Source organism: Streptomyces sp. NPDC042371, from assembly GCF_056437465.1.
Map to the genome: position 1 here is coordinate 1 of NZ_JBWKAP010000012.1, position 57671 is coordinate 57671.

Annotated in this window: 46 protein-coding genes (1 of these 46 running past the window's edge); 19 read left to right on the top strand and 27 right to left on the bottom strand. The window is 72.3% G+C overall.

Translation table 11 applies throughout. The features are described from left to right. Positions 1–793: 793 nt before the first annotated feature. On the bottom strand, positions 794–1759 hold the full coding sequence (locus tag AC068B_RS31605) for a pirin family protein (RefSeq protein ID WP_478674961.1): 966 nt from the start codon (positions 1757–1759) through the stop codon (positions 794–796). A 155-nt stretch (positions 1760–1914) separates the two neighbouring features. On the opposite strand from AC068B_RS31605, the gene AC068B_RS31610 reads away from it, so the two are divergent. The 3 genes from AC068B_RS31610 (at position 1915) to AC068B_RS31620 (ending at position 3986) form a co-directional block, all read left to right on the top strand. After that, complete coding sequence (locus AC068B_RS31610) at positions 1915–2310, top strand: tetratricopeptide repeat protein (protein ID WP_478675107.1); 396 nt, start codon at positions 1915–1917, stop codon at positions 2308–2310. A 98-nt stretch (positions 2311–2408) separates the two neighbouring features. Continuing rightward, positions 2409–2972 carry a dihydrofolate reductase family protein gene (locus AC068B_RS31615; protein WP_478674962.1) on the top strand — a complete coding sequence of 188 codons (564 nt, stop codon included), beginning with the start codon at positions 2409–2411 and terminating at the stop codon, positions 2970–2972. 84 nt (positions 2973–3056) lie between these two features. Continuing rightward, on the top strand, positions 3057–3986 hold the full coding sequence (locus tag AC068B_RS31620; RefSeq protein ID WP_478674963.1) for a glycosyl hydrolase family 18 protein: 930 nt from the start codon (positions 3057–3059) through the stop codon (positions 3984–3986). Between the two features lie 30 nt (positions 3987–4016). Here AC068B_RS31620 and crcB (AC068B_RS31625) read toward each other — a convergent pair whose 3' ends face one another. From crcB (AC068B_RS31625) to AC068B_RS31645, 5 genes are all read right to left on the bottom strand, one after another. Next, a complete protein-coding gene (crcB, locus tag AC068B_RS31625) occupies positions 4017–4391 on the bottom strand; it encodes a fluoride efflux transporter CrcB (protein WP_478674964.1) in 375 nt (124 codons plus the stop codon). Further along, positions 4388–4807 (bottom strand): fluoride efflux transporter CrcB, encoded by a 420-nt coding sequence (gene crcB / locus AC068B_RS31630; RefSeq protein ID WP_478674965.1) that lies wholly within the window; start codon positions 4805–4807, stop codon positions 4388–4390. The genes crcB (AC068B_RS31625) and crcB (AC068B_RS31630) overlap by 4 nt, the downstream gene beginning before the upstream one ends. A 179-nt stretch (positions 4808–4986) precedes the next feature. After that, a complete protein-coding gene (locus tag AC068B_RS31635; protein ID WP_478674966.1) occupies positions 4987–6099 on the bottom strand; it encodes a carboxylate-amine ligase in 1113 nt (370 codons plus the stop codon). A 67-nt stretch (positions 6100–6166) separates the two neighbouring features. Beyond that, a complete protein-coding gene (locus AC068B_RS31640; RefSeq protein WP_478675108.1) occupies positions 6167–7240 on the bottom strand; it encodes a M20 family metallopeptidase in 1074 nt (357 codons plus the stop codon). A 61-nt stretch (positions 7241–7301) separates the two neighbouring features. After that, positions 7302–8072: a PAS domain-containing protein gene (locus AC068B_RS31645; protein ID WP_478674967.1), complete on the bottom strand. Its 771-nt coding sequence runs from the start codon at positions 8070–8072 to the stop codon at positions 7302–7304. A gap of 200 nt (positions 8073–8272) precedes the next feature. Between AC068B_RS31645 and AC068B_RS31650 the strand changes: the two genes are divergently transcribed. Together AC068B_RS31650 and AC068B_RS31655 are read left to right on the top strand one after the other, a co-directional pair. Continuing rightward, positions 8273–11605: a bifunctional cytochrome P450/NADPH--P450 reductase gene (locus AC068B_RS31650; protein ID WP_478674968.1), complete on the top strand. Its 3333-nt coding sequence runs from the start codon at positions 8273–8275 to the stop codon at positions 11603–11605. A 53-nt stretch (positions 11606–11658) separates the two neighbouring features. Next, entirely contained in the window at positions 11659–12771 is a 1113-nt protein-coding gene (locus tag AC068B_RS31655) for an NAD-dependent epimerase/dehydratase family protein (RefSeq protein WP_478674969.1), read from the top strand. Here the strand turns inward: AC068B_RS31655 and AC068B_RS31660 are convergent. Together AC068B_RS31660 and AC068B_RS31665 are read right to left on the bottom strand one after the other, a co-directional pair. Beyond that, positions 12746–13858 carry a sensor histidine kinase gene (locus AC068B_RS31660; RefSeq protein ID WP_478674970.1) on the bottom strand — a complete coding sequence of 371 codons (1113 nt, stop codon included), beginning with the start codon at positions 13856–13858 and terminating at the stop codon, positions 12746–12748. The two genes, AC068B_RS31655 and AC068B_RS31660, sit on opposite strands and share 26 nt — an antisense overlap. A 4-nt stretch (positions 13859–13862) precedes the next feature. Continuing rightward, positions 13863–14711 (bottom strand): response regulator transcription factor, encoded by an 849-nt coding sequence (locus tag AC068B_RS31665; protein ID WP_478674971.1) that lies wholly within the window; start codon positions 14709–14711, stop codon positions 13863–13865. Positions 14712–14835: 124 nt separating this feature from the next. Between AC068B_RS31665 and AC068B_RS31670 the strand changes: the two genes are divergently transcribed. The 3 genes from AC068B_RS31670 to AC068B_RS31680 are packed head-to-tail and all read left to right on the top strand — an operon-like array spanning position 14836 to position 16954. Beyond that, a complete protein-coding gene (locus AC068B_RS31670) occupies positions 14836–15597 on the top strand; it encodes a glycosyltransferase family 2 protein (protein WP_478674972.1) in 762 nt (253 codons plus the stop codon). Beyond that, positions 15594–16265 carry a TIGR04282 family arsenosugar biosynthesis glycosyltransferase gene (locus tag AC068B_RS31675; RefSeq protein ID WP_478674973.1) on the top strand — a complete coding sequence of 224 codons (672 nt, stop codon included), beginning with the start codon at positions 15594–15596 and terminating at the stop codon, positions 16263–16265. Before AC068B_RS31670 ends, AC068B_RS31675 begins: the two co-directional genes overlap by 4 nt. After that, positions 16262–16954 carry a class I SAM-dependent methyltransferase gene (locus AC068B_RS31680; RefSeq protein ID WP_478674974.1) on the top strand — a complete coding sequence of 231 codons (693 nt, stop codon included), beginning with the start codon at positions 16262–16264 and terminating at the stop codon, positions 16952–16954. The genes AC068B_RS31675 and AC068B_RS31680 overlap by 4 nt, the downstream gene beginning before the upstream one ends. Here the strand turns inward: AC068B_RS31680 and AC068B_RS31685 are convergent. Both AC068B_RS31685 and AC068B_RS31690 read right to left on the bottom strand, forming a co-directional pair. Further along, positions 16897–17400, bottom strand: a complete 504-nt coding sequence (locus AC068B_RS31685; RefSeq protein WP_478674975.1) for a hypothetical protein — start codon at positions 17398–17400, stop codon at positions 16897–16899. The two genes, AC068B_RS31680 and AC068B_RS31685, sit on opposite strands and share 58 nt — an antisense overlap. Continuing rightward, positions 17400–18671: a molybdopterin-dependent oxidoreductase gene (locus tag AC068B_RS31690; RefSeq protein ID WP_478674976.1), complete on the bottom strand. Its 1272-nt coding sequence runs from the start codon at positions 18669–18671 to the stop codon at positions 17400–17402. Before AC068B_RS31690 ends, AC068B_RS31685 begins: the two co-directional genes overlap by 1 nt. Positions 18672–18784: 113 nt before the next feature. Between AC068B_RS31690 and AC068B_RS31695 the strand changes: the two genes are divergently transcribed. Both AC068B_RS31695 and rph read left to right on the top strand, forming a co-directional pair. After that, entirely contained in the window at positions 18785–20143 is a 1359-nt protein-coding gene (locus tag AC068B_RS31695) for a hypothetical protein (RefSeq protein WP_478674977.1), read from the top strand. A gap of 233 nt (positions 20144–20376) precedes the next feature. Next, on the top strand, positions 20377–23025 hold the full coding sequence (rph, locus tag AC068B_RS31700; RefSeq protein WP_478674978.1) for a rifamycin-inactivating phosphotransferase: 2649 nt from the start codon (positions 20377–20379) through the stop codon (positions 23023–23025). Between the two features lie 20 nt (positions 23026–23045). Here rph and AC068B_RS31705 read toward each other — a convergent pair whose 3' ends face one another. Continuing rightward, a complete protein-coding gene (locus AC068B_RS31705; protein ID WP_478674979.1) occupies positions 23046–24470 on the bottom strand; it encodes a dihydrolipoyl dehydrogenase family protein in 1425 nt (474 codons plus the stop codon). Positions 24471–24639: 169 nt separating this feature from the next. Here AC068B_RS31705 and trxA point away from each other — a divergent pair, with 169 nt between their 5' ends. Further along, a complete protein-coding gene (trxA, locus tag AC068B_RS31710; RefSeq protein ID WP_356254434.1) occupies positions 24640–25023 on the top strand; it encodes a thioredoxin in 384 nt (127 codons plus the stop codon). 49 nt (positions 25024–25072) lie between these two features. On the opposite strand, the gene AC068B_RS31715 is transcribed toward trxA, so the two are convergent. Continuing rightward, positions 25073–26107 (bottom strand): LacI family DNA-binding transcriptional regulator, encoded by a 1035-nt coding sequence (locus tag AC068B_RS31715; protein WP_478674980.1) that lies wholly within the window; start codon positions 26105–26107, stop codon positions 25073–25075. Positions 26108–26278: 171 nt separating this feature from the next. Here AC068B_RS31715 and AC068B_RS31720 point away from each other — a divergent pair, with 171 nt between their 5' ends. Continuing rightward, positions 26279–27706 (top strand): amidase, encoded by a 1428-nt coding sequence (locus tag AC068B_RS31720; protein ID WP_478674981.1) that lies wholly within the window; start codon positions 26279–26281, stop codon positions 27704–27706. A gap of 17 nt (positions 27707–27723) precedes the next feature. Here AC068B_RS31720 and AC068B_RS31725 read toward each other — a convergent pair whose 3' ends face one another. Beyond that, positions 27724–28782, bottom strand: coding sequence for a glycosyl hydrolase family 18 protein (locus AC068B_RS31725; protein ID WP_478674982.1), 1059 nt, complete (start codon positions 28780–28782; stop codon positions 27724–27726). Between the two features lie 71 nt (positions 28783–28853). On the opposite strand from AC068B_RS31725, the gene AC068B_RS31730 reads away from it, so the two are divergent. From AC068B_RS31730 to egtD, 5 genes are all read left to right on the top strand, one after another. Next, on the top strand, positions 28854–29330 hold the full coding sequence (locus tag AC068B_RS31730; RefSeq protein WP_478674983.1) for a type II toxin-antitoxin system PemK/MazF family toxin: 477 nt from the start codon (positions 28854–28856) through the stop codon (positions 29328–29330). Between the two features lie 309 nt (positions 29331–29639). After that, positions 29640–30992: an ergothioneine biosynthesis glutamate--cysteine ligase EgtA gene (gene egtA / locus AC068B_RS31735; RefSeq protein WP_478674984.1), complete on the top strand. Its 1353-nt coding sequence runs from the start codon at positions 29640–29642 to the stop codon at positions 30990–30992. Further along, positions 30989–32347 carry an ergothioneine biosynthesis protein EgtB gene (egtB, locus tag AC068B_RS31740; protein ID WP_478674985.1) on the top strand — a complete coding sequence of 453 codons (1359 nt, stop codon included), beginning with the start codon at positions 30989–30991 and terminating at the stop codon, positions 32345–32347. The genes egtA and egtB overlap by 4 nt, the downstream gene beginning before the upstream one ends. Beyond that, positions 32347–33102, top strand: coding sequence for an ergothioneine biosynthesis protein EgtC (egtC, locus tag AC068B_RS31745; protein WP_478674986.1), 756 nt, complete (start codon positions 32347–32349; stop codon positions 33100–33102). Before egtB ends, egtC begins: the two co-directional genes overlap by 1 nt. Beyond that, on the top strand, positions 33099–34061 hold the full coding sequence (gene egtD, locus AC068B_RS31750; protein WP_478674987.1) for an L-histidine N(alpha)-methyltransferase: 963 nt from the start codon (positions 33099–33101) through the stop codon (positions 34059–34061). The genes egtC and egtD overlap by 4 nt, the downstream gene beginning before the upstream one ends. 24 nt (positions 34062–34085) lie before the next feature. Here the strand turns inward: egtD and AC068B_RS31755 are convergent, their stop codons facing one another. Continuing rightward, positions 34086–35291 carry an extracellular solute-binding protein gene (locus AC068B_RS31755; RefSeq protein WP_478675109.1) on the bottom strand — a complete coding sequence of 402 codons (1206 nt, stop codon included), beginning with the start codon at positions 35289–35291 and terminating at the stop codon, positions 34086–34088. Positions 35292–35596: 305 nt separating this feature from the next. Between AC068B_RS31755 and AC068B_RS31760 the strand changes: the two genes are divergently transcribed. Then, positions 35597–35818: a dodecin gene (locus AC068B_RS31760; protein ID WP_356254407.1), complete on the top strand. Its 222-nt coding sequence runs from the start codon at positions 35597–35599 to the stop codon at positions 35816–35818. A gap of 25 nt (positions 35819–35843) precedes the next feature. On the opposite strand, the gene AC068B_RS31765 is transcribed toward AC068B_RS31760, so the two are convergent. Continuing rightward, a complete protein-coding gene (locus tag AC068B_RS31765; RefSeq protein ID WP_478674988.1) occupies positions 35844–36353 on the bottom strand; it encodes a phosphatase domain-containing protein in 510 nt (169 codons plus the stop codon). 79 nt (positions 36354–36432) lie between these two features. Between AC068B_RS31765 and AC068B_RS31770 the strand changes: the two genes are divergently transcribed. Beyond that, entirely contained in the window at positions 36433–37437 is a 1005-nt protein-coding gene (locus AC068B_RS31770) for an LLM class flavin-dependent oxidoreductase (protein ID WP_478674989.1), read from the top strand. A gap of 201 nt (positions 37438–37638) precedes the next feature. Here AC068B_RS31770 and AC068B_RS31775 read toward each other — a convergent pair whose 3' ends face one another. The 12 genes from AC068B_RS31775 to AC068B_RS31830 all read right to left on the bottom strand — a co-directional run. Further along, on the bottom strand, positions 37639–38880 hold the full coding sequence (locus tag AC068B_RS31775) for an ABC transporter permease (RefSeq protein ID WP_478674990.1): 1242 nt from the start codon (positions 38878–38880) through the stop codon (positions 37639–37641). Then, on the bottom strand, positions 38877–39671 hold the full coding sequence (locus tag AC068B_RS31780; protein WP_478674991.1) for an ABC transporter ATP-binding protein: 795 nt from the start codon (positions 39669–39671) through the stop codon (positions 38877–38879). Before AC068B_RS31780 ends, AC068B_RS31775 begins: the two co-directional genes overlap by 4 nt. Then, positions 39668–41128: a peptidoglycan-binding protein gene (locus AC068B_RS31785; RefSeq protein ID WP_478674992.1), complete on the bottom strand. Its 1461-nt coding sequence runs from the start codon at positions 41126–41128 to the stop codon at positions 39668–39670. Before AC068B_RS31785 ends, AC068B_RS31780 begins: the two co-directional genes overlap by 4 nt. Further along, the gene (locus AC068B_RS31790) at positions 41125–41643 is read right to left on the bottom strand and encodes a hypothetical protein (protein WP_478674993.1); all 519 of its coding nucleotides are present in this window, start codon (positions 41641–41643) and stop codon (positions 41125–41127) included. Before AC068B_RS31790 ends, AC068B_RS31785 begins: the two co-directional genes overlap by 4 nt. A gap of 244 nt (positions 41644–41887) precedes the next feature. Next, positions 41888–43252 carry a cation:proton antiporter gene (locus tag AC068B_RS31795; RefSeq protein ID WP_478674994.1) on the bottom strand — a complete coding sequence of 455 codons (1365 nt, stop codon included), beginning with the start codon at positions 43250–43252 and terminating at the stop codon, positions 41888–41890. Between the two features lie 5 nt (positions 43253–43257). Next, a complete protein-coding gene (locus tag AC068B_RS31800) occupies positions 43258–43815 on the bottom strand; it encodes a flavin reductase family protein (protein ID WP_478674995.1) in 558 nt (185 codons plus the stop codon). Positions 43816–43824: 9 nt separating this feature from the next. Further along, positions 43825–45387 (bottom strand): tryptophan halogenase family protein, encoded by a 1563-nt coding sequence (locus AC068B_RS31805; protein WP_478674996.1) that lies wholly within the window; start codon positions 45385–45387, stop codon positions 43825–43827. 69 nt (positions 45388–45456) lie between these two features. Beyond that, complete coding sequence (locus AC068B_RS31810) at positions 45457–45669, bottom strand: ferredoxin (protein WP_356254377.1); 213 nt, start codon at positions 45667–45669, stop codon at positions 45457–45459. A gap of 44 nt (positions 45670–45713) precedes the next feature. Beyond that, positions 45714–46919, bottom strand: a complete 1206-nt coding sequence (locus tag AC068B_RS31815; protein ID WP_478674997.1) for a cytochrome P450 — start codon at positions 46917–46919, stop codon at positions 45714–45716. A gap of 8 nt (positions 46920–46927) precedes the next feature. Further along, positions 46928–48043: a cytochrome P450 gene (locus tag AC068B_RS31820; RefSeq protein ID WP_478674998.1), complete on the bottom strand. Its 1116-nt coding sequence runs from the start codon at positions 48041–48043 to the stop codon at positions 46928–46930. A gap of 78 nt (positions 48044–48121) precedes the next feature. Continuing rightward, positions 48122–49327, bottom strand: coding sequence for a cytochrome P450 (locus tag AC068B_RS31825; RefSeq protein WP_478674999.1), 1206 nt, complete (start codon positions 49325–49327; stop codon positions 48122–48124). Positions 49328–49470: 143 nt separating this feature from the next. Beyond that, positions 49471–57671, bottom strand: partial view of an amino acid adenylation domain-containing protein gene (locus AC068B_RS31830; protein WP_478675000.1) — the 3' portion only. 3166 nt of this gene lie beyond the right edge of the window; only the last 8201 of its 11367 coding nucleotides appear in the window; its start codon lies beyond the right edge, outside the window — the gene reads right to left on this strand; its stop codon occupies positions 49471–49473.

The following is a 57671-nucleotide window of genomic DNA, read 5'->3' on the forward strand; positions in this document are numbered from 1 at the left end:
ACGTTACGACAAGCGAGCCCACATCTACCTTGGAACCGTCACCGTCGCAGCCCTCATGATCTGGCTCCGCACATGATCGGCCGGACAGAGCCTAGAAGCAAATCTGACCACGCCCAACAACGCACCTGACGCAGCATCTGGATAGTCAGGACTCGGTCAGCATGCACGCGTACCGCCACCGCACTCTGCCGGACCGGCGAAACGCCCAAGTGGCATCAGCGCAGCTTCTCATCCGGGAAAACCCGTTCAGGCCGCTGCTTCGACTCAGCCTGCTTGACTTCGCGAAGAACAAGATGCCTGCATCAGCGGGTGGGGCAACCGGCGTCACCGCTCGCCCGAACGAAGGCTCGTCCTCTTTTCCCTCCGCAGAGACGTCAGCAGGTCGTTCTCATCGTTGTCGCATCCCGATATACGTCCGCGAGACCACGCACAACGGAACGCCGCACCACGCGGCCGCCCATCGCTTCGCGATCCCCGCACAGCTCTACACCGGCAACGCCTGCCGGAAGGTGCCGACGGGATACCGATCCCACCCCAGGCGTGGGGCCGGGCCGGGCCGGGCCGGGCAGGGCAGGACAGGGCCGGGCAGGCAAGCCCACCTGATCACACGTCAGTAGGGTCAGCATTGGGTTTGCCAGACCTGACCGCAGATGGCCAAACTCTCGATTGCCGCGCGCCCGCCGAAGCTGCTGATCGAGCGTGCTCGCCCACCTCATCCCCCCTCGCAGTCGCCACGCTCAGGACAGGCCCGGGCCACCCCGACCCGCATCCACGACGACAACAACAGAGCTGGTCAGCGCACCCGTCCCCGCGGTTTCAGCGGCACAGGCGGCAAGGCCGGCGCGGAGAGCCGACCGCCGTCATACCCCTTCACCTCGCCGAAGCGCGCACCGTCCATCCAGTCCGCACGGGCTTGTGCGATATCCTCGTTCGACCGTCCGACGAAGTTCCACCACATCACCAGCTCCTCATCGAACGGCTCGCCGCCCAGGAGCATCAGGCCCGCCTCCGACTCCGCGCGCAGCGAGAGTTCCGTGCGGCCGCAGCCCAGGTAGAGCATCGAGCCGGGCAGCACAGGTACGCCGTCGACGTGCGCCTCGCCGGACATGGACAGGACCGCGTACTCGAAGTCCGGCACCAGCGGGAGGCGTACGTCCGCGCCGCGGGCGAGTGCGAGGTCCGCGCCGACGATGGGCGTGTACGTCGTGCCGGGCGACGTCGTGCCGTCCAGGTCGCCCAGGAGGAGTGTGGCGGTCAGGCCCGGGGCCGTGACCTGGGGCAGCTCCGCGTGGTGCTCGAAGCTCGGAGCCGTGTGCCGGTCGCTGTCGGGCAGGGCCACCCACAGTTGCGCGCCGTGCAGGAAGCGGGCGTGCGAGCGCGGGCTCTCCTCCGAGTGGGAGATCGCGCGGCCCGACGTCATCAGGCCCAGCTCGCGCGGGCGGATGGTCTGCAGGCTGCCCGTGGAGTCGCGGTGCAACACCTCGCCGTCGTGCAGCCAGCTGACGGTCTGCAGGCCCATGTGCGGGTGGGGCGGGACCTGCATGCCGGGCTCGTCGGCGATGTCGTCGGGGCCGTAGTGATCGACGAAGCACCAGGCGCCGACCATCCGGCGTCCGAGGTTCGGCAGCAGGCGACGGACCTCGGTGGACTCGCCGAGTTTGACCCGACGCGGGCTGAGGAGTTCCCGTACCGGTTCCGCGACGACGAATCCCCGGCCTCCGCACAAGGAAGGAACCGCTTCGCGATCAAGATTGCTCATGCCGCACAACCTAGCCCTGTGGGCCCTTCGGAGGGCAGTCGGCTATCCGCCACCGGCCGGACGCGCCCCGTACGAGAGTCGTGGAATATTCAACTACATGACCTCGTTACAGGCCTCGAAGGAGGTAGACAGTGGAGCAGAACAAGGTGGAGCAGATGAACGTGACGCAGACCAGCGCGGAGGAGACCAGCGTGGAGCAGAACGTGGGTACGGACTACCTCGGCCACGGGACCGCCGCAGAGCGCTGGTCCCGCGCGCAGCTGTTCTTCGACGCCAAGGAGTACGCCACGGCAGCCCGCATCCTCGACGTCCTGGCCGACGAGGTGCCCGAGCAGGTCGCCCCGCGTCTGCTGCTCGCCCGCGCCTACTACCACTCGGCCCAACTGCGCCGCGCCGAGACCGCGTTGCGCAAGGTGATCGAGCTCGATCCGGTCGAGAGCTACGCCCGGCTCATGCTCGGGCGCACGCTGGAGCGGCAGAACCGCGCCGACGACGCGGCGCCCCATCTGCGCATGGCCGCCGCGCTGGACGGGGAATTCGCGCAAGTCTGAGCGCGGGGGCGGGCAGGAAGAGGTAGGTATGCAGGGTGGGGGCGCCCGTCGTGAGGGTGCCCTCTCCCCCAGCCACCCCTTCGACGGCGAGGATCGCGATGCGGAAGATCATCTGGGCGATGTCCATGTCCCTGGACGGCTACATGGAGGGGCCGCATCGCGAGATCGACTGGCATCTGGTCGACGACGAGCTGCACCGCCACTTCAATGAGCAGGCCGCAGCCATGGGCGCGTTCCTGGACGGGCGGGTCAGCTGGGAGCTCATGGCGGCGTTTTGGCCGGATGCCGACTCCGATCCGGCGAGCACCGGGCCGGTGCGGGAGTTCGCCGGGATCTGGCGCTCCATGCCCAAGTACGTGTTCTCGCGGACGCTGGAGCAGGCCGGATGGAACACCACCATCATGCGCGACGTGGTGCCCGAGGAGATCCGGGCGCTCCAGAAGGCGGCGAAGGGGGACCTCGGCGTGGGCGGCGCCGATCTCGCCGCGGCCTTCCTTCGGCTCGGGCTGATCGACGAGATCCACGTCTATGTCCATCCGGTCGTGATCGGCCGGGGCAAGGCCATGTTCCAGGCGTCGGACATCACCGCCGACCTCAAGCTCGCCGCGACGCGGACGTTCGGCACCGGTGTCGTCCTGCTCCGCTATGAGCTCACGAACTAATACGCATTAGTTCCGTCTCTCCCTAGCCATTCCGGGCCGTCCACCGTAAGAATTGCGGCGACTTCGAACCAGGGAGAGATGAGCATGAAGAGGCGCAGCGTACTGCTCGCGGCACTGGCGCTCACCGCCACGTCGGGCGGTACGGCCATAGCGGCACGGAAACCGGCGGCGACAGGGAAACGCGTGGTCGTCTATTACCAGACGCAGTACGCGAACGGCACGTACGTGTCGCCGCTTGCGCTCACCGAGAACAGGACCGGTGTGACGGACGTCCTGGTCGCCGCCGTGCACATCAATGACCTCAACGGCCCGAACGCCCCGATCCACTTGAACGACGACCCGCCGAGCGCGGCCAAGTACGAGCAGATGTGGCACGACCTCAAGACCCTGCGCGGTCAGGGCGTACACGTCCTGGCGATGATCGGCGGCGCGGCGCCCGGCAGCTTCACCCGGCTGGACACCGAATTCGACACGTATTACCCGCTGTTGCGGGACTTCATCCGCGATTTCGAACTCGACGGCGTCGACCTGGACGTCGAAGAGAGCATGTCGCTCGCGGGAATCGAGCGCGTCATCGGCGCGCTGCGCGCCGACTTCGGTGCCGATTTCCTCATTACGCTCGCGCCGGTGGGCAGCGCGCTCAGTGGCGGCGGAAATCTCTCCGGTTTCGACTACGACGCTCTCTACCGCAGCCGGGGCGGTGACATCTCGTGGTTCAACGTCCAGTTCTACAACGGCTGGGGCGGGATGGACTCGGCGTCCGACTACGACGACATCATCGCCCGGGGGCTCATTCCCGCGGACAAGGTGGTGGCGGGCGCGCTGACCTCCCCGGCCAACGGAGGCAGCGGATTCGTCGACATGGCGACTCTCAAGTCGACGCTGGGCGCGCTCGCCGCGAAGCACCCCGGATTCGGTGGCGTCGCCGGGTGGGAGTACTTCAACTCCGAGCCCGGTGGCACGTCCGCGCCCTGGAAGTGGGCGGCCGAGGTGTCGGCGGCGCTCAAGCGCTGACGCCGGGCCGACGCGACCGCCCCGGAGACGTCACAGCCACAGGGCCTCGGCAGCGGCCACCCCCACGAAGGCCGCGCCGAGGCCCGCCACGACGCTCCCCAGCGCGTTGGCCACCGCGTAGAACCGGGTGCCGCCCTCGGCGAGCCGCAGTGTCTCGTACGAGAAGGTCGAGTACGTCGTCAGCGCCCCGCACAGGCCCGTGCCGAGGAACAGCTGGGTGTGCGACGACGCGGCGCCCGCCGTGACCGCACCGGTCAGCACGCCGAGGATCAGGCAGCCTGCGACGTTGACGGTGAGGATGCCCCAAGGGAAGTCGGTTCCGTACCGCTTCCGCAGGGCCTGGTCGGTCAGGTGGCGCAGCGGGGCGCCGATCATGCCGCCGACGGCAACGAGCAGCCAGTTCATGCCCGCCTCCCCGCTGCGATGCGTGCGGCCGCCACCCGGCGCGTCGTCCATGCCGCGGCCCACACCGCGGCGAGCGCCGCGATCAGGGTCAGGGCGAGGTAGGCCAGGCCCGTGCGGGCGTGGCCGCCGCGCACGAGACGCTCGATGTCCACCGCGTACGTCGAGAACGTGGTGAAGCCGCCGAGGACGCCCGTGCCCAGGAACGGCCGGACCAGGGGGTGGGTCGTTCGCACCTCGGTGACCAGCACCATGAGGACGCCGATCGCGGCGCAGCCCGCGGCGTTCACCACGAGGGTCGTCCAGGGGAATTCATCGGGGGCGGCAGGCCACCACGTGGCTGCCGCGTACCGGGCCACCGCGCCGATGCCGCCGCCCACGGCCACCGCCGCGACGGTCTTCCACTCGTGCCGCGTCAACGTTCCTCCTACTCGCCGTCGCCCGTCGCCGGGCGCACTCGTTCGCAAGTAGGGACCGTTGGCGGCTTCCTTCGCCGCGGTTCGGGTACGGCGAGCCCCACCGCCGTGCGGCGCGTCCGGGGCCGCCCGGAAGATCACCGCTGCCTCCAGGTTAACCGGCGCGGGTGTGGCCCCGCATCTCACCCCACGCTGTCGAAGCAGCCGGTCAGCGCGTCCACGGTGTCCTCCAGGCGGTTGTCCTTGCGGTGGGCGGCCCGCTGCCGCTCGGCGCCCGTGCCGCGGGCCCGGTGCCGCGCCCAGGCCGCCCGGACCCGGGCACCGTCCCCGTTGTCCTCCAAGGCCGCGCGGACGTGCGCATAGAGCCGCTCGGCCAGGACCGGAGCCGGTCGGAGCCGCTGGGTGTGCGCATCGAGACCGTAGCCGCGCAGGCCGTCACGGGCCGCCCGCCAGTACGCCGCCCGCAGCACCTCCGGCGCCGGGTTCACGACCGGCTCACCGGCCCGGACGGCGCGCAGCTCCGTCAGCGCCAACGCCCGCACCAGCGCCGCGTGCAGGACCGTCTCCCCGCCGGTCATCTGTGCGTCGGCCACGCGGATCTCCAGCGTCGGCACATGGGCCGAGGGGCGTACGTCCCAGTACAGGCCGCCCCGGTCCATGACCGCCCCGGCCGTGTGCAGGTGGCCCACCAGTTCCTCGAAGTGCGCCACGGACTCGAAGTACGGCGGTGGTCCGGCCACCGGCCAGCGCGCCCAGGACAGGGTCCGCCAGCTCGCGTACCCGGTCCACCGGCCCGCCCAGTAAGGGGAGTTCACGGTGAGCGACACCAGCACCGGCAGCCACGGGCGCAGCCGGTTGCTCACCTTGAGGGCCAGCGCCCGGTCAGGGATTCCCAGGTGGACGTGGCAGGCGGCCGCGCACTGCTCGTCGTCCAGGGCGCGGAACGCCGCCAGACTGCCTGCGTAGCGCGGCCCGGGGGTGAGTGGGAGCGGCCGCACCTCCCCCAGCACGGGCGCCCCGGACGATACGACCGCGAGTCCCTGGCGCGTGGCCGCATCCGCGACCGCGCCGCGCATCGCGATGATGTCCTCGGCGAGTTCGCCCAGACAGGTGTGCGGCTCCGTTCTCGCCTCCACCTGGAAACGGGTGAGCTCATCGCCCACCCGCTCCTTGCCGAGCCGCCCGGCGGCCAGCGCGGCCACTCGATCGCCGTACGGCCGTACCGTGCGCGATACGGGGTCGACGACGAGATACTCCTCCTCCACCCCTACGGAGAGCTGCCCCTCACCCGTCATGAGCGCGAGCTTCTCACGGCGGGCGGCGGTGGCGAGCGAAGACGACGACGCCGCCTGGGCCGACCGGCTAGAACGTGCCCCCTGCGTGCCGGATCGCGCGCACCAGGCCGGTCACGAGGTTCGCCCGCTCGACCATCGCCTCGACCACCACGTACTCGTGATCGGCGTGCGCGCCGCCCCCGACCGCGCCGAGGCCGTCCAGTGTCGGCACGCCGAGCGCGGCCGTGAAGTTGCCGTCGCTGCCGCCGCCGACCGCCCTGCCCTCCAGGCCCGGAATCAGCTGCCGGGCCATCGTGAAGAGCCCGGCCGCCGCCGATTCGGGCATCGGCGGGCGTCCGACGCCTCCCTGGACGGTGATCTCCGCCCCTTCGAGGCAGGGAGTCAGAGCGGCGAACGCGGCTTCGATGCGTTCCTTCTCCTCGGCCGACTCGACCCGGACGTCGACGACGACGGTCGCCTCCGCGGGGACGACGTTGTCCAGGGTGCCCGCGGACGCGACGGTCGGGGTGACGGTCGTGCCGATGTCGGGGCGGCCGAGCGCGGCGATGGCCAGAACCTGGTGCGCCGCTTCGACCAGGGCGTTGATCCCGGCCTCGGGTTCGAGGCCCGCGTGCGAGGCGCGGCCCGTGATGGTGACATCGAACGTGCCGCAACCCTTGCGGCCGGTCTTCACTCCCCCGCCGTCGGCGGCGCCCTCGAAGACCAGGACGGCGCCGCAGGCACGGGCGCGCTCCTCGATGAGGGCCCGGGAGGAGCGGGAGCCGACCTCTTCGTCCGCGGTCACCAGGATCTCGACGCCCGACAGGTCGTCGAGCGCCGCCAAGCCGTGGACGGCCTGCACCAGGCCGCCCAACATGTCGAAGACGCCGGGGCCGGTCGCATGCCCGTCCGTGACCGCGAAGGGGCGGCGCGCGAGCGTGCCGAGCGGGAACACCGTGTCGTGGTGGCCGAGGATCAGTACGCGGGGGTCGCCGCCGGCCGACCAGTGGACGTGCGGGCCCGCCGCGCTCGCGACGAGGACGGCCTGCCCGCCGAGCCGCTTCTCGATGACCTCGGCGACGGTTTTCGCCGACTCGGTGAGGGCGTCGAGGTCGCGCGACGGCGACTCGACTTCGACCAGTGTCCTGAGGTCTTCGATCATCGCGTCGACCTTCACGTCGACCGCCTCGCGCTTCGTCACGTCGGCAAGGGTACGTGCGCGTTCACGCACCACCCCTGGTGGGACCTCCGCGGCGCCCGGCAGGGCCCGACACCTGCGGCGGCCACGCCTCCGGGTCCAGCAGTCCGAGTACGTAGGCCCGCGCCACCAGCGCCGTCCGGTTCGGGACCTGCAAGCGGCGGCAGAGCCGTGTCAGGTGGTAGTTCACGCCGTCGACGCCGATGCCGACCGCGCGCGCGACGACCGATGTCGTGGCGCCGCCCGCGACGAGGCGCAGGATGCTGGCCTCCTGGGCGCTCACGGCGGGGTGGGCGAGCTCCTCCTCCGCGGCGCGCTCCCCCGCGGCGCCCTTCCCCGAAGCGCCCTTCCTTGAGGGCTCCTCCCTCTCCTCCGCCACGCGCAGCGTCACCACCAGGAGCGGTGTGTCCTCCAGCGGGTCGGTGACGGGTTCGACGGTGACCTGTCCGTGGCGGGTCGTCCCCCGTACCGTCCAGCACGCCTCGACCGGATAGCGGGACCTGTGGCCGGAGCGCATGGCCACGTCGAGTTTGCGGAGTTGCTCGCTGTTGGTGGGAGTGAGGAGTTCGAGCAGGAGCCGGTTCGCCACCCGGCCGGGCTGGAGGCCCAGTGCGCCCGCGAAGGCCGGGTTGGCCACGGAGACGCAGCCGTTCGTACCGGCGATCGCGGTAGGCGTCGGGGAGCGGTCGAGCAGGGTGAGGAACCGGCCGCGCCACACCGCGGCGTCCGCCTCCCTGGGCTTGGCCGGGGCGCCCTCGGACGCCACCTCTCCCGCTCCCCTCGACTCACCCTCCACACCCGCTCCTCCCGACTTTCACGTTCTTGCCCCGCTCACCGCACTCCTGCTCGCCGCGCAAGTGCCGGAGCGGAAAAGACCCCTACAAGATTATGTAGTTCTCGCCCGAACTCGTCCCTCGCCGGACGCCACCGTGGATACCGCGCCCCACCTGCCGGGCGCTCAACTCCTCCGCGTCCAAGGGAAGGGGCACTGCCGCCATGAGCGAAGAACACACCGTCGAGGTCTGCGGTCTCCGGGACCACCCGGACCTCGTTCTGCCCACCGTCGACGTGACGGCGGCCGGGCCGACCGCCACTCCGATCCAGCAGGCCGTGGAGCTCGCGCGGCGGCACGGACCCTTGTTCGTCCGCAGGTACCACGGGCGCGAGATCGTCTGGGCGAGCTCCCTCGAGCTGGTCGAGGAACTGTCCGACGAGACGCGGTTCGCCAAGGGGGTCGGCCCCGCGCTGCAGAACGTCCGCGGCATCGCGGGCGACGGCCTGTTCACGGCGTACGACGACGAGCCCAACTGGGCCAAGGCGCACGACATCCTGCTCCCCGCGTTCGCCATGAACTCGATGCGGACGTACCACCCGCACATGCTGCGCGTGGCCCGGCGCCTCGTCGCCTCCTGGGACGGCCGGTTCGCGCCGGGCGCGGCCGAGTCCGCGCCGGTGGAGGTCTCCGAGGACATGACCAGGATGACGCTGGACACCATCGGCCTGTCCGGCTTCGGCTACGACTTCGAGTCGTTCGGCCGCACCGATCCACACCCCTTCGTGCAGGCCCTCGTCCGGGGGCTGGCGCACAGTCAGGCGAAGCTGGCCCGGAACCCGGCCGGTGACTACGCCGCCGAAGACGCGGCGTTCGAAGCCGACGCCGCCTTCCTCGCCCAGGTGGTCGACGAGGTCATCGAGGCCCGCAAGGCGTCGGGCGACAGCTCCGCCGACGACCTGCTCGGTCTGATGCTCAACTCCCCGCACCCCGCCAGCGGAGAGACCCTGGACGAGGCGAACATCCGCAACCAGGTCATCACGTTCCTCATCGCCGGGCACGAGACGACGTCCGGCACGCTCTCCTTCGCCCTCCACCACCTGGTGAAGAACCCGGCGGTCCTGCACCTCGCGCAGGCCGAGGTTGACGCCCTGTGGGGCGACGATCCCGACCCCGAGCCGACGTACGAGGACGTGGGCAAGCTGCGTTACGTACGCCAGGTGCTCAACGAAGCGCTGCGGCTGTGGCCCACGGCGCCCGCGTTCCAGCGCAGGGCCCGCGTCGACACGACCCTCGGCGGGCATCCGGTCGCAGCGGGACAGTCCGTGGCGGTGCTGACCCCGATGCTGCACCGGGACCCGGTCTGGGGCGACAACGTCGAGGAGTTCGACCCCGACCGCTTCGCCGCGCAGACGGAGGCGGCCCGCTCCCCGCACGCGTACAGGCCGTTCGGAACCGGTGAACGCGCCTGCATCGGGCGGCAGTTCGCGCTGCACGAGGCCACGATGCTGCTCGGCATGCTGGTGCACCGCTACCGCTTCATCGACCGCGCCGACTACCGCCTGAAGGTCAAGGAAACCCTCACCCTCAAGCCCGAGGGCTTCACCATGACGCTGGCGGCGCGGACCGCCGAGGACCGTGCGCGCGGCGGGTCCGGTGCCGGGGGCGACACGATGGGCGGCACCTCCCAGCTCTCCCGGACCTCGCGGCCCCGTACCGACCAGCCGGAGGACGGTCTCCCCACCCGCGCGATGCCGGGCACCGCCCTCACGCTGCTCCACGGTTCCAACTTCGGGACCTGTCGCGGATACGCCGAGCAGCTCGGGGATCTCGCCGCCGACCTCGGCTTCGACACGCGCGTCGCCCCGCTCGACGACGCAGCCGGTGCGCTGCACGCGCTGCCCGCCGACTCCCCCGTCGTGATCGTCACCGCCTCCTACAACGGCAGGCCCACCGACGACGCGGGCGAGTTCGTCTCCTGGCTGACCCGCGCCGCGCCGGACGCGGCCGCCGGTGTGCGGTACGCGGTCCTCGGCGTCGGCGACCGCAACTGGGCGGCGACCTACCAGAAGGTGCCCACGCTCATCGACGACGGGCTCGCCGCTGCCGGTGCGACCCGCCTCCTGGAGCGCGCCGAGGCCGACGCCTCCGGGGACCTCACCGGCTCGGTGGAACGCTTCACCGCGACGCTCCGCCACACGCTGCTGCGGCGGTACGGGGACCCGGAGAGCGCCGGGGCCACCGCTCCCGCACCGGCAACCAGGGCCTACGACGTCGTCGAGGTCTCCGGCGGGCCGCTCGACGCGCTGGACGCCCGGCACGGCACGGTGCCGATGACCGTCACGGAGGCGGCCGACCTGGCCGACCTCACCGATCCGCTCGCCCGCGCGAAGCGGTTCCTGCGGGTGGCGCTCCCCGACGGCGTCACGTACCGCACCGCCGACCACCTCGCGGTGCTTCCGGTCAACGACCCCGAGGTGATCGAGCGCGCGGCAGCACTGTTCGGCGTCGACCTGGACGCGGTCCTCAACATCCGGGCCCACCGGCCCGGCCGCACCACCCTGCCACTGGACCGCCCCGTGGCCGTGAGCGAACTCCTCGCCCGCTACGTCGAGTTGCGGGACGCCCCGACGGCCGCCCAGGTCACCCTGCTCGCCGGGCACAACCCGTGCCCGCCCGAGCGCGCGGCCCTGGAGCAACTGGCGGCCTCCCCCGAGACCTTGGCCGCACGGCCCGGCAGCCTCCTCGACCTGGTCGAGGACCACCCGGCCCTGCGCGGTCAACTGCCCTGGCCCGTCCTGCTCGATCTCCTGCCGCCGATCCGCGCCCGCCACTACTCGATCTCGTCATCGCCCGACGCCTCTCCGGACCATGCCGACCTGATGGTGTCGCTCCTGTCGGCACCGGACCGCTCCGGCCGCGGTACGTACCGGGGCACCGGTTCCTCGTACCTCCACCGCCTGCGGCCCGGCGACACGCTCCACGCGCGCGTGCAGCCCTGCCGCGACGCGTTCCGTATCCCCGCGGACGCGCGGACCCCGGTCATCATGATCGGCGCGGGCACAGGCCTCGCCCCGTTCCGCGGCACCATCGCCGACCGCCTGGAGCTCCTCCGCAACGGCGCCCCCCTGGCCCCCGCCCTCTGCTACTTCGGCTGCGACCACCCCGACGTCGACTACCTCCACCGCACGGAACTCGAAGCGGCGGACGGTGCGGGAGCGGTGTCGATGCGTCCGACGTACTCCCGGGCCCCCGAGGGCGAACTCCTCTTCGTCCAGCACCGCATCGCGGCGGAGTCCGAGGAGATCTGGCACCTCCTGGAGTCCGGAGCCCAGGTCTACGTCTGCGGCGACGGCGCCCGCATGGCCCCCGGCGTCCGCGAGGCCTTCCGCCAGCTCCACATGAAGCACGCGGGCGGCGACTCGCCTCAGGAGGCCGAGGCGTGGTGGCAGGGGCTCGTCGCCGAGGGGCGGTACGTGGAGGACGTGTATGTGAGCTCCGCGCCCTTGCTCCTCTCCGCCCCTGCCTGCGACCGCACGGTTCTTACGGACCCGTGACGAAGCCACGTCGATGACCGGCACTCCTGCTCCGCACGCCTAGCGTGGGCCGCATGCGCGTACTTGTCACCGGCGGCGCCGGGTTCATCGGATCGCACGTGGTCGAAGCTCTCACCGCCCGTGGGCACGAAGTCGCGGTGCTCGACGCGCTGCTGCCCTCCGCCCATGCCGATCCGCCGCCCGTGCCCGACGGGCGGCAGTGGACCGTCACCGACGTCCGGGACCGGGACGCGGTGCTGGCGGCGCTGCGCGGGGTGGACGCGGTCTGTCATCAGGCGGCGATGGTGGGACTCGGCAAGGACTTCGCGGACGCTCCCGAGTACGTCGGCTGCAACGACCTGGGCACGGCCGTCCTGCTCGCCGCGATGGCCGAGGTGGGGGTGCGTGAACTGGTGCTCGCGGGGTCGATGGTGGTGTACGGGGAGGGGCGGTACGCGTGTGCCCGTCACGGAGTGGTCCGGCCGGGGCCGCGGGCGGCGGCGGATCTGGACGCCGGACGCTTCGAGCCCCGGTGCCCGGACTGCGGGGCCGAGTTGAGACCCGGTCTGGTGGGCGAGGACGCGCCCGCCGATCCGCGCAATGTGTACGCGTCGACCAAGCTGGCGCAGGAGCACCTGGCCTCGGCGTGGGCGCGGGCGTGCGACGGGCGTGCGGTGTCGCTGCGCTACCACAACGTGTACGGCCCCGGCATGCCCCGCGACACCCCGTACGCCGGTGTGGCCTCGTTCTTCCGTTCCTCGCTGGAGCGGGGCGAGCCCCCGCAGGTCTTCGAGGACGGGCGCCAGCGGCGGGACTTCGTGCACGTACGGGATGTGGCGGCGGCCAACGCGATGGCCCTGGAAGCGGTTCACGAGGGGGACGCCGGGGCGTTCACGGCGTACAACACGGGCAGCGGGGAGCCGCACACCGTCGGGGAGATGGCCCAGGAGCTCGCGCGGGCGTTCGGCGGCCCGGGCCCCGAGGTGACGGGTGAGTATCGGCTCGGGGACGTCCGCCACGTCACGGCGGACTCGGGGCGGCTGCGGGCGGAGCTGGGGTGGCGGGCCGAGGTGGGCTTCGCCGAGGGGATGGCGTCCTTCGCGAAGGCACCGCTGCGGGGATGGCCCCGTACGGGTACGGGCGCCGCCCGGGGCGCGGCGGTCACGTCGATGCCGCCGGGAGCGTGACCTCGAAGCGGCAGCCGCCCGCCACGTTGCGTACGGCCGCCCTCCCCTGGTGGGCCTCGACGATGCCGCGCACGATCGCGAGGCCGAGTCCCGCGCCCGCCGGGGGTGTGCGGGACTGACTGCCGCGCCAGCCGGTGTCGAAGACGCGGGACAGGTCCTCCTCGGGAATCCCGCCGCAGCCGTCGGTCACGGACAGGACCACACCGTCCGGGGACCGCTCCGCGGCCACCGCCACGGTCCCGTCGGCCGGCGTACGGCGGATCGCATTGATCAGCAGATTGCCCAGGACGCGGCTCATCTCCTTGCTGTCGACCTCCACCGGAACCGCTTCGACGCTGTCGCCGACGAGATGCACCCGGTGCTCGTGGGCGAGCGGATCGGCGCCCGCGAGGGCGTCGCCCACGAGGTCGTAGACGGAGATGCGGGCGGTCGAGAGGGCCAGCGCGCCCGCGTGGATGCGGGAGAGTTCGAAGAGGTCTCCGACCATGCAGTTGAGGCGTTCGACCTCGGTTCGGATCTGGCGCAGATAGCGGTCGGGCTCGGCGGCCACGCCGTCCTCGAGGGCCTCGGACATCGCCCGCAGTCCGGCCAGCGGGGTGCGAAGGTCGTGCGAGATCCAGGCGACCAGTTCGCGCCGGGAGCGCTCCAGGGCCCGCTCGCGCTCCCTGGACTCGGCGAGTTTGGCGCTGGTCGACTCCAGCTCCCGGGTCAGTTCGGCGAGCTCGGAGCTGACCGGTTCGGGTGGGGCCGCGAAGCTGCCGCCGTCCCCGAAGGAGCGGGCCGCAAGGGTCAGGGCCTTGCTGCGGACGACCACCCAGCGGCCGAGCAGCAGCGCGGTGGCGAGGGAGACCACGGCGGCCATCGCCACGACGATGGTGACGACGGTCAGGTCGTGCGGGGACAGGAACATCTCCCAGGCCACGGCGAGCGTCCCGGCCAGCATCGCGAGCACCGCGACGGCCGCCACGACGGTCATCGCCACCACGAGGGAGCGGTGCCGCAGCAGACGCAGCGTCAGGGCGCCCAGCAGCCCGGCGCTCGCGGCCCCGAGGAAGGCGAAGAGGGCGATGACGAGGATGTCCTGCACGGGGTCAGCCTTCGGCTCGGGGAGGTACGCGGTCGTGAGCACCCCGGGGGGCGGGGGAATCGTGTGGCGCGGGCGCGTCACGGAGAGCGGGATCGGTGGAGTCCCCGGCGTCGGGCGGTGCCTTGCCGTCCGGTGCGTCGAGGCGGTATCCCATGCCCCATACCGTCTGGATGAGCCGCGGCCTCGCCGGATCGTCCTCGACCTTGCCGCGCAGACGGCGGACGTGGACGGTGACCGTGGACAGGTCGCCGAACTCCCAGCCCCACACCTCCCGCATCAGCTCCTCCCGCGCGAACGCCTGGCCCGGACGGCGCAGCAGGAAGGTGAGGAGGTCGAACTCGCGCAGGGTGAGCGCGAGCTCCGTCCCGTCCTTCGTCGCGCGGCGCGCCGCCGGGTCCACCCACACACCCCCGGCGGCCAGCGTGGCATCGCCCTCGGGCGTGCGTGCGGCACGGCTGCGCCGCAGCACCGATTCGACCCGCAGGACCAGCTCGCGCGGGCTGAACGGCTTGGTCACGTAGTCGTCCGCCCCCACTTCGAGCCCCAGGATCCGATCGTCCTCGTCGCCGCGGGCGGTGAGCATGATGACCGGCACCGGGCCCATGGCGCGCAGACGGCGGCACACCTCCAGGCCGTCCATGCCGGGCAGCATCAGATCGAGGACGACGAGGTCGGGCCGGAACACCCCGGCACGCTCCAGCGCGCCGGGGCCGTCCTCGGCACGGTCGACCACATAGCCGCCGCGCTCCAGATAGCCCGCCACGACTTCGGCGACGGTCGGGTCGTCGTCCACGACGAGCACCCGGAGCGTGCCGGGCGCGGCGGGCGGGCGTTCCTGCGCTGGTGACTGCATACGGCAAGCCTCGCACCCGCGGCGGGAGGACCGGCCGGTCGAGCCCTCTTCCGGTTGCCGACGTCCCTGTTTCGTAAGAACCTCAAGTCCATTATGTCCGGTTCGAATTCATAGGGTGAGTCCCATGACCCCCTCCCCCTCCGTAGAACCCGACGTACCCGAGGCCTGTGACGCCCGCGCCGTCCGGGTCGACGTCGTCCTGCCCTGCCTCGACGAAGCGGCGGCCCTGCCCTGGGTGCTGGAACGCATTCCCGAAGGCTGGCGGGCCGTCGTCGTCGACAACGGCTCCACCGACGGCTCGGCGGACATCGCCCGCTCCCTGGGCGCCACCGTCGTGCGCGAGTCGCAGCGGGGCTTCGGGGCCGCTTGCCACGCGGGTCTCACGGCGTCCGACGCGGACATCGTGTGCTTCTGCGACTGCGACGCCTCCCTCGATCCGGGGCTGCTGCGAACCTTCGTACGCAGAGTGACGGACGGAGAGGCCGATCTGGTCGTGGGGCGGCGGCGCCCGCAGGGACGCGGCACCTGGCCTCCGCACGCGCGTGCGGGCAACGTGGCACTCGCGCGGATGCTGCGGCGGCGTACAGGCGTGCGCCTGCACGACCTGGGACCGATGCGGGCGATGCGGCGCGAGGCCCTGGTCGGGCTCGGCCTGACCGACCGGCGCAGCGGTTATCCGCTGCAGATGGTCGTGCGGGCCGCCGACGCCGGATGGCGGATCGAGGAGCGGGACGTGCCGTATCTGCCGCGTGAGGGGAAATCGAAGGTCACCGGGACATGGCGCGGGACGTGGCACGCGGTGCGCGACATGCGGGCCGTGCTCGCGGAGGCTCCGCGATCGGCCTCGGTCGGCCGCGCGCACGGGGCGAGGGGCGGTGCCGCATGACCATGTACGGCCACGGAACGACCCTTCTCGTCATCGCCAAGGAGCCGCTACCCGGACGGGTGAAGACCCGGCTCACCCCGCCCTACTCCCCCGAGGAGGCCGCCGAGCTGGCCGAGGCCTCGCTCGCGGACACCCTCGGCACGGTGCTCGCCGCCCCCGCCCACCGTCGCGTTCTGGTGCTCGCCGGGCAGCCGGGGCCCTGGCTGCCCGCCGGCATCGAGGTGATCCCCCAGTGCGCGGGAGGCCTGGACGAGCGGCTAGCGGCGGCGTTCGGCGCCTGTACGGGGCCTGCCCTCCTGGTCGGCATGGACACCCCTCAGATCACCCCCGACCTGCTCGCCCCCGCGCTCGGCCCCGACGCCTGGCAGGACTGCGACGCATGGTTCGGCCCCGCGTTCGACGGTGGATTCTGGGCGCTCGGCCTGGCCGAGCCCGATCCGCGACTGCTGCGCGGCGTTCCCATGTCGCGGTCCGACACCGGCGCCCTGCAACGGGCCAGGCTCACCGGCGCCGGACTCCGGGTGCGCGACCTCCCCCGGCTGCGTGACGTCGACACGGCCGACGACGCCACAGAGGTCGCTGCCGCAGCGCCGGACAGCCTGTTCGCCGCCACGCTCACCCGCCTGGCGGCGGTCGCCGGGCACCCGGGACAGGGCGGCGGCCGATGAGCACCGCACCACCCACCACCGGACTCCGCAGGACGGCTCCCACGGCCGCCCCTTGGCACGCCGATCCGTACACCAACGCCCTGCACAACGGCCACGGCCCACTGTTCCTGCGCCGCAGCGACGGCTGGCTGCTCCCCCTGGACGTCGAGCGCTGGTGCGCGAGTGCCGACGCGGCGGACCTCTCGGCGTTGCGCCGCTGCGAGGGCAGCGTCCTCGACATCGGGTGCGGCCCCGGCCGCCTGGTGGCGGGGGCAGCGGCCCGCGGCCATCGCGTCCTGGGCGTCGACGTGAGCCAGGCCGCGGTCGACCACACGGTCCGGCTCGGCGGCACCGCACTGCTCCGTTCCGTCTTCGACGCGCTGCCGGGCGAAGGACGCTGGGGCACGGCCCTGCTCATCGACGGCAATGTGGGAATCGGCGGCGACCCCGCCACACTGCTCAGGCGAGTCGCCCAACTCCTCGCGCCCGGCGGTCTGTTGATCGCCGAGACCGCACCGATGGACGTCGACGAGCGGGTCGAGGTGCACGTCGATGACGGCCACGGCACGCCGGGCGAGCCGTTCCCCTGGGCCCGCCTGGGCACCCCCGCCCTGCTGCGCCACGCCCGTCCGCCCGGGTGGAACCGGGTAGATCAGTGGGCCGCCGGAGGCCGTTCCTTCCTGGCGCTGCGCCGCGCGCGCCGCACCTGAAGCACCCGGCACAGCGCGGCTCCCGCGAACAGCACGGCTGTGACGATCAGCCAGCGGGTGAGGAAGACCCCGGCCGGGAGCGCGGTGGAGGACTCGTAACCCTCCACCTGCCTGGTGACGAGCGGGAACCACACCAGCAGCAGCAGCCCGGACAGCAGGGCCGGAACGCGTACGAAGTTGATCCACTCCCTGCGGTCCAGCCGCCCCACGGCGGCCCGCAGGGCCCGGTCGACCAGTGCGTACGCGGGCACGAGCAGCAGGTCGTGCACCAGCGCCGCGCCGACGAACCAGGCGGCGATCAGCAGCCGGTCGCCGTCCAGGAGGCGCACCCCCGCATACCCGGCGAGCGCGAACGAGGCCAGCAGCACCAGGAGCTGGCACGGCCCTTCGCCGTACCACCGCCGGAGTCGGCCCACGCGACGGATTCCTTGCGCGTGACCGCTCATCACAGCTCCCCGAAGGTCAGACGGGACACCCATTTGGTGTTGAGCACGCCGGGCGCGGCCGGAACGATGATCCGCGCCGGATAGCCGTGGTCCGGCGACAGGTCCTCCCCGTTGACGTGCAGGGCGAGAAGGGAACGCGGGTCGCGGACCTGGTTGTCGCGCAACGCGGCCTTACGAAAGGCCCCGTGCCGCTGCAGGGACTCCACGAGCACCCCTGGAGGGTCCTCGGCGAACCCGACGAGGGCCGCGAGGTCGCGAAGGCGCACACCACGCCACCACTGGTCCGACGTCGACCAGCCCTCCACGCAGGCGATGGGCAACGCGGCGCTGTGCAGCGTGAGTTGGAGCAGATCGCCACGTGAGAGCTTGACCTCGCCCCGTGGTCCGGCGACAACGAGACGCCATAGTTCGCCGGTGTCCTGCCGCTCGATGCCCACCTTCGCGGCCGTCTTGTTGATCTGGAAGCCACCCGGCCCGCTTCCCGGGCCGTCGCCACCGTGCGGCGCGAACAGCGCGGTCCGGCGCAGGGGTCCGTCCACGGTCTGCCCGGCCGTCGTCACGAACAGCAGGGCGGAGCCCGCGCCGACCATGCCGAGCGCTCCCCGCCGCGTCACGGTCGGCTCGGCCGGCCCGGCCGCCACCAGGCCCTCCTCGTCGGCCGGCTCGGGCCGCGGGTCCCGCAGCCGTTCGCGCCATCCCCGCTCCCGCAGCACCCGGATCACCTGGGGCAGGCGCAGCACGACGTGGGCCGCGAACGCGCCGAAGAACACCCAGGCGCCGTAGAAGTGCAGCGGGTAGAACGACCCGGGGAAGAGGTACTCCAACTGGACGTTGAGGACACCGGTGATGAACTCGAAGAGTGCGCCGCCGACGAGCAGGAGCAGCGACACGCGCTCAAGGGCGTGCCCCACCGACCGCGCCGGGGGCAGCGTGAAGAGCTTCGGGATCACCGACCACAGCTTCGCGAGCAGCACCGGGATCAGGGTGATGCCGACCGTGACGTGCAGGCCCTGGTTGAGGCGGTAGAGCCAGTGCGGGTCGGTCGGCCAGTCGAACAGGTAGAAGCCGAGGAGGCCCTTGTCCGGTGTCTTGTCGTTGACGGGCGACAGGTTCGGGTTGTACGCCGCGTAGGACAGCAGACCGGTCACGAACAGGAGCGTGACGCCGACCAGCAGGACGACACCGAGAACCGAGGTCAGCCACGGCCCACGCAGCGGGCTGCGCCAGAAACCGGGGTCGGCAGGAGAGGTCACACGTGGTGTGCGGGGCATGGATCGACCGTATGCCGGGCCCTGCCTCCGGACGGGCCCGCGACTCATGACGAAACGCTGACGTCACCCCTCGGAGTCCGATCACCGGCTCCCCTTGCGCCTAACGTGCAGACGTGAGCACCACAGAGCGCACCGGACGCCGCCGCGACCTGGCCGCTGCCGGAATCGCGGCGCTACTCGTCACCGCGGCCGTCGTCGTCGGCACCACCATCGAGTCCACGGACGGCACCCTGCACCTCAACTGGCCCCCGCTGTACGCCCGGTGGGACCCGCACCTCGGCCCCGGCACCCCCGCCGCGCTCGCGGTCGCCGTCTCGGTGATCGCGTACGCCCCCGCCCTCGCCGTCCAGCTCCCCTGGCGGTCCCTCCTCCTGGGCGCATGGACCACTTCCACGGCCTGGATCTGGTCGCTCGCGCTGATCGACGGCTGGCACCGGGGCGTGGCGGAGCGGCTCACGACCAAGTACGAATACCTCCAGGTCATCGACCGTTTCCAGAACATCCCGGCGACGCTGCGGGACTTCACGCGGCACATCCTCATCGACTCCCCCGACCACTGGCCGGCCCACACCGCGGGCCATCCGCCCGGCGCCACCCTCACCTTCGTCCTCCTTGACCGCGTCGGCTTCGGGGGCGGTGCCTGGGCCGGGGCGTTCTGCATCACGGCGGGCAGTACCGCCGTGCTGGCCGTTCTGATCACCCTGCGGGCGCTGGCCGACGAGGAGACCGCCCGCCGGGCGGCGCCCTTCCTCGTCCTGGCCCCGGCCGCGATCTGGGTCGGCGCATCCGCGGACGGCTACTTCGCCGCCGTGACGGCATGGATGATCGCGCTGCTCGCACTGGCGGCGACGCGTACCGTCCGCTTCCCCGCCGCGGCGGCTCTCGGCTCGGGCCTGCTGTTCGGCCTCGTCTGCTACCTCTCGTACGGCCTGCCTCTGTTCGTCCTCGTCGCCGCGGCCGTCCTGCTGATCACCCGTACCCTGCGCCCGCTCCCACTCTTCCTCGCGGGAACAGCCGTGGTCCCGCTCGCCTTCACCCTGGCGGGCTTCCACTGGTGGGAGGCGTACCACCTGCTCGTCGAGCGCTACCGCCAAGGAGCGGGCGGCATCAGACCGTACGGCTACTTCGTCTGGGCCAACCTCGCCTGCACGGTGCTGGTCGTCGGCCTCGCGTCGGTCGCGGGGCTGCGCAGGACGGCGACCTCGGCGCCCGGCGGGCTCACCCGCCTGCGCACCGGCCGCACGACACCCGCCGACCGGCTGACCGTCCTCGTCCTGACCGCCCTCCTGGCTCTGCTGACCGCCGACCTCTCGGGCATGAGCAAGGCGGAGACAGAACGCATCTGGCTGCCCTTCGCCACGTTCCTCCTCCCGGCGACGGCACTCCTGCCGAAGGAGGGCCGCCGCTACTGGCTCATCGCTCAGGCCGTACTGGCGCTGGCCCTGAACCACCTGCTGTTCACGGGGTGGTGAGGAGGCGAGGACGACGACAGGCCCAGGCCAGCGCGGGCGTCAGCGGCGAGCGCGGCCAGTCGGGCGGCTTGGGCCGCAAAACAACAAAGGCAAGGAGAACTATTCTCCTTGCCACTCTTAACTTATAGCGCACCAGGGGCCTTGCGGCAAGGCCCCCGTCGTGGCGCACAATCCTCGGCCGAGGCCACAACCTGGTGGGTGTGGTGGAGCGAGAACGCATGGGGAGTTGCTCAGTGACCGAGCAGTACGTGGTGGGTGTGCAGGACATCGACGAGACGCGGATCGCGGTCGTCGGCGGCAAGGGCGCGCATCTGGGCGCGCTGTCGCGCATCGAGGGCGTCCGAGTGCCGGACGGCTTCTGCGTGACGACGGACGCCTTCCGGCGGATCATGGCGCAGGTTCCGCTCGGCGACCGTCTCGACCGGCTGGCGCGCCTGGACCCGGACGACCGGGAGGCGATCCGCACGCTCAGCGCGGAGATCCGACGGATCATCGAGGCGGTCGCGGTCCCGTCGGATCTCGCGGCGGTGATCACCGCCGAGATCACCCGCCTCGGCGAGCGGGGCGCCTACGCCGTCCGCTCCAGCGCGACGGCCGAGGACCTGCCGACCGCCTCCTTCGCGGGCCAGCAGGACACCTACCTGAACGTCATCGGGCCCGAGGCGATCCTCCGGCACATCAGCCGGTGTTGGGCCTCGCTGTTCACCGAGCGGGCCGTGACCTACCGTCGGCGCAACGGCATCGACCACCGCACGGTCCACATGGCCGTGGTCGTGCAGCGCATGGTCACCCCGTACGCCTCCGGCATCCTGTTCACGGCCGACCCCGTCACGGGCAACCGGAAGGTCGCCACGGTGGACGCCGGATTCGGTCTCGGTGAGGCCCTGGTCTCCGGCCTGGTGAACCCGGACGTCCACCGGGTGCGTGACGGCGAGATCGTCGAGCGGACCATCGCCGCGAAGAAGCGCGCCCTGTACGCCCTGCCGGGCGGGGGAACGCGGGAAGTGGCCGTCGACGCGGCGCGGCAGGAGGACCCGGCGCTCACCGACGCGCAGGTCGTGGAGCTCGTGCGGCTCGGGCGGCGGATCGAGGCGCACTTCGGGCGGCCGCAGGACATCGAGTGGTGCCTGGTCGATGACGGTGACGGTGACGACGCCGGGTTCCGGGTCGTGCAGAGTCGGCCGATCACGACCCTGTTCCCCGTGCCCGAGACCGACGACCAGGAGAACCACCTCTACGTCTCCACCGGTCACCAGCAGATGATGACCGACGCCATGAAGCCGCTGGGGCTCTCCATGTGGCAGCTGACGGCCATGGTGCCGATGCACCACGCCGGTGGACGGCTGTTCGTCGACGTCATCCGGCGCCTGGGCGCGCCCGCGAGCCGCACCGGCCTCCTGGACCTCATCGGGAAGGGGGATCCGCTGATCCGGGACGCGCTGGAAACCGTCCTCGACCGCGGCGACTTCGTCCCCTCGCTCCCGGACGAAGGCCCCGGCGGCCCGCGGCCCGGTGGCGCGGGGCCCGGTGGCGCGCCCACCCCCATCCCCACCGATTCCGCCGTCGTCACCGAACTGATCGAACGCAGCCGGACGTCTCTCGCCGCGCTGCGGTCCGACATCCGGTCGAAGTCCGGACCCGCCCTGTTCGAGTACCTGCCGGAGGCCTTCGCCGAGCACAAGCGGGTGCTGGGCGATCCGCTGAGCATGCAGGCGATCATGGCGGGGATGGAGGCCACGTGGTGGCTCAACGACCACCTGCAGGAGTGGCTGGGCGAGAAGAACGCGGCTGACACGCTCACGCTCTCGGCCCCCGACAACATCACCTCGGAGATGGGCCTCGCGCTGCTCGACGTCGCCGACGCCGTCCGCCCGCACCCGGAGGTGGTCGCGTTCCTGCGGAACCTCGGGGACACCGTCGGGGACGCCGAGCACACCGGCTTCCTGGAGGGTATGGCCAAGCTGCCGGGCGGGACGGAAGCCCGCGACGCCATCGAGTCGTACCTCGACCTCTACGGCATGCGCTGCGTCGGCGAGATCGACATCACGAGGCCCCGCTGGAGCGAGCGCCCCTCCGCGCTCGTGCCCGTCATCCTCGACAACGTCAGGAACTTCGCGCCCGGCGCCGCCGAGCGGCGCTTCGAGCAGGGGCGGCAGGAGGCGTACAAGAAGGAACAGGACGTGCTGTCCCGCCTGCGGCTGCTGCCGGACGGGGAGCACAAGGCCGACGAGACCAAGCGGATGATCGACCGCGTCCGCACCTTCGTCGGCTACCGCGAGTACCCGAAGTACAACATCGTCAGCCGCTACTTCGTCTACAAGCAGGCCCTGTTGCAGGAGGCCGACCGCCTCGTGGAGGCCGGGGTGCTCGCCGAGCGGGAGGACATCTACTACCTCACCTTCCAGGAGGTCCACCAGGCCGTGGTCTCGCAGCAGGTGGACGAGGGGCTCATCCGGCAGCGCAAGGACGACTTCCGTTCCTACGAGGCGCTCACACCGCCCCGGGTGCTCACGTCGGAGGGCGAGGCCATCACCGGGGCGTACCGTCGCGAGGGTGTGCCGGACGGCGCCCTGGTGGGCCTGCCCGTCTCCGTGGGGACGGTCGAGGGCAGGGCCCGGGTCATCCACGACATCGCGGAGGCCGACCTGGAGGCGGGCGACATCCTGGTCACCGCCTACACCGACCCCAGCTGGTCGCCCCTGTTCGTGGCGATCGCGGGCCTGGTGACGGAGGCGGGCGGCCTCATGACCCACGGCGCGGTGATCGCCCGCGAGTACGGCCTCCCCGCCGTCGTGGGCGTGGACCGGGCCACCAGCCGCATCCGGGACGGCCAGCGGATCCGGGTCCACGGGATCGACGGGTACGTGGAGATCCTCGACTGAGCCTGCGCGGCGACCCGCGCTCAGCCCCTGTACGTCTCCAGCAGCCGCAGCCACACCTCGCTGATCGTCGGATACGCCGGGACCGCGTGCCACAGGCGGCTCAGGGGGATCTCGCCCGCGATCGCCATCGTCGCCGAGTGGATGAGCTCGCCGACGCCGGGGCCGACGAACGTGACGCCGAGGAGGATCTCGCGGTCCAGGTCGACGATCATGCGGGCGCGGCCGCGGTAGCCGTCGGCGTAGAGGCCCGCGCCCGCGACTCCGGACATGTCGTAGTCGACGGCCCGGACGCGGTGGCCCGCCGCTTCCGCCTCCGCGAGGGTCAGGCCCGCGGATGCGGCCTCGGGGTCGGTGAAGACGACCTGCGGGACCGCGTCGTGGTCGGCGGTGGCGGAGTGCGCGCCCCAGCGGTCCGTCTCCAGGAGCGGGACCCCCTGGGCGCGGGCCGCGATGGCGGCGCCCGCGATGCGGGCCTGGTACTTGCCCTGGTGGGTGAGGAGCGCGCGGCGGTTCGCGTCGCCGACCGCGTAGAGCCAGTCGCTGCCCTCGACGCGGAGGCTCTCGTCGACCTGGAGGTAGGAGCCGGGCTGCAGGCCGACGGTCTCCAGGCCGATGTCGTCGGTGCGCGGGGCGCGGCCGGTGGCGAAGAGGATCTCGTCGGCCTGGAGTGTGGAGCCGTCGTCCAGGGTCGCCGTCACGGTGCCGTTCTCGCGGCGCACCGCGGTGACCGAGACGCCCGAGCGGACCTCGGCGCCCGCCTCGGTGAGGGCCTCCTGCACCAGCTCCCCGGCAAACGGCTCCATGCGGGGCAGCAGGCCCCCGCCGCGTACCAGGACCGTGACCTGCGACCCCAGCGCCTGCCAGGCGGTCGCCATCTCGACGGCGACGACGCCGCCGCCCACGACGAGGAGGCGGTCGGGGGCGTGGTCGGCGCTGGTGGCCTCGCGGCTGGTCCACGGCTTGGCGTCGGCGAGGCCCGGCAGGTCGGGCAGGGCCGCGCGGGTGCCGGTGCAGACGGCCACGGCGTGGCGGGCCCGGAGCGTGTGCACGGTGCCGTCCGTCCCGGTGACCGTGACCTCGCGGGGGCCCGCGATGCGGCCGTGGCCGCGGTGGAGGTCGACGCCGACCCCCTCCAGCCAGCCGACCTGGCCGTCGTCCTTCCAGTGCGAGGTGTAGTCGTCACGGTGCGCGAGGACCGCGGCGACGTCCAGTGGGCCCCGCACGGAGTCGCGCAGGCCCGGGACGTGGCGGGCGTCGGCGCGGGCGATGACGGGGCGCAGCAGGGCCTTGCTGGGCATGCAGGCCCAGTAGGAGCACTCACCCCCGACGAGCTCGCTCTCCACGATCGCGGCACTCAGTCCCGCGGCGCGTGCGCGGTCCGCCACGTTCTCCCCCACGGGGCCCGCTCCGATGACTACAACGTCGTACGTGATGGCATCCGTCATGAGGACAGTGTGTCGGCAGGTGTGCGCCGTGGCCACACGGGTACGCGCGCGGGACAGGCCGATGTGCGCGGGGCACCGTTCCGCGTGCGACCAGGCGGAATACGTCCGCACGATCGGCCGTTGTGCACAGCGGCCACGCCCCATACAGGACAGGAAGTAGGGACACACCATGAGCAGCGCCACCGTGGAGCTCACCAAGGAGAACTTCGACCAGACGGTCACGGACAACGGATTCGTCCTGATCGACTTCTGGGCGGAGTGGTGCGGGCCCTGCAAGCAGTTCGCCCCCGTCTACGAGAAGGCGGCCGAGGCCAATCCCGACCTGGTCTTCGCCAAGGTCGACACGGAGGCCCAGCCGGAGCTGGCCCAGGCCTTCAACATCCAGTCCATCCCGACGCTGATGATCGTCCGCGACCAGGTGGCGGTGTTCTCCCAGCCGGGCGCGCTGCCCGAGGCCGCTCTCACCGACGTCATCGGCCAGGCCAGGAACCTGGACATGGACGAGGTCCGTCGCCAGGTCGCCGAGGAGCAGGCCAAGCAGCAGGAGCAGTAGGACAGAGAGCTCCGGCAGTACGAGCAGTACGAGTATCAGGGGCTGTGAGCTAGCTGGACTCGCGGTGCACGACGTCCGCCCCGAGCACGTCGTGCACCTCGGGTTCCGCACCCGGATCGCGCACCACGCGGTCGACCAGTTCGGCGAGGCCGCGGCCGGACGGCAGCTCTATGCGGACGGTACTGAGGCGGGGGCGTAGCAGCCTGCCCAGCATCAGGTCGTCCGAGCCGATCACGGCGATCTCCTCGGGGACGTCGATCCCCTCGTCCTGGAGCGCGCGCATCAGGAGCATCGCGTACTCGTCGTTGTAGGCGAAGACGGCGTCGATGCCCTCGGCGCGGCAGCGTGCGGCGAGCCGGGCGGCTGACTCCTCGTCGTAGGCGAGCGGCAGCTCGGTGACCGAGGCGCCGGTGGTGCGCGCCCTCTCCACCGCCTGGTGGACCCCTTCGAGGCGGGGCTGCGAGAAGTGCCCCAGGCCCCCTTCCTCGGGCACGACGACGCCGATGGCGCGTCGGCCGCGGGCCAGGAAGTGCAGGGCCGCGGCCTCGCCGACCCTGCGGCCGTCCATCAGCAGGGCGTGCGCGCCCTCGACGCGGTGCGGGCCGAGCGTGAAGACGGCCTTGGCGCCGGACCGCTTCAGGACCGTCACGCCGCGCGGGTTGAGCGCGGAGGCGTCGGGCGCCAGGACCGCCACGGGGCGCAGCTCGGCCCAGGCGCGGGCGGCGTCCTCGCCGGTCAGGCCGAGGCTCGCGTACTGGACGACGGTGTAGTCGAAGCTGCTCAGTGCCCACTGCAGTTCGTTGAAGAACCGGCTGAAGAGCGGGCCCATCGGGATCTCCGACGTGGGCATGAGCACCATGCGGCTGTGCCCGGCGCGGAGGCTGCGGGCGGCGGCGTGCGGGACGTAGCCGAGTTCCCTGGCCGCTTCGTGGACGCGGCGGCGGGTGGGTTCGCTGATCCGGACGGCGCTGGTGTTGTTGAGGACGTACGAGACGGTCGCGCGGGAGACCCCCGCCAGGCGGGCGACGTCGGCGCTCGTCGGCACGGAGCGCTGCGTGGGCTGCTGCTTCGGTATCTGCACCATGACAGGGGCATCTTTGCAGACGGCACCGGAGGCACCTGAGGCGGGCGGTGGAGCCGGGCCGTGCCCGTGGCGTGAACTTCCCTGCCGTCGTTCCGCGTTGGTCTCGTTCCGTGGCGAGCTACTCGCCGGTTAACGTTCGGGCACCCGTCGTCGAACGAAGGTGTCCCCCACATGACTGCCGACCGTGCCGAAGGCCTGGCGCGCACCGCCCGCGCGCTGGCCGCGGGAGAGGTGACCTCGCGTGCGCTGACCGAGCGGACGCTGGCCAGGATCGAGGCCGCTCAGCCCGTGCTCAACGCCTTCAAGCTGGTGCGGGCCGAGGCCGCGCTCGCCGAGGCGGACGCCGCCGACCGGGAGCTGGCGGCGGGTGCGGCCACCGCAGGGCGGCCGCTGCTCGGGGTCCCGCTGGCGGTGAAGGACGACATGGACGTGGCGGGTGAGCCGACCGCGTTCGGGTGCAGGGGCGACTTCCCGCCGAAATCGGCGGACTCCGAGGCCGTACGCAGGCTCCGGGCGGCCGGGGCCGTGATCGTCGGCAAGACCAACACGTGCGAGCTGGGGCAGTGGCCTTTCACGGAGGGGCCCGGCTTCGGCGACACCCGCAATCCGTGGAACACCGGACACACGCCCGGCGGGTCGTCGGGTGGTTCGGCGGCCGCCGTGGCGGCGGGGCTGGTCGCGGCGGCGCTGGGCTCGGACGGCGCGGGCTCGGTGCGGATCCCCGCCGCCTGGACCCATCTGGTCGGGATCAAGCCGCAGCGCGGGCGGATATCGACGTGGCCTTGGCCCGAGGCGTTCCAGGGCATCACCGTCAACGGCCCGCTCGCGAGGACGGTCGCGGACGCCGCGCTGCTCCTCGACGCGGCGAGCGGCAGCCACGAGGGCGACCTGCACCGACCGGCGCCCGTGCGGGCGGCGGAGGCGGCGACCCGTGATCCGGGGCGGCTGCGGATCGCCCTGTCGTTGCGGATGCCGTTCACGGCGACGCCCAAGCATCTGCACCCCGTGGTGCGGGACCGGGTGGTGGCGCTCGCCGACCGGCTCACCGCGCTCGGGCACGACGTCGAGGAGGCCGACCCGCGCTACGGGCAGATCGGCCTCGCGTTCGTGCCGCGCGCGACGGCGGGCATCGCCGAGTGGACCCGGCAGGTGCCCGACTTCTCCCTCCTGGACCGGCGGACGCGGGAAGCGGCGCGCATGGGGCGGCTGTTGGGCGGCGCCCCGCTGCGGCTCGCACGCCGCGCGGAGGCCGCGCTGCACCGTCGTGTCGGGGCGGTCTTCTCGACGTACGACGCCGTGATCGCCCCGACGACGGCCGCTCCGCCGCCGCGCGTCGGCACGCTCGCCACGATGAGCGGCTGGCGGACCGACCAAGCCATGATCGCCGCCTGCCCCTACGCGTGGCCGTGGAACGTCCTCGGCTGGCCGGGCGTCAACGTGCCCGCGGGGCGCACCCCGGGCGGGCTGCCCGTCGGCGCGCAACTGCTCGGGCCCGCGGGAAGCGAACCGCTTCTGGTGTCCCTGGCGGCGCAGTTGGAGGCGGACCGGCGGTGGTACGAGCAGTGGCCGACGCCCCTCCCGGACGTGGCGGTCTCGTGATGTCGGCGGTGGCGGGCTCATGGACGCGCCAACTCCCGCCACAGAGCGGGGTCCTCGAAGCCGAGCGCCCACAGCACGGTGTGACGCACCCCGTGCCGCCGCAGCACGGGCAGGTGCGCGGCGGTTCCGCGGGCGTCCTGGTACCAGACCGTCCGGCTCGTCCGCCCGTCCTCGTACGTGAAGTGGGGCGTGCTGGAGCGGGGGTCGATGCGGTAGGGGGCGCCGACCTTGCGGCGCAGCGCCTCGGCCTCCCGCGAGGTCACGTGCCGGGCCCTTTCGCGCTTGCCGACGGCCCAGTCCCAGCCGTAGGCGGGCAGCCCCGTCTCCAGCTTGTTCCGGGGCACTTCCGCGGTGGCGCGGCGCAGGATCTCGTCGTACCAGGCCGGTGTGGAGAGCGGCCCCGGCGCGCCCTCGGCCCAGTGCAGGTTGTAGGCCATGACGCGCAGCCGGTCGGCGGCCGCGCCGAGCCGCTTGTAGTCCCAGACGCGTCCGGTGCCCGCGGTCTTCGGGGAGACGGTGACGATGCACTGCTTGCGCAGGGCGTGGAGCCTGCGGCAGAGGTCGGTGACCAGCGTCGCGTAACCGTCGCGGACCTTCTCGTACGCGGCGTCGCCGGTCGGCGCGATGCTTTCGTAGTCGAGGTCGAGGCCGTCGTAAGCGCGGCTGCGGGCGATGCGGAGCAGGGCCTCGATGTGTGTGGCGCGGCGGCCGGGGTCGGTCACGACGCCCGCGAGCGCACCGGGCGGCAGGGTCTCCATGACGGTCGGCACGACCTTGATCCCGGCCCTGTGCAGCCCGTCGACGATCCGCCGCTCCCCCGCGCCGGTGTGCGGGTCGACACGCCCGGCCGACCGCATCCGGTACCAGAACGGGCTGACGGTGTGCAGCTGGTCGGCGTGGCGCAGGGCGTTCTTGTACGCGGCGTCCTGGTCCCAGTACGGAAGCCAGGCGGAGACGGTGCGGGGCGGTGGCGCGGGGACGGCGGGGTTCGACGCGGCAGGGACCGTGGCCAGCACCGAGCCCACGACGGCGAGCACGGCGAGGGAGCGGGCGTTGCGCATGTTTCGTGTCGGCATGGACCGAGCCTGCGGGTCATCCCGCGGACCCGCTCAGCGGATTGAGCCGGTCAGGTTCTACGGTGACCCGTGTGACTGCCTTCACCGATGACCCGCACCTGTCCGCATCGCCCGGACGCTCGGGCACCACCGCGACCACCGAGGTCGAGCCGCGCGAAGTGGGCCGGGTCCACACGGAGTACGCGCCCGACCGCGACGGCGATCCCGACCCGGGGGAGATCGTCTGGACGTGGGTGCCCTACGAGGAGAACGACGGGCGCGGCAAGGACCGGCCGGTTCTCGTGGTCGCCCGCGAGGCTTCGGGGACGCTGCTCGCCGTGCAGTTGTCGAGCAAGCGCCACGAGGGCGACCGGGACGGGGCCGCTGCTCGCGCGCGGGTGCCGATCGGGAGCGGGCCGTGGGACCGGGAGGGGCGTCATTCCTGGGTGCTCGTCGACCGGGTGCTGCGGGTGCACGAGCGCGGGATGCGGCGTGAGGCGTGCGCGCTCGACCGCATGCGGTTCAACCTGGTCGTACTCCGCCTCAGGGAGCGTTACGGCTGGCGCTGAGCCCGTCGTGCGCGCCGATGAGAAGTTCACTACCCCCACCGGGGAGGCACCCGGCTGCTCTCCCCGGTGACCTCGGAGCGCGTGCTGTCGCAGCGCGTGCCGATGGCGTGCATGCTGTTGGAGTGCGTTCTCTCGCAGCCGGACGCTCATGTCCACACCCCCGTGTCGTTCATGAACGCATGGTGAGCCGCGTGCGTCGGGCGGCGCAACAGAAATTCCCGGTACGTGAACGGCCTGAGGGGCACTCTTGTGCGAACGCCCTCGAGGGTTTTGGGTGTGACGAGCAGCACCGGATGGAAGGATCCCCGCATGCCTGAGGGAGACTGTACGAAACACCGCACGACGCACCGCACAACGGCGCGCGACACGGTGTCCGAAGCCGAAGTGGAAGCGCTGGTCCGAGGCATCTGCTTCAAGACCGGCCCACCCCGCACCATCGGGGTCGAACTGGAATGGCTCGTCCACGAACCGGGCCTGCCCCACCTGCCCGTATCCGCCGCCCGCCTCGAAGCGGCCTATGCCGCGCTGCGGGCCCTGCCCCTGCACTCGTCCGTCACCGTCGAACCCGGCGGCCAGCTGGAGCTCAGCTCGCTGCCCGCCGCCTCGCTGACGGAGTGCATCTCGGCCATGCAGGCCGACCTCGGCGTCGTACGCGACGCTTTGCACCCCCACCGCCTCACCCTCAGCGGGATCGGCGCCGACCCATGGCGCCCGCCGTCACGGATCCTGCGCGAGCCCCGCTACGACGCGCTGGAGTCGTGCCTCGACCGCGGGGGCCCAGCCGGGCGCCGCATGATGTGCTCGACGGCGTCCGTGCAGATCTGCCTCGACGCCGGATACGAGGAGCCGGGCCCGCTCGGCTACGCGCGCCGCTGGCGCCTTGCGCACCTGCTCGGGCCCGTCCTGGTCGCCGCGTTCGCCAACTCACCGCTCCAGGACGGCCGTCCGACCGGCTGGCGTTCGACCCGGCAGGCCGTGTGGGCGGGCATCGAACCCGGCAGATCCGGCGCGCCGCCCCTGGACGGGGAGCCGCGCGAGACGTGGACCAGACACGCCCTGGACGCGCCGGTCATGTGCGTCAAGAGAGAGCCGGGCGAGGGCCCCTGGAGCGTTCCAGAGGGGATGAGCTTCCGGGCGTGGGCCCGCGCCGGGGCGTCGCGCAGACCCACCCAGGAGGACCTCGTCTACCACCTGACCACGCTGTTTCCACCGGTGCGCCCCCGTGGCCACCTGGAACTGCGCATGGTCGACGCACAGCCCGGCGAGGACGGCTGGATCGTGCCGCTCGCCGTCACGAGCGCCCTGTTCGACGATCCGGAGGCGGCCGAGACCGCCTACCGCGCCGTGAAGCCGCTGGCCGAGCGGTACGGGCCGCCGGGATCGACCGCCGCGCCCCACAATCCGCTCTGGCTGGACGCGGCACGCCACGGCCTCGCCGAGCCCGAACTGCGCGAGGCGGCCGCCGCGTGCTTCGCCGCCGCCGTCGACGCGCTGCCCCGGCTGGGGGCCGACGCGTCCGTGCGGGACGCCGTGGCGACGTACGCCGCCCAGTACGTGGCGCACGGCCGCTGCCCCGCCGACGACCTGCTGGAGGCGGTGCGCGACGACCCCGCACTCCACGACACACCTGGGAACACGCCTGGGAAGGATGTCCGCCGATGACCGGCTCCACCACCGACCCGGAAGCCACCGACCCGGAGGCCCTGCGGGCGCGCGCGCTGGCCGCGCTCCTCGCCGCCCGGGAGCGCACGACCCTCCTCACCTCCTGTGTGGAGGAGGCCGAACTGACCGCGCAGCACTCTCCGTTGATGTCGCCACTGGTCTGGGATCTCGCGCACATCGGCAACCAGGAGGAGCAGTGGCTGCTGCGCGCGGTCGCGGGGCGCGATGCGATGCGCCCCGAGATCGATCCGCTGTACGACGCCTTCGAGCATCCCCGCGCCGAGCGCCCGAGCCTGCCGCTGCTCGCGCCCGCCGAGGCCCGCGGTTACGCGGCCGAGGTGCGGGGCCGCGCGCTCGACGTGCTGGAGAAGACGCCGTTCCGCGGCACGCCGCTCACCGACGCGGGCTTCGCGTTCGGGATGATCGCGCAGCATGAGCAGCAGCACGACGAGACGATGCTGATCACGCACCAGCTGCGGTCGGGGCAGACCGCCCTCACCGCCCCTGACCCGCCGCCCGGCGAGCCCTTCACGGGGCCCGCCGAAGTCCTGGTCCCCGGCGGTCCCTTCACGATGGGGACGTCCACGGAGCCGTGGGCCCTGGACAACGAACGCCCGGCGCACCACCGGCTCGTCCCGCCGTTCTTCATCGACACGACTCCGGTGACGAACGCCGCGTACCAGCGCTTCATCGAGGACGGCGGCTACGAGCGGATGCGCTGGTGGGACCCGGCAGGATGGGCGATGGTCCGCAGAAACAACCTGTGCGCGCCGCTGTTCTGGTGGCGCGAGGGCGGCCAGTGGCTGCGGCGGCGCTTCGGGACGGTCGAACCGGTGCCCGCCGACGAACCGGTGTTGCACGTCAGCTGGTACGAGGCCGACGCGTACGCGCGCTGGGCGGGCCGGCGCCTGCCCAGCGAGGAGGAGTGGGAGAAGGCCGCACGGTACGACCCGGTGACCGACCGGTCGACGCGCTATCCGTGGGGCGACGCGGACCCCACACCGGAGCGCGCCAACCTGGGCCAGCGGCATCTGCGCCCCGCGCCCGCGGGGAGCTATCCCGCGGGCGAGTCGCCGCTCGGTGTGCGGCAGTTGATCGGCGACGTGTGGGAGTGGACGTCCGGCGACTTCCTGCCGTACCCGGGCTTCGCCGCCTTCCCGTACCGCGAGTACTCGGACGTGTTCTTCGGCGGCGACTACAAGGTGCTGCGCGGCGGGGCGTTCTCCGTCGACGAGGTGGCCTGCCGCGGCACGTTCCGCAACTGGGACCACCCGGTGCGGCGGCAGATCTTCTCCGGGTTCCGCACCGCGCGGGACGCCGGACCCACCGAGACGCCTGCTCCGGGGACCGCCTGATGTGCCGTCATCTCGCCTTCCTGGGGCCGCCGGAGCCACTGGGAAGCCTCCTCGTGACGCCCGCGCACAGCCTGTTCCGCCAGTCGTGGACGCCGCGGATGCAGCGCCACGGGACGGTCAACGCCGACGGCTTCGGGGTGGGCTGGTACGCCGAGGGCGACCCGGCACCCGCCCGCTACCGCCGCGCCGGGCCGATCTGGGGCGACGCCTCGTTCGCCGATCTGGCGCGGGTCGTACGCTCCGGGGCGGTGCTCGGCGCGGTGCGCGACGCGACCCTTTCGGGGGCGGACGGCGAGGCCGCGGCGGCGCCCTTCGCCTCCGGGCCCTGGCTGTTCAGCCACAACGGGGCGATCTCCGGCTGGCCCCGCTCGCTCGCCCCACTCGCGCACGGCCTGCCGCCCGCCGAGCTGCTCTCGATGGAGGCGCGCTGCGACTCCGCACTGGTGTGGGCGCTCGTCCTGAACCGGCTGCGCCGGGGCGACGAGGAGGGGCAGGCCCTGGCTGACACCGTCCTGGAGGTCGCGGAGGCGGCGCCAGGGTCGCGCCTGAACCTCCTGCTCACCAACGGCGACACGATCGCCGCGACCGCCTGGGGCGACACCCTCTGGTATCTCACGGAGCCCGGCCGCCGCACCGTCGTGGCCTCCGAGCCCTACGACGACGACCCGCACTGGCGCGAGGTGCCCGACCGCACCCTGCTCGCCGCCAGCCGCACCGACGTACTGCTGACCCCGCTCAAGGAGCCCCCCGCGTGAGCCCGTTCCTGCTGACCCGCACCCTGCCCGAGGACACCACGGGCGCCGCGCTGCGCGCCGACGTCCTGCACGGCCTCACCGCCACCCCGAAGACGCTGCCGCCCAAGTGGTTCTACGACGCGCGCGGCAGCGCCCTCTTCGAGGAGATCACCACCCTGCCCGAGTACTACCCCACCCGCGCCGAGCGCGAGATCCTCGTCGCCCGCGCCGACCGGATCGCCGAGGTCACGGGCGCCCGGACGCTGATCGAGCTGGGCTCGGGCTCCTCGGAGAAGACCCGTCACCTCATCGACGCCATGGCGTCCCTGCACACCTACGTCCCCGTGGACGTGAGCGAGAGCGCGCTGACCGGCGCCGCGAACACCCTGCTCGCGCAGCGGCCCTCGCTGAACGTGCACGCCCTGATCGCCGACTTCACCCGCGGCCTCGCGCTGCCCGGCACGCCGGGGCCGCGCCTCATCGCCTTCCTCGGCGGCACGGTCGGCAATCTGCTGCCCGCCGAACGCGCCGCGTTCCTCTCCTCGGTGCGCGACCTCCTCTCCCCCGGCGACGCGCTGCTCCTCGGCACGGACCTGGTCAAGGACGAGTCGGTCCTCGTCTCCGCGTACGACGACGGGACGGGCGTGACGGCCGCGTTCAACAAGAATGTCCTGGCGGTCATCAACCGCGAGCTGGGCGGCGACTTCGACCCGGACGCCTTCGAGCACGTGGCCGTCTGGGACCGCGAGCACGAGTGGATCGAGATGCGGCTGCGCTCCACGGCCGACCAGACGGTGAAGATCCCCGCGCTCGACCTGGCGGTCGACTTCGTCGCGGGCGAGGAGATGCGCACGGAGATCTCGGCGAAGTTCAGGGAGGACGGCGTACGTGCCGAACTGGATGCCGCAGGACTGGAGCTGACGCACTGGTGGACGGACGAGAGGGGGCGCTTCGCGCTGTCGCTGAGCACGGTCGCGTAGCGCCCCGGCGCTACCGGGCGTCCGTCACAGGCCGCCGACGTCCAGTGCTCTGGTGATCCGGGCCGAGGCCTTGCGGGCCTCGGTCGCCGGGTCGCCGCCCGTCAGGACCTTCGTCATGTATCCCTTGATCGGGTTGTCCGCCTCGACCTCCGCCCAGCGGGGGGAGTTCGGGGTCGCCCGGCCGTTCGCCGCCCCGACGGCCATCGCCGCGGAGCCCTCCTCGTCGGCGACCGCCGGGGCGAGCTTCGCCTTGTTCGGGACGTAGTTCATGGTCCGCGCCAGGTCGGTCTGCCACTTCTTGCCCGCCAGGGCCTCGATCACCTCGACCGCGCCCTTGTGGTCGTTGCTGTGCTCGGGCACGACGAGGTCGGAGCCGCCGGTGAATACCGCGGCGGGCTTGCCCGCCTTCATGCCCGGGATCGGGAAGTAGCCGAGTTTGCCCTTCAGTTCGGGGTTCTTCTCCTCGATGGCGCGGGCCGCGCCGGGCACCGCGACGATCTGCGCGACGTCGCCGCCCGCGAACACCCCGGCCTGCGAAGGATGCTCCTCGTCGGCGTCGCGCGGGCCCTCGCCGAGCGCCTGCAGCTGCTTGTAGAACTCCATGCCGCGCAGGGCCGCGGCCGTGTGCAGGCTGCCGCGCCAGTCGCCGGATGACTCCTTGGTCTCCTTGGCCAGGTCGCCGCCCTCGTCCCAGATGAATCCCGCGAGGGTGTACCAGTCCTGGCCCGCGAGGTAGATGCCCTGCTTGCCCCCGGTGTTGAGCTTCTCCGTCGCCGTGATCCACTCCTCGCGGGTCCGCGGCGGGCTCTCGATGCCCGCCTGTGCGAAGAGGTCCTTGTTGTAGATGACGACGCGGTTGGCTGCGTACCAGGGGATGCCGTACTGGGCTCCGCGGTAGCGCCCCGGCTCGGCGAGGCCCGGCAGCCAGTCGTCCATGCCGAGGTCGCGTGCGGACTCCAGGGTCAGGTCGTACAGGCCGCCCTCGTCGACGTACTGCGCGACCTGGGTGTTGCCGACCTCGATGACGTCCGGGCCGTCGCCGCCCTCCTCCTTGAGCGCCTTCGTCACCTTGGTGCCGATGCCGGTCCATTCCTGGACGCGGATGTCCAGGTCGATGTCGTCGTGCTCCTTCTCGAAGTCCGACTTGAAGCGCTCGACGAAGCCGGGCGAAGCGCTGCCCTTCATGAGCCAGACCGTGACGGTCTTCGAGTCGTCACCGCCCGGCAGCATGCCGCACCCGGCGACCAGGACGGTGGAGGAGAGGGCGAGCGCCAGGGACACGGCAGCGCGGTGGTGCGGCTTCACGTGGGTCACTTTCTGCCTGCGGACAGGGGAAGGTCAGCCCGACGCGGGGGGTGAGCACGCTGCTCGTACGGGTTACTGGCTGGATTTTGGTCCGTACCAATGAGCTGGTCAAGGGGGTACGCCATCTCGCGCCACCGGGGCAGCTGGGGCACGGTGGAGTGACGGCACTTCTCGGCGCCGTGCGGCAGCACGCCGTACGGCCTCATCCGACGGCCCGGAGGAACATCCTCATGTCGAACCACACGTACCGCGTCACCGAGATCGTCGGCACCTCTCACGAGGGCGTCGACCAGGCGATCCGCAACGGCGTCGCACGGGCCTCGCAGACGCTCCGATCGCTCGACTGGTTCGAGGTCACGCAGGTGCGCGGCCACATCGAGGACGGCGAGATCCAGCACTACCAGGTCGGCCTGAAGGTGGGCTTCCGCCTGGAGGACGACACCGAGGTCTAGCCTCGGCGCGGAGCGCTGCGGGCGCTCAGGTGCGGCCCTCGCGCTCCTGGGCGTCCTTCAGGGTCTCGGACGTGTTCGCCCAGGTCACCCGGACGACGGTGAAGCCCGCGCGTTCCGCCTCGACGCAGACCAGCTCGTCGTCGTCCACCAGCATGCGGATCGTCCGTTTGCGGGCGATGTCCTGGAGGATCTCCAGCTTGGTGCGGCGTGCGGGGCGCCGGTCGTTGTTGCGCCGCATCCAGATCCGTCCGCTCGGCAGTCCCTGGCGCGCCAGCCAGTCCACCGTGTCGGCGCGGCAGCGCTCGGGGCGGCCGGTGAGATAGACCACCTGGCACTCCCGCGCGCTCGCCAGGGCCAGCTCGACGCCGCGGGCCAGCGGCGGGTCCTGGGGCGCCGCGGCGAAGAACGCGTCCCAGTCCCGGGGCCTGCCCTCCAGGAAACGCTGCCGGTGCGCGGTGTCCGCGAGGGTGCCGTCCAGGTCGAACACGGCCAGGGGCCTGTCGTCCGCCGTCCGAGATCTGCTGTCTTCCGTCACGTCGACAGCGTAGAAGCGGCCGTACGGGATCCGCGAGGCGGCCCGGGAATCCTGGCGGCCCCCGTGCGTTGAACCCTGTGTGAGCTCAGTGATCGCGGCAACCCGGTTCTCCGTCCTCGACCGATCGCGCACCCGTGAGGGGCACGACGGTCCGTCGGCCCTGCGCGACACCGTGCGCCTGGCCCAGGACCTCGAAGCGCTCGGGTACAGCCGCTTCTGGGTCTCCGAGCATCACGGCGTGCCCGGCGTCGCGGGCTCGGCGCCCACGGTCCTCGCGTCGGCCGTCGCCGCGGCCACCCGCACCATCCGGGTCGGCACGGGCGGTGTCATGCTGCCGAACCATCAGTCGCTGGTCGTGGCCGAGCAGTTCGGGGTGCTCGAATCGCTCTTTCCCGGCCGGATCGACATGGGGCTCGGCCGCTCGGTCGGCTTCACCGACGGGGTGCGCAAGGCGCTGGGGCGCGACAAGCACGACGCCGAGGATTTCGCGGCGCAGCTCGGTGAACTGCTCGACTGGTTCCGCGGCACGTCCGGCACGGGGGTGCGGGCCCGGCCCGCCGAGGGCCTGACCGTCCCACCGTACGTCCTCGCCGTGGGCGAGGGCGCGGCGATCGCCGCCGACGCGGGCCTGCCGCTGGTCATCGGGGACATCCGGGGCCGCGAGAAGATGCTGCGCGGCATCGAGCAGTACCGCGGCGCGTTCCGCCCCTCGCCCTGGCTCTCCGAGCCGTACGTCATGATCGCGGGCTCCATCGCGGTGGCGGAGAGCGAGGAGGCGGCCCGTCGGCTGCTCGTCCCGGAGGCCTGGTCGATGGCGTACTCCCGCACGCACGGCACGTTCCCGCCGCTGCCGCCCGCCGAGCGCGTGGAGTCCCTGGCCATGACGGAGAAGGAGCGCGGCTTCTACGAGTCGGGGCTGACCGGTCACGTGCACGGCACGGAGGAGCAGGTGGCCGACGAGCTGGAGCGGGTGATCAAGGAGAGCGGGGCGCAGGAGGTGCTGGTCACGACCAGTACGTACGACCGCGTCGGCCTCCTCGACTCCTTCCGGCGGCTGGCCCGCCTGGCGGGGCTGACGGCCTGACGCCGTCCGGACGGACCTGGGCCCCGCCCGCGTCGCGTTCCGGGATCGGCCCGGATGCGGCGCGGACGGGCGCGGTGCCCCCGCGGCACGGGGGATGGTTCCAGCGGAAGCACCGCGGTCCCGGAGGCCCTTGCGGGTACCTCTCAGAAGGTCTTGCGACGTCGGCGGGCAGGCGCGGGCGGCGGGGCGCAGGCGTGGGCCTCAGGTGGTCGCCAGCGCCTCGGTCGGGGGCAGCCGTGCCGCGCGTACGGCGGGATAGAAACCGGCCAGGCCGCCGATGACGAGCGTGGCGCCGACACCGCCCGCCATCGCCCAGACCGGGACGACGGAGGGCCAGCCCTGGTAGGAGGCATAGCCTCCCGTGACGGCGATGCCGAGCAGGACGCCGCCGAGGCCGCCGAGCGCGGACAGGAGCAGCGCCTCGGCCAGGAACTGGGTGCGGATCTGGCCCCGGGTGGCGCCGAGCGAGCGGCGCAGGCCGATCTCGGAGCGGCGTTCCAGGACGGAGATGACCATGGTGTTGGCGACTCCGACGCCGCCCACGAGCAGGGCCACTCCGCCGAGGCCGAGCAGCAGTCCGCTGAGGGTGTCGTCGGTGGCTTCCTTGGCCGCCAGTGCGTCCGAGGGCCGGGAGACGTTGGCCTCGTTGGGGCTCTCGGGGTTGGTGGTGGCGCCGAGGACTTCCTGCACGTCGTTGACGGACGATTCGTCGGCCCGCGTGTAGATGGTGGTCGGCGAGCCGTCGAAGCCCAGTTCGCTCTCCGCCACGGACCAGCCCACGAGGGCCGACGAGTCCAGCGAGGGCACGAGTTCATTGGCGGCGAGCAGGCCGACGACGGTGAACCAGCGCCCGCCGATCCAGACCTTCACGTCCTCCCCCGCCCGGTGCACGCCGAGTTGCTCGGCGGCCTTGGGGCCGAGCACGACGGCCGGGTAGCGGCTGTTGGCCGCGTTCAGCCAGCGGCCGTCGACGATCTTGGCGCCGACCGACTTCGGCAGGTCCGTCCGGGCCGCCGAGACATTGAGGCCGCCGGTCTCCTGCACGGGCGTGTGGTCGCTGCGGTAGACCTTGGCGTCGGTCTTGCCGAGGGCGGAGACCGACTCGACGTCGTCCATCGCCGCGATCATGTCGACCGATTCGGCAGGCAGATGGGCCTCACCGCCGCTGAAGTTCTGGCCGGGCGTCACCGTCAGGAGGTTGGTGCCCAGCTCCTGCAGCCTGCGGTTGAGGTCCTCGGTGGAGGAGGTGGAGATGCCGACCACGCCGACCATCGCGGCGATGCCGATGGCGATGCCGAGCGCCGAGAGGAACACCCGCATCGGGCGCGAGCGCAGCCCGGAGCCACCGACCCGCAGCACGTCCGCCGGGTTCATCCGGGCTGGCCTGGGCCGCCGCGGGGGCTCGGGGGCCGTGGCGGGCTCCAGCTCCTTGATCGCGGTCATAGCACGGCCTCCTGGGGGGCGAGGTCGTCCCGGGAGACGAGGGCGCCCCGGGAATCGGGGAAGGAAGCGCTCTCGCCGGCGGCGACCGAGTCGTGCTCGATACGGCCGTCCTTGAGACGCACCTCGCGGGGCAGGTTCGCCGCGATGTCCCGGTCGTGGGTGATGACCACGACGGTCGTCCCGGCCTCGTGCAGCTCGTGGAGCAGTTCGATCACGACCGCTCCCGACCGCGAGTCCAGCGCGCCGGTCGGTTCGTCGGCGAGCAGCAGCGGCGGATCGCCGAGCACCGCTCGGGCGATGGCCACGCGCTGCTTCTCGCCGCCGGACAGCTGGTGCGGCTCGTGGTAGAGCCGGTGGCCGAGGCCGACCCGGCGCAGCGCCCGTTCGGCGAGGCGGCGGCGCTCGCCGCGCGGCCTGCCGCTGTAGAGCAGCCCGTCCGCCACGCTGTCCAGCGCCGGTACGCCGAACGCCAGGTGGAACTGCTGGAAGACGAAGCCGATGGTCTCGGCCCGCAGCGCCGACAGTTCACGGTCGGTCAGGTCGGCCACGTCGTGCCCGTCGATGCGGACCCGGCCTGCCGACGGGCGGTCCAGGGTGCCCATGATGTTGAGCATCGTGGACTTGCCGGACCCCGAGGGGCCGACGATGGCGAGGAGTTCACCGCGCCGGATGACCAGGTCGGCGCCGCGCAGGGCGACGACGTCCTGGTACGCCTTGGAGACGCCCGTCAGCTCGACCACGGGCCGGTCCGTGGCGGGGGCGGCGGGCAGCTCGGGGGTGGACGGGGTCACTTGGGGACCCCCACGACGGTGCCTTCCTTGATGCCCTTCCCGGACACCTCGACCTGGCTGTCCGCGAACATGCCGAGCTTGACCGGGCGGTACTCGGTGCCGTCCGCGGTGACGACCTCCACCGCGTAGCCTCCGCCGCGCTGTGCGACCAGGGCGCTCACCGGGACGACGAGGACGTCCTTGCGGGACTCGGCCTTCAGCGTGACCTGGACGGCGGCGGCCTGGTAGCGGCCGAGGCCCTTCTGGTCCTTCACCGTCAGCTCCAGGGGCAGGGTCGCCTTGTCGTCGGAGCCGGAGCCGGAGCCTGAGTCCCCGGAGCCCGAACTGTCCGCGGAGTCGCCGCTCTTGGAGGTGGAGGGCGTCCCGATGTCCGTCACCTCGGCCTTGACCGTGGTGTTGTCGGGGAGCTCGACGGTGACCTCGGTGCCCTTCTCGACCAGGTCCTCGAACTGCACGTCGAGGTCGACGGCGACGATCCGCTGGGTGCCGGTCCAGGAGAGGATGCTGCCGCTCGGCGCGGCACCGGGCGAGGCCTTCACGTCCGCGACGCGCCGCGCGCCCGAGGCGACCACGGCGTCCCCGGCGGCCACGGTGCCGGTCTCCTTGCGGTTCAGGTCTTCCTGCCACTCCTTCACGGCCGCGGCGGTCGCGGAGTCGTACGTGTCGTCGACCGTGAACCCCTTGTAGCCGAGGGCGCGGAGGTTCTTCTCCAGCATCGTGACGTCGTCGCCCTCGCTGCCCGAAGCGAGGGTGCGGTACAGCGGGAACGAGCCGTACAGGAGCGGGATCCGCTGCTGGTCGACGCGGTAGACGGTGTCGCCGCGCTCGATGATCCTGCCTTCCTTGGGCACCCAGGTGACGATGCCGTCGCTGCCGGTCGCCCCGGAGGAGCCGTCCTGGCCGGACTGGCCGGACTGGCCCGACTGACCGGACTGGCCGTTCTGCGCGGACTGTCCGTCGCCCGAGCCGGACGACGAGGCCGGTGCCTGCACGGTGGTCGCGTCGCCGTAGCCGAGGTTGCCGTCGACGGTCTCGGTGTTGGTCAGCGTCGTCCGTGCCACCTTCGCCGTGGCCGGCGGGCCCGAGGGCGCGGAGCCCGCCGAGTCACTGCCGTCGCCGCCGATGATGCCGGTGGCGGCGACGCCCGCCGCCGCGGTCACCGTGATCGCGGCGAGCGCGAGCAGCGAGGTGCGCAGCGGGCGGCGCCTGCGGCTGGTGCCGGGCGGCGCCTCGTCCTCGTCCGGGTCCTCGGCCGATGCGGTGTCCGGCGTGGCGGCCTCCGGCGCCAGGGCCGTTTCGAGGTCGCGGGTCTCCGGCCCCGGGTCGGGGGACGGCTCCTCGGCCGTGTCGACGGCTCCGGCCCGCTTCGTCGACACCTCGCCGGAGCTGTGGCGTTCCAGCGCGCCGGACGGCTCACCGGCCACGGGCAGCGCTTCGGTCTCGTCGCGGCTGGTCACTGCGGGACGCCTCCCCCTTGACCGTTGTTCATCATCATGCCGCCGCCGGGGTACTTGCTCTGGCAGGCGCCCATGGCCTTGGTGAACTCCGCGCCGCCCGGGGTGATGCCGGTGCCGTTGATGTCGATCTTCATGTTGCTGCCCTCGATCTCCGGGTCGGGGAACTTGGGGAGCCCGTTCTTGCGCAGGCACTTCGCCCAGGCCGACACCTTCTCGGAGTCGAGGGCGGCGCCACCGCCCCCACCGCCGCCCAGGCCCTGCGGGGCCTTGTCCCGGCAGGCCTCCTCGGCCTTCTTGAACGACTCGGAGTTCGGATCGGCCCCTTCGCCGGGGGTGAGCCTGACGCCACCCGTGTCCTGCTGCGGATCGGGGTAGTCGGGCGCGCCGTTGTCGCGCATGCACTTGGAGTACGCGAGGCCCTGGTCGAAGGGGCTGGTCGGGGACGCGGACGCATCCTTCCCCGACGAGGCCGCGGAGGAGTCTCCCGAGCAGCCCGTGAGGAGGGTTCCGGTCACCAGGGCGGATGCGGCGAGGAGAGCGGGTGCAATGGCTCGCTTGCGTGCGAATGCTCGCTTGTGTGAGGTGAACATGGGTCCAACTTCTACGCGGCGGGCGGTCACACGGCGGACACAAAGCCGGGCGTCCGCACAGTGCCCTGAAGGGTGCGGGGACGCGCACCGGGGCAGGCCGGAACGGCCGCCCACCCGAGGTGTGCGGCCGTTCCGGTTTCCCCGTGGGACACGCGGCCGGGGAAACCCGTCAGGTCTCGGCGCGCTCCGGGCTCCCCCGCGCCGGTGCCCCGCGCCACGCGGTGAGCCTGCGCCGCTCCTCCGGCGTGCAGTCGATGCGCTTCATGGCCGCCTTGAGCAGCGGCGGCGCCATGACGGAGGTGACCACCGCGACGAGCACGATGATCGTGTACGTCCTGGTGTCGAGGATGCCGAGCCGGAGCCCGACCATCGCGACGATCACTTCGATGACACCGCGCGCGTTCATGCCCGCGCCGAGCGCGAGCGCCTCCCAACGGCTCAGTCTGCTGAGCCGCGCGCCGATGTAGGCGCCCGCGAACTTCCCGAGTACGGCGATCGCGAGCACGATGAGCGCGGCTCCGAGCACCGCGGGTTCGGTGAGCGCCCGCAGGTCGATGCGCAGCCCCGCGGTCGCGAAGAAGACGGGGGCGAGGACGGCCAGGACGACCATGCGCAGCGACACGGTGCGGGCCCGGTCGAACTCCCCGCTGGAGCCGATGAGCATGCCGCACAGGTACGCCCCGAAGACCGCTTCCAGGCCGAGGGACTGGGTGCCTGCCGCCGCGAGCAGGATCATCGCGGCGGCCGCGGAGACCGTCCGCTCGTCCGACCCCTTGCACAGCCGCAGGGCGACGCGCACGACCGGGCGGCCGATCAGGAGCGCGATCAGCAGGACCAGCAGGAGCGAACCGATGGCCTCGGCGAACACGCCCGCGGTCAGGCCGCCCACGGTCATCGCGGAGACCACGGAGAGCATGAGCCAGCCGAAGGTGTCGTCGATCATCCCCGCGGCCAGCGTCAGTTGGCCCACATCACGGTGGATGAGGTCCATGTCCATCAGCGTCTTGGCGATGACGGGAATGGCGCTGACACACATGGCGACGCCCAGGAAGAGCGCGAACATCTGCCGGTCGGAGGCGCCGATGTCGAGCATGCGCGCCAGCGGACAGCCCAGGCCGACCCCGAGGGCCAGGGGCACGAGCAGCCCGGCGAGGCTGACGCGCAGGGCCGTGCCGCCCCGGCGGCGGATCATCCGCAGGTCCATCTCGATGCCGGTGAGCCCGACGAGGAGGAGGACCGCGATCTGTCCGACCGCGTCGAGCAGGTGCACCTGGGCCGGGTCCGACGGCAGGAGCCAGGCCGCGGCGCCCGGTGCCACCCAGCCGAAGAGGGAAGGGCCGAGGAGCACGCCCGCGCTCAACTCCCCCACGATGGCCGGGAGTCCGCACCGCGAGGCCAGCCTGCCGAGCATGATGGCGAGGAGCAGCAGCACGCCGACCTGCAGCAGGAACAGGAGCAGGGGGTGTGCCGCGATCGGCGGCACGGGAGCGGCCGCCAGCACGTCGGCGGCCGTGGGTGGACCGGCTCTGTGCACGGCGTTCACCTGCCCCGTTCGGAGAGGGCCCCGCGTACGCCGAAGGACCGCGCACCGGCCGCGCCTTCACCGACCGCGGCGGGCACGCCCGGGTCGAGTTCGCCGTACCGCCGGAAGCCGTAGAGCAGCGCGCTCCCGTGGCGGTAGCGCTCGACGGACCGCACCGCTCCGACGACGATCACGTGGTCGCCTGAGGGGTGGGTGCGCTCCACGGTGCACTCGGCGACGGCGTGCGCGGCCTCGACGAGCGCGGGGCTGCGCGTGCGGCCGAACGGCCGCCAGGCGACGCGCTCCCACCGGTCGGGCGCACCCGATGCGAAGAGCGCCGCGACCCAGTCGGCCCCGCCGTGCAGCAGGTTGACCGCGAACGCGCCGCTGTCGGTCACCGCGCCGAGCGTCGGGCTGCCGCTGCGCAGACACGTCAGGAGCGTCGGCGGGTTCACGCTGAGGCTGCACAGCGATGAGCACGTCATCCCCCGGGGCTCCGCGTTGCCGTCCCGGGCCGTCACGACCGACACACCGGTCGGGAAAGACGCCATCATGTCGCGGAACTCGATGTCCATGTGCCTCGGTCACACCCCGTCGCGCATGCGTTTGAAGTACTCGTTCTGCGTCGGCAGGGTGCGGACCAGCGACCGCGCCTTGTCCTTGATCGCCTGGAACTCGGCGAGCGCGGCCTTCTCGTCGACGAGGTCGAGGGCGGGCGACGGCCTCACGGGGATGCCGCCGGTGCCGAGCAGGATGCAGTTGTACGAGTAGGGCGGCAGGCCGTGGTAGCGGGGGTAGACCGTGCCGGTGTCGGGGACCTTGCTCTCCCACAGCTCCAGGCGCTCGGCGAGCGCGTCGGGCACGGCGCGGGTCTTGGTGTCCCGCCAGTACTGGTTGTCCGCCCGCTTCGCACCGCGGTAGTGCAGGACGAGGAATTCCCGTACGCCGTCCATCACGTTCATCACCGCGCTGTTGTACTGCTCGCGCAGGGGGAGGTCCCAGTCGGCCGCCGGGTAGTACTTGACCAGCTGCTCGATCGCGTAGTGGATGAAGAAGATCCCGGTCGACTCCAGCGGCTCGACGAAGCCGCTGGACAAGCCGATGGCCACGCAGTTGTTGACCCAGGAGCGGCGGCTGCGGCCGATCCGCATCCGGATGTGGTTGGCGGGCACGTCGGCAGCGGCGGGGCCGACGAACTCGCGCAGGGTGCGCTCGGCCTCCTCGGGGTCCATGTAGTCGCGTGCGTAGACGTAGCCGGTGCCGATCCTGCTGATCAGCGGGATGGTCCAGATCCATCCGGCGTCCTGGGCGGTGGCCGTCGTGCAGGGGCGGAGCGGGTCCTTGTCCATGTCCATGGGGACCTGCAGGGCGACCGCGCTGTCGTTGGGCAGGGTGTCCTGGTACGACACGAACGGTTCCTCGAGCGCCTTGTTGAGGAGCAGCCCGCGAAAGCCCGTGCAGTCGACGAAGAGGTCGCCGTCCAGGTCCCCGTGCTCGGCGGTCCGCACGTGCGAGAGCCAGCCGCGCTCGTCGAGGCCGACGTCCACGACGTTGTCGACGACGTGCCGCACCCCGCGCTGTGTGGCGTACTTCGTCAGGTACTTGGCCAGCAGGTGTGCCTCGAAGTGGTAGGCGTAAGGGAATTGCGCGCCCTGGTACTCGGCGATCGTGTTCGGCTCCGCCTCCCCTTCGACGAAGTCCTGTTCCAGGAGCCGGTTGTCGAGGTAGCGGGGGCTGCGGTTGCCGTCGATCAGCGAGGCCATCACGAAGCAGTCCACGTCGAACCGGTCGCTGGTGGGATAGCGCAGCCACCAGTCGGTCAGCGGGAAGCCCTTGACCGACCTCAGCTGTTCGAAGGGGTGGTAGAAGTGGTGCCCGGGCTCGCGCCAGTCCTCGAAGCGGACCGCGAGTTTGTATGTGGCGTTGCAGGCGGGCATCCAGTCCCGCTCGGCCAGGCCAAGGAACTCGAAGAAGTGCCTGATGTCGCTGAACGTGGCTTCGCCGACCCCGATGGTCCCGACGTCCGCCGACTCCACGAGCGTGATGTTGATCCGGTCGCCGAAGGCTGCCGTCAGATACGCGGCGGTCATCCAGCCGGCCGTGCCGCCGCCGACGATGACGACGTCGCGTACGGGAGCATGCGTCATTTCCCCACCCCACATTGATGATTGAGCACCGATCGTGATGATTGAGCGCGCCGACGGACCGGCGGCGGTCTACCGGCCGCTTGCGTCCTGGCCGCTCAGCGTGATCGCGCCGGACGGGCATCTGGCGGCCGCGCCGCGCACCGCCGCGGCCGAACCGGCCCCGGGCCGGGCCGATTTGAGCAGTACTTTCCCGTCGTCCTCCGACTGGTCGAACACGGCGGGTACGTAACTCATGCACAGGCCGGAGCCCGCACACCTGCCGCGGTCGACTTGTACCTCCATCTCTCTTCTCTCTCCCTTCTCCTCTCTGGCCGGGCTCCCCGGTCTCACCAGGTGACCGGCAGCCGTTCCACCCCGTAGGCGGTCGAGCGGATACGGAACTCCACGTCCCGGACGGGCACCGCGAGGCGCAGTCCGGGCAGGCGCCGCAGCAGCGCCGTGTACGCGATGCGCAGCTCCATCCGGGCCAGCGCGGCGCCGATGCAGTGGTGGATGCCGTGCCCGAAAGCGACGTGCGGCACGGGTTCCCTGGTCAGGTCGAGCCGGTCGGGCTCCGCGGTCAGTGCCGGGTCGCGGTTGGCCAGCGGGATCGAGCAGACGACGGTGTCCCCCGCCCTGATCAGCCTGCCGCCGAGCGTGATGTCCTCGACGGCGGTCCGGGGCGTGGGGGCGTGCGGCACCGACAGGTAGCGGAGCAGCTCCTCGACGGCGCGGTCGAGGGCCGCGGGATCGTCGCGTACCAGGGCGAGTTGGTCCGGGTTCTCCAGGAGGGCGAGAGCGCCGAGGCCCAGCATCCCGGAGATGTTGTCGAGGCCCGCGAGCATCAGCAGGATGCAGATGCCCCGCAGCTCCTTGTCGGTGAACTCGGATCCGTGGTCGCGCACCAGCATGCCGAGGAAGCCGTCATCGGGGTTCTTGCGCTGCCGGGCCACCAGTGCGGCGAGGTAGCGGGTGAACGAGGACCCGGCGGCCGTGCGCTCCTGGCGGTCGCGCCCCGTGGCCAGGTGGGCGTGGCAGCGGCGCAGGAAGTCGTCGCGGTCGTCGCGGGGCACGCCGATGAGTTCGCACAGCACCGGGCCCGGGATCGCCGACGCGAACAGCTCGGCCAGGTCGGCGGGTTGCCCGGCCCGCTCCATGGCGTCGAGGCGCTCGGCGACGATGGCCTCGATGCGCGGCTGGAGTCTGCGCATCCGTCGTACCGTGAACTCCGGCGTCAGCATCTTCCGCAGCCGGGTGTGCTCGGGCGGGTCGTAGTCCATCAGGAGCCCGACCCCTTCGTCGGGCCGCCCGCCGTCCCCGTCGGCCGCCTCCCGCGAGCCGAAGCGGCGGCGGGTGGAGAACCGGACGTGGTCGCCGAGGACCCGGCGCACCTCGTCGTGGCCTGTGACCAGCCACAGGGGCTCGCCGCCCGCGCCGGGCGCCAGGCTGACGCGGGTGACGGGCCCGTCGGCGGCGAGGTGGCGCAGGTCGTCGGCGGGGTCGAAGTGCGTGCGGCGGGTGTGCAGCGGCACCGGTGCGGTCTCGTGCGGCATGTCGCCCCCTACCAGGCCACCGGCAGCGTCTCCACGGCCTTCGACGTGAATCGGAGTGCGTCGCGCGGCGCGGCGAGCCGCACCTCGGGGAACCTGCGCAGCAGCTCCGCTATCGCGATGCGCAGTTCCATCCTGGTCAGCGGTGCGCCGAGGCAGTAGTGGATGCCGTGCCCGAACGCCATGTGCCTGCTGTTGTCCCGGGTGATGTCGATGGGCTCCGTGGGCTCCCCCGGCGAGCGGGTGTTGTTGGCGCCGAGCAGCGAACAGGCCACGGGCTCCCCCGCCTTGACCACCTTGCCCGCGAGGCTGACGTCCTCCCGGGCGGTGCGGGGCGAGGCGTGCGAGATGATCGAGACGCTCCGGATCAGCTCCTCCACCGCGTGGTCGATGAGTTCCGGGCGCTCCTTGAGCAGGGCCAGCTGGTCCGGGTGCTCCAGCAGGGCGAGGATGCCGAGCCCCAGCGTGCCGCCCACGTTCTGGATGAAGGAGGCGAGGAGCGTCGCGGCGGTGCCCGTCAGCTCCGCGGGGGTGAGGTCGTCGCCGTGCCGCTGGATGAGGCGGCCGAGCAGGTCCTCGCCGGGGTTGCGGCGCTTCTGTGCCGTGAACTTGCTGAGGTAGACCAGGTAGGAGTTGCCTGCCGCGTCCCGCTGGTCCCTGTCGGGGTTGTCGACGCGGTTGGTGTCGAGGTGGCGGGCCAGCTCGGCCTGGTCGTCACGGGGTATGCCGAGCAGCGCGCAGCCGATCAGGCTGGTGGTGGGCCATACGAAGTGCGGCACGAGGTCGATCGGCTGCCCGGCGCCCTCCATGGCGTCCAGCCGCTCGGTCACGATGCCCTCGACGAGGGGTTCCAGGGTGCGTACCCGCCGCAGGGTGAACTCGCCCGTGAGCATCTTCCGCAGCCGGGTGTGCTCGGGCGGGTCGTAGTGCAGCAGGTTGCCGGGCTGCACGAGGCGCCGGGAGTCCTCGATGTTGTCCGCGGGCGGCAGTGTGGTGAACCGGTCCGTGTCGCCGAGGATCGCCCGCACCTCGTCGTATCCGGTGGCGAGCCAGGCACGGTCCAGCGTCCCGGGAGGGGTGGTCTCGACGAGCGGTGACTGCTCGGTTTCGTCCAGTGGCTTGGGCATTCTCGGAATCCTTTCGCCCTATGTCACGAGTCTGAATTTGGCTCGGCACACCCGTCAAGGATGTCCAAATAGCCGTGCTCACCAGTTCACGAGGAGTTCGTCGACGCCGTAATTTGGCGTCCAGGTGCGGAAGCGGATTTCCTCGGCCGGGACCGCGACGGACAGCTTGGGGAACCGGCGCAGCAGGGCCGATATCGCGATGCGCAGCTCCACCCGGGCCAGCACCGCGCCGATGCAGTGGTGCACGCCGTGGCCGAAGGACAGGTGTCCGGAGTTGTCGCGGGTGATGTCGAGCGTGTCCTGCGGCGCCCCGTTCATCGGATTGCGGCTGACCCCGAGCAGGGAGCAGATCACGGACTCGCCCGCCCTGATCAGGTGTCCGCCGACGGTCACGTCCACCAGGGCGGTGCGGGGCGTGGCGTTCTGCACCGACGAGACGTAGCGGATGAGTTCCTCCACCGCCGAGTCGAGCAGGTCGGGCCGCTCCTGGAACAGGGCGAGCTGGTCGGGGTGGTCGAGGAGAACCAGCGGGCCGAGCCCCAGCATGCCGCCGATGTCCTCCAGGCCGGATCCCATGATCGCGGCGGCCATGCCCGTCAGCTCTTCGTCGGTGAGGTCCGCGCCGTGCCGTCGGATCAGCATGCCGAGCAGGTCATCGCCCGGGTCGCGGCGCTTCTGCCGGATGAGCCTGCCCATGTAGGTCATGTACGCGTTCACGGCGGCCCGCTGGCGCTCCCGCTCCTCGCGGCTGGTGTAGCGGCCGAAGCCGGTGCCGGTCCTGCTGATGTTCAGGTTGCGGGCGATCTCGGCCGCGTCGTCGCGGGGCACTCCGAGGAGTGCGCAGCCGACCAGGCCGGGGATGGGCCAGGCGAAGTGCCGGACGAGGTCGGCGGGGCGGCCCGCTCCCTCCAGCGCGTCGAGGCAGTGCTCGACGATCTCTTCGATGAAGGGTTCCAGCCTGCGGATCCGCCGCAGGGTGAACTCGGGGGTGAGCATCCTGCGCAGCCGCGTGTGGTCCGGCGGGTCGTACTGGCGCAGGTTGCCGACCTCGATCGGGGGCTTCCCGCCGCCCCTGCCGTCGTCGGGCGGCAGCATGCTGAACCTGTCGTCACCGAGGATGGCCCGCACCTCGTCGTAGCCGGTCGCGAGCCAGTGACGGCTCGGGGAGCGCCCGCCCGTGTCCAGTTCGACGAGTGGGGTGTGCGTGCCGAGTTCGACGAGTTCCGGCACGGGTTCCACCCCGTCCCTGCGGGTGTGCGCGGACGTGCTCACTGCCTTCGACATTCAGGGGCCCTTTCGCCCTTTCCGCGCGACGGGGACGGCACCGCACCCCTTTCCGTCCCCGTCCGCGAAATCCGTAGCAATTCACGATTCAATTCACGATTCCTGGAGCGCCGCGATCCGCCGTGCCAGGCATTCCGTTCGCCTCACTCCTTTCCGGTGTCGGCCGCAGACCGGAGCTTGTCCGCGATGACGCCTCCGATCCGTGCCGAAGGCGCGGGCTGCAGCATCGTGTAGTGGCCTGCGGCGATTTCGTGGGACTCGATGTCGCCGGTGATGTAGGGCCGCCAGCTCTCGGCCGAGACCTCTGCCGGGGTGTCCGCGGGCCGGTCCTCGGCCGCGACGAAGAGCAGCAGGTCGCCCTCGAAGCGGCGCGGCGTGTGGCGCGGGGTGAGCCGTCCCACGTTGTCGATGACCTGGCGCATGTTCGCCCTGAGTCCCTCGTCCATGTCCTGGCCGATGTCTTCGTCGGGCGGCAGTCCCAAGTCACTGGCCCTGGGCGCGGAGGCGTCGTCGTCCTGGCCCGCCTCGGGCTGGACGTTGCTGTACTGGGCGCCGCCGAAGCCCTCCGGGTAGCCGTCGATCACCGCGAGGAGTTGGACCTGTTCGCCCTGTTCCTCCAGGTGGGTGGCGACCGCCTGGGCGATCAGGCCGCCGAGGGACCAGCCGAGCAGGTGGTAGGGGCCCTCGGGCTGGACGGTCTTGATCTGCCGCGCGTAGTCGGCCGCCATCTCCTCCAGGCTCTGCGGCAGTGGCTCCGGTTCGGCGAGTCCGCGGGCCTGCACGCCGTACACGGGACGGTCCTGCGGCAGGTGCCGCAGCAGCGCCGCGTACGCCCAGCTCAGGCCCGTGCCGGTGTGCATGCAGAACAGCGGCGGGAGGCTGCCCTTGGGCCGCAGCGGCAGCAGCATCTCCAGGTCGCCGTGGTCGCCGCCCGCGCGGCGCCCGGCCGCGCGGGTTCCGCTCCGCCCCCTGCCGTGCAGGGTGAGCAGACCGTCGGCGGTCCGCCTCGCGCGTTCGCCCGTGCGCAGCATCCGTTCACCATCGACGCCGAAGGGGCAGGCGACGAAGCGTTCGCCGGTGAGCCCGGGGGCTTCGGCGTAGCCGCGCGCGAGCGACGAGCCTGCGACGTACAGGTCGCCCGTGCCGCCCGGCGGGACCGGGCGCAGGTAGTCGTCGAGGACGTAGGCGTACGTGTTGGGCACGGGTGTGCCGGTGGGGGCCCGGTCGGGCAGGGTCTCGCCGGGACCGGTCCTGTGGTCGAGCCAGGGTCCCCCGGTCTCGGCCGCGCCGAGGGCGCTGACCAGGGTGGCCCGTGGGTGGGCGGCCAGCCAGGCCCGGGTGGCGTCGACGGCCGCGGTTCCCCCGTGGTCGACGACCGTCACCTCGGCGAACGGCGCTTCCCCGGCGGCGCGTTCGATCACCTCGGGCAGCAACTCGCGTGCGGTGACGAGTCGTTGCGCACCGCCCGGCCCTGCGGCCGGTATCGCGTCCTCCCCGGGTGTGCCGAGCCGGACGCCGCCACCCGCGCACAGTGCGGAGAGCAGCGGTGTCACCAGGTCGGAGACCGGGGCCCGTACGTCGAGGAACGTCACCCCGGGGTGCGTGGGGGCGGCGTGCTGGTGGTGCACCGCGTGGTCGACGAGCGTCCGGTGCTCGACGACGGCGCCCGTGACGGTGCCGTCGGCACTGTCCGAAGCCGAGGCGCCGAGGACGAGCGCCGCCTGCCGGGGCAGAGGCGCCACCAACGGCGCACCGGACTGCGGCGGGGCGCCGTTGGTGGCGGTGAGCCGCGGGTCGTCGAGCAGCAGGACGGGCACCGTCACGCCGTCGCCGAGGAGCGGGGCCATGGCCGTCGCACAGACGAGGGCGGCGGGCGTGACCTGACGGAGGCAGGACGCCACGTCCTCCATGGGCCGGTTCGGGTCGGCGATCAGGCAGGCGGCGCCGGACCTGAGCACACCGAGCAGCGCGACGACGAGGCCCGAGGCGGGCGGCAGGGCGAGGACCACCACGTCCTCGGCGCCGATGCCGTGGTCGGCGAGGCGCCGGGCAAGGCGGGCGGACGCGGCGTCCAGCGCGCCGTGGGTGAGCAGCCCGTCATGGTCCATGACGGCGACGGCCTCGGGGGCCAGCGCCGCCTGTTCGGCGAGCAGCTCGACGACGGTGCCGTCCGGGATCGGCGCGTCCGCGGCGCCGCGGATCTCCAGGGCCTGTCGGCGCTCGGCCTCGTCCAGGAGGATCTCCACCTGGCTCAGGCGCAGTTCGGGGTCGTCCGCCACCTGCTGGAGGACACGGACGAGCCGCCGGGCGAGTGCGGATGCGGTGGAGCGGTCGAACAATTCGGCGGCGTAGCGGATCGCGCCGTCGACTCCGTCAGGCCCGCTGTCGGATCCGTGCCGCTCGGTGAGGCCGACCACGAGGTCAGGCTGGGTAGCCGGGGTGCCCACGGACAGCCGGGTGGTGCGCAGGCCCGGCAGTTCCGGCGACTCCCACATCTCGGCGGAGTCGCTGAGGATCTCAAGGACCACCTGGAACACCGGGTGCCGCTGCTCCACGGGCAGCGCCAGCGCGTCGACGAGCCGCCCGAAGGGAACGTCCGGGTTCTGGACCGCGCGCTGATACGTGTCCCGCGCGCGGTGGAGCAGTTCGCGGTACGTGGGGTCGCCCGAGGCATCCGTACGCAGGACCAGCGGATCGGCGAACGGGCCGACGACGCCGTCCAGGTCGCCTTCCTCGTCCCGGCGCGGCAGCACCGTGCCGAGGCTGAGGTCAGTGCCCGCGCCGAGCCCGGAGAGGAGCAGCGCGAGGGCGGCCTGCACCACCATGAAGAAGGTCGCGCCGTCGGCCTCGGCGATCTCGGTCAGCCGGATGTGCGTGGCGCTGTCGAGGACCAGCGGCACCTCGTCGGCGCGGTGGGACGGCAGCGGGGGCCGCGGCCTGTCGGCCGGGAGTTCCTGCTCGGCGTCGGCGTCCGCGAGGGCCTTCTTCCAGTAGGCGAACTGCTCGCCGATGAGGCTGTCGCGGTCCTCCTCGTCGCGGAGCATCTCCTGCTCCCAGAGGGCGTAGTCGGCGAACTGCAGGGGCAGTGGCGCCCGTTCGGGTGCGCGCCCCTCCCTGCGTGCGCCGTACGCGGCTGCCAGGTCACGGAGCAGGACGATCAGCGACGCGTCGTCCGTGGCGATGCGGTGCACGACGAGGAGCAGTACGTGTTCGGTCTCCGTGACCGCGAACAGGCGTGCCGTCCAAGGCGTTTCACGGGTGAGGTCGAACTCGTGCCCCGCGTGGTCGGCGAGCAGCCGCGGCAGCTCCTCCTCGGTGACCGTGGTCACGGGGAGGGCGGGGCGGGCTGCTTCGGCGTCGGGCTCCAGGACGCATTGGCGTACGTCGGCGGTGTCGGCTTCGGCGCGGGTGTCCGTGCCGGTACCCGTGTGAGTGCCGCCGGTGCCCGTGTCCGTACCGACGAAGACCGTGCGCAGGATGTCGTGCCGTGCCGCGACGTCTCCCAGCGCCGCCGCCAGCGCCTCCCGGTCGAGCCTGCCGCCCAGGCGCAGCGCGATCGACACCCGCTGGGCCGCGGAACCGGGGTTGGCCCTGGCGAGCCGCCAGGTGCTCAACTGGCCCGCGGTGAGGGGTATTTCGTCGGGGTGGTCGACGGGACGCAGCTCCGGAAGCTCCTTGGACGTCAGCATCCGGGCCACGCCGAGCGGCGTGGACTCGCCGAAGAACCGGCGCATGCTCAGCTCGCTGCCGAGCTCCTCGCGGATCCGCGCGGCGAGCCGCATCGCCAGGCCCGAGTCGCCGCCCAGGTCGAAGAAGTTGTTGTCGACGCCCACCCGTTCCAGGCCGAGGACTTCGGCGAACAGCGCGCAAAGGGTCGCTTCGAGCTCGGTCTCCGGCTCACGGCCCGAGATGCGCCCGGCGAAGTCGGGGCGCGGCAGGGCCCCGCGGTCGACCTTGCCGTTGCTTGTCAGCGGCAGGGCCTCCAGGATCACGACGGAGGCGGGCCGCATGTAGTCGGGCAGCGCCTTCGCCAGGTGGTCGTGCACGGACTGGATCTCCAGGTCCTCGGTCTCGGGCACGACGTAACCGACGAGGCGTTTGTCGCCGGGCCGGTCCTCACGGGCGATCACCACGGCCTGCCGCACCTCGGGATGCGCCGCCAACGCCGCCTCGACCTCCCCCGGCTCCACCCGGAACCCCCGCACCTTCACCTGCTCATCCGCACGCCCGACGAACGACAACTCCCCGTCGGCCGTCCAGCGGGCCAAGTCCCCGGTGCGGTACATCCGCTCGCCGAAGCCGCCACCCGCGAACGGGCACGCCACAAAGCGCTCCGCCGTCAGATCCGGCCGCCCCACATACCCGCGGGCCACACCGGGCCCGGCAACGTACAACTCCCCTGTCGCCCCCACCGGGACGGGATGCAGGAAACCGTCCAGGACATACGTCCGTACGTTGTCCAGCGGGCGCCCGATGGCGGGCGGCCTGTCCTGCGACCTGATGTTCTCGTCGACGGGCCCTGCGGTGGCCATGACGGTGGCTTCGGTGGGCCCGTAGGTGTTCCACACCCGCGCCTGTGTCGTCCACCGGCTCGCGAGGGCAGCGGTCATGAGTTCCGCGCCGAGGACCCAGTTGCCGACTCCGGGCACGGAGGCGGGATCGAGCATGGTGAGCAGGGAGGGCACGACGCTGGCCGTGGTGACACCGGCCGACTCGATCATGTCCGACAGCGCGGAGGGCTCCGCCCGCTCGTCCGCGGAAGCGATCGCCAATGTGCCGCCACCGGAGAGCGTCACGGCGACGTCCAGCACGGCCGCGTCGAAGCTGAACGACGCGAACTGCAGGACCGTGACACCCGCCTCCACACCCAGCACCGGCCGCATCGCCGCCGCCAGATTCGCCACGCCGCCATGCGCAACGGCTACCCCCTTGGGGCGGCCGGTCGAGCCGGACGTATAGATCACGTACGCGAGCTGGTCCGGGGAAAGCCGTACGTCGAGGGAAGCCTCAGAGGACTCCGCGGCGACCGTGCCGCCCTCGTCGTCGTCCTCGTCCAGCAGCACGACCCGCGCACCGCCGACCGCCACATCCGCCAGCCTCTCGCCAACACCCACCACAACCCGCGCACCACTGTCGGCCACCATGAACGACAGCCGATCGGCCGGATATTCGGGGTCCAGCGGGACGAACGCGCCGCCCGCCTTCCACACGGCCAACTCCCCCACGACCATGTCGACGCCACGCGGCAGGCACAGCCCGACCCGGGACTCAAACCCAACCCCGGCCCGCACCAAACACCGCGCCAGCCGATTCGCCCGCGCCTCCAACTCGCCGTACGACAAAGCCTCCTCACCACACCGCACCGCCACCACATCGGGCGAGCTCTGCGCGTGCGCGGCGAACAGTTCGGGGACCAGGGTGTCCGGGTGGGACACGGTCGTGGCGTTCCACTCCTCCAGGACGCGGGAGCGGTCCGCGGCGTCGGAGAGCTGCAGCCTGCCGACGGGCGCCCCGGGCTCCGCGGTCATCTGCCGCAGCGCCCGCAGGAGCCGGTCGAGGAGCGCTTGGGCGGCCTGCTCGTCGAAGGCGTCCGGGCGGTAGGTCAGCCGCATCCGCAGTCCGTTGAGGGGGTCCACCACCAGGCCGAGCGGGTAGTTGATGGACTCGCGCATGCCTGCCTCGGTGAGTTCGACACCGGCAGGCCCCGGCTCGCGGGTGTCCCCGTTGTTCTCCGTGGACGGGTTGGTCCCGGTGGGGAAGCTCTCGAACGCCATGAGGGTGTCGAACGTCGCGCCGCGGCCCGCCACGCGCTGGATGTCGCCCAGGCTCAGGTACTGGTGGTCCATCAGGGCGGACTGGCGGCCCTGGACGTCCGCGAGGACCTCGGCGACGGTCCGTGCCGGGGCGAACTGCACCCGCACCGGGACGGTGTTGATGAACAGGCCGAGCATGTTCTCCATGCCGGGCAGGTCCGCGGGGCGACCGGCCACGGAGGCGCCGAACACGACGTCCTGGCGTCCGGCCAACTGTCCGACGACCAGGGCCCATGCGGTCTGGACGACGGTGTTCAGGGTGACGCCGTGGGCGCGGGCCAGCTCGCCGAGCCTGCGGTCGAGCGCAGGGCCCGCCACGGCGAAGACCTCGCCGGACGCGGCGTCCGGGTCCGGCGCGGCGACCGCGCCCGGAGCCATGGGCACGACCTGTGTCGCCTCATCCGCCCCGGCCAGCTCCGCGCGCCAGGCCTCCTGCGCCGCGTCCTTGTCCTGCCGTGCGAGCCAGGAGAGGTAGTCGCGGTAGGGGGTGACCGGGGGCAGTCCGGCCGCGGTGCCGCCAGCCTCGTAGCAGGCCCACAGCTCGCGCCGCAGGACGGGCAACGACCAGCCGTCCAGGACGATGTGATGGAGCGTCACCATCATGCGGTAGCGGTCCTCGCCCGTCTTGGCCAGGAGCACCTTCACCAGCGGCGGTTTCGCAAGGTCGAAGCCCTTGGCACGGTCCTCCCTGCCGAGCCGCTCCGACTCCTCCCACGCGGCGTCCTCGTCGAGTTCGGAGAGGTCCTCCTCGCGCCACGGCAGCGTCGCCCGGTCGGCGACGACCTGCACGGACTGTCCGGAGCCCGCCACCTGGCGGAATCCCACCCGCAGGCTGGCGTGCCGGTTCAGGAGCGCCTGCCAGGAGGCGCGCAGGCGCGCCGCGTCGAGCGGCCCTTCCAGGCCGACGATCATCTGCTCGACGTACACGTCGGTGCTCTGCCGGTCGAACAGGGCGTGGAAGAGGAGGCCTTCCTGCAGGGGTGACAGCGGCCAGATGTCGACCAGGTCCGGGGCCGCCGTCTCCAGCTTGTCGATCTGCGGCTGGTCGAGGGCGACCAGCGGGAAGTCGGATGGGGTGTGGCCGCCCGCGGTGGGCTCGTCGACGTGTGCGGCAAGGCCGGTCAGCATGGCGGCCCAGCCGTCGACCAGGGCTCGGGCCGCCGTCTCGTCGAGCAGGCGCTGCGGCCAGTCCAGGCTCAGGGTGAGCCGGGGCCCGCCGGGTCCTTCGTGGACGACGCAGGCGAGCTCCAGCGGATGGGCGACCGGGAAGCGGCCGTCCGCGGGGGCGCTCGCGGGGCTCTCGTCGTCGCTCGGCGGGGCGTCGGTGTCTCCGGCCGACGGGCCGAGCGGGATCCGGCCGAGGTAGGTGAAGCCGATCCGGGCGGCAGGGAGGGCGGCGAGTGCGGCGGCCGTCTCGGGATTGAGGTGGCGCAGCAGCCCGTGGCCGAGGCCGTCGCCGGGTACCGCGCGCACCTGTTCCTTCACGCGCTTGACGGCGAGCCCCGCGTCCGGGCCGCCTTCCCGGAAGTCCTCGAAGTCGGGCCTTCCCGCGTCGAGCCGCACCGGGTGGGTGCCGGTGAACCAGCCGACCGTGCGCGAGAGGTCCATGGTCTCGGACAGCGCGACCCGGCCGTGGCCCTCCACGTCCACGAGGAAGCCGCCGTCGGGCGCGCCGCCGTCGCACCACTCCGCGACGGCCGCGGCGAGGCCGGTCAGGAGTACGTCGTCCACGCCCGCGTGGAACGCGTCCGGGACGCCGGTCAGGAGTGCGGTCGTGACGTGGGCGGGGACGGTCACCGATGCCCGCCGCACCGTGTCGGCGAGGTCGAGCGCCGGGTCCAGGGGCAGCGCGGTGAACTGCGGGTCGGGTCCCTGGAGCAGCTGTGTCCACGCGTCGAGCTCCGCCGTCCGTTCCGCGCTCGCCGCCTGTTCGGCGAGGGCGCGGGCCCAGTGCCGGAACGACGTGGGAACCGGCTCCGGTTCGGGTGTGCGGCCCGCCGCGGTCGCGGCGCAGGCCTGCTCCAGGTCGGGCAGCAGGATCCGCCACGACACGGCGTCCATCACGAGGTGGTCGACGACCAGGACGAGCCGCCCTGCGGTGTCGGGGCCCCGGTCGAGCCAGACCACCTGGAGCATGGCTCCGGCCCGCGGATCGAGCCTCGCCACCGCGGCGCGGGTCTCCTCCGCGATGGTCCGCGGCAGGTCCTCGGGGGCCGTGCCGGTCGCGTCGACGCGGCGTACGAAGGCTCCGGCGGGTACGGTGCCGGGCCCGGACACCACGAGGCGCCGCGCCGGTTCGGTCTCCAGGCGGGCCCGCAGGACGTCGTGGTGGTCGACGACCGCCCGCACCGCGTCGGCCAGGGTGTCGGTGCGCAGGCCCCCGGGGGCCTCGACCACGGCGGTCTGGACGACCCGGCCCGCCGCCTCGGCGCCGACCCGGTCGAGCAGTTCGTGCATCACCGGTGTGAGCGGCACCTCTCCGGTGCCGGAGTCGCCGCCGCCCGCGATGGCGGCCTGCGACGGAACGGCGA

What these genes read in the sequence shown, in the direction of transcription:
- AC068B_RS31725 (WP_478674982.1), bottom strand. Translation starts at nt 28,782, where the DNA reads ATGCCGACACGAAACATGCGCAACGCCCGCTCCCTCGCCGTGCTCGCC.
- AC068B_RS31680 (WP_478674974.1), top strand. Translation starts at nt 16,262, where the DNA reads ATGAGCACCGCACCACCCACCACCGGACTCCGCAGGACGGCTCCCACG.
- AC068B_RS31805 (WP_478674996.1), bottom strand. Translation starts at nt 45,387, where the DNA reads ATGACGCATGCTCCCGTACGCGACGTCGTCATCGTCGGCGGCGGCACG.
- AC068B_RS31775 (WP_478674990.1), bottom strand. Translation starts at nt 38,880, where the DNA reads ATGACCGCGATCAAGGAGCTGGAGCCCGCCACGGCCCCCGAGCCCCCG.
- egtA (WP_478674984.1), top strand. Translation starts at nt 29,640, where the DNA reads ATGCCTGAGGGAGACTGTACGAAACACCGCACGACGCACCGCACAACG.
- crcB (WP_478674964.1), bottom strand. Translation starts at nt 4,391, where the DNA reads ATGAACTGGCTGCTCGTTGCCGTCGGCGGCATGATCGGCGCCCCGCTG.
- AC068B_RS31755 (WP_478675109.1), bottom strand. Translation starts at nt 35,291, where the DNA reads ATGCTGCCGGGCGGTGACGACTCGAAGACCGTCACGGTCTGGCTCATG.
- AC068B_RS31665 (WP_478674971.1), bottom strand. Translation starts at nt 14,711, where the DNA reads ATGCAGTCACCAGCGCAGGAACGCCCGCCCGCCGCGCCCGGCACGCTC.
- AC068B_RS31675 (WP_478674973.1), top strand. Translation starts at nt 15,594, where the DNA reads ATGACCATGTACGGCCACGGAACGACCCTTCTCGTCATCGCCAAGGAG.
- AC068B_RS31615 (WP_478674962.1), top strand. Translation starts at nt 2,409, where the DNA reads ATGCGGAAGATCATCTGGGCGATGTCCATGTCCCTGGACGGCTACATG.
- egtB (WP_478674985.1), top strand. Translation starts at nt 30,989, where the DNA reads ATGACCGGCTCCACCACCGACCCGGAAGCCACCGACCCGGAGGCCCTG.
- AC068B_RS31685 (WP_478674975.1), bottom strand. Translation starts at nt 17,400, where the DNA reads ATGAGCGGTCACGCGCAAGGAATCCGTCGCGTGGGCCGACTCCGGCGG.
- AC068B_RS31760 (WP_356254407.1), top strand. Translation starts at nt 35,597, where the DNA reads ATGTCGAACCACACGTACCGCGTCACCGAGATCGTCGGCACCTCTCAC.
- AC068B_RS31705 (WP_478674979.1), bottom strand. Translation starts at nt 24,470, where the DNA reads ATGACGGATGCCATCACGTACGACGTTGTAGTCATCGGAGCGGGCCCC.
- AC068B_RS31620 (WP_478674963.1), top strand. Translation starts at nt 3,057, where the DNA reads ATGAAGAGGCGCAGCGTACTGCTCGCGGCACTGGCGCTCACCGCCACG.
- AC068B_RS31670 (WP_478674972.1), top strand. Translation starts at nt 14,836, where the DNA reads ATGACCCCCTCCCCCTCCGTAGAACCCGACGTACCCGAGGCCTGTGAC.
- AC068B_RS31605 (WP_478674961.1), bottom strand. Translation starts at nt 1,759, where the DNA reads ATGAGCAATCTTGATCGCGAAGCGGTTCCTTCCTTGTGCGGAGGCCGG.
- AC068B_RS31610 (WP_478675107.1), top strand. Translation starts at nt 1,915, where the DNA reads ATGAACGTGACGCAGACCAGCGCGGAGGAGACCAGCGTGGAGCAGAAC.
- egtC (WP_478674986.1), top strand. Translation starts at nt 32,347, where the DNA reads ATGTGCCGTCATCTCGCCTTCCTGGGGCCGCCGGAGCCACTGGGAAGC.
- AC068B_RS31800 (WP_478674995.1), bottom strand. Translation starts at nt 43,815, where the DNA reads ATGGACATCGAGTTCCGCGACATGATGGCGTCTTTCCCGACCGGTGTG.
- AC068B_RS31715 (WP_478674980.1), bottom strand. Translation starts at nt 26,107, where the DNA reads ATGGTGCAGATACCGAAGCAGCAGCCCACGCAGCGCTCCGTGCCGACG.
- AC068B_RS31820 (WP_478674998.1), bottom strand. Translation starts at nt 48,043, where the DNA reads ATGCCCAAGCCACTGGACGAAACCGAGCAGTCACCGCTCGTCGAGACC.
- AC068B_RS31690 (WP_478674976.1), bottom strand. Translation starts at nt 18,671, where the DNA reads ATGCCCCGCACACCACGTGTGACCTCTCCTGCCGACCCCGGTTTCTGG.
- AC068B_RS31825 (WP_478674999.1), bottom strand. Translation starts at nt 49,327, where the DNA reads ATGTCGAAGGCAGTGAGCACGTCCGCGCACACCCGCAGGGACGGGGTG.
- AC068B_RS31810 (WP_356254377.1), bottom strand. Translation starts at nt 45,669, where the DNA reads ATGGAGGTACAAGTCGACCGCGGCAGGTGTGCGGGCTCCGGCCTGTGC.
- AC068B_RS31815 (WP_478674997.1), bottom strand. Translation starts at nt 46,919, where the DNA reads ATGCCGCACGAGACCGCACCGGTGCCGCTGCACACCCGCCGCACGCAC.
- AC068B_RS31655 (WP_478674969.1), top strand. Translation starts at nt 11,659, where the DNA reads ATGCGCGTACTTGTCACCGGCGGCGCCGGGTTCATCGGATCGCACGTG.
- trxA (WP_356254434.1), top strand. Translation starts at nt 24,640, where the DNA reads ATGAGCAGCGCCACCGTGGAGCTCACCAAGGAGAACTTCGACCAGACG.
- AC068B_RS31635 (WP_478674966.1), bottom strand. Translation starts at nt 6,099, where the DNA reads ATGACGGGTGAGGGGCAGCTCTCCGTAGGGGTGGAGGAGGAGTATCTC.
- AC068B_RS31650 (WP_478674968.1), top strand. Translation starts at nt 8,273, where the DNA reads ATGAGCGAAGAACACACCGTCGAGGTCTGCGGTCTCCGGGACCACCCG.
- AC068B_RS31720 (WP_478674981.1), top strand. Translation starts at nt 26,279, where the DNA reads ATGACTGCCGACCGTGCCGAAGGCCTGGCGCGCACCGCCCGCGCGCTG.
- AC068B_RS31640 (WP_478675108.1), bottom strand. Translation starts at nt 7,240, where the DNA reads ATGATCGAAGACCTCAGGACACTGGTCGAAGTCGAGTCGCCGTCGCGC.